A 47,508-nucleotide genomic window follows, 5' to 3' on the forward strand; every position below is an offset into this window, starting at 1 on the left:
GAACCTCTGAGGCGAAGTAATTCTCCACCCACAGGCGGTCCGTACTTCCGTAGTGCAGATACAGCTGGGAACCATGGCGTTCCACCAGTCGCACATCGGATGGCTTCACATTCGTGAACACCACCACATCGTGGTTCCCGCTCTGGTAGTCCGTGTCGCTGATCTCCTTGCGCTCGCCGCCCTGGCCAATCACATACACGTCATCTCCGATCCCGCCATTCAGGCTGTCGTTGCCGCTCCCCGCCACCAGCCAGTCGCGGCCGGCGCCGCCATGCAGCAGGTCATCACCCGCTCCGCCATCGAGCAGATCCTGGCCCTCGGTACCAGACAGATGGTTGGCCAGGTCTGACCCATGCTGAAGGCGATGCTCAGAAGCAAGCCGCCGGAAGAGGCCTCCCTTCACAGGCTCGGAAGTCAACGATTCCTGCAATGCGGCCAGAACCAAAGCGCCAGATTCTCCGATCGATTGAAGTGATCGAGTAAGCCGATACAACCCGAGGTAGTCTGATGATTCGAAAAAGCCTGCATCAAGATAGTCAGCGATCAAATCGAGAATCTGCCCCGATGGCTGTGAATAAATGTCACCATCAGGCGACACAAGCCGTTGCAGGATCGGCAATGCATCCGTCTGCAGAACCAACTGATTCTCTAGCTGAAGACGGAAGTTCTCATAGGCCAGATGAAGCATCCTTACCGCCTGACCAATCGGCCGAGGGTCAGTCCAGCCCTGGCGAAAGCTCTGACCGAGCAGGCGCTCCATGACAACGAGCCGACCATCAATCACATCCAAGCCAGCAACGGACTGTCCAGAAGACACTCCGACCCAACGAAAGATCAGTGGATCAATCAGTACCTCACGCTGCAAGGAGCTGCCCTGGATCCATCGTTCCAGAAGAAGACGCAGTTCTCCAGATTCATCCGCTGCGATGGCTTGGCTAAGATCAGGCACCTTGCCCATTCCTTTGAGATCTGGAAGTGCCGAGAGATCTTCTTCAAGCGTGAGAGAATGTAGCCACCTGGTACGTGCCTGGTCCACCTCAAACCAGACATCATGCATGGACTGAAGAGTTCCATCAGACGACTGGAATTCACCAAGCTGAAGGTGTCGATTCCCTTGAAGATCCACGATATCTGACGTGGAATAAGTCACACCAAGGCGACGTACACCTGCCTCGCTGAGGCTCACCATTTCGCCTTGTTCGGAGACCGCATTGCTGTTTCGGTCGATCCATACCTTCAGTGTCGACCATGCAGCATCAAGCTGGTCGATCCAACGATCCCCATTTCCATCAAGTGCCTTCAGCGCCTCAAAACCATTTGCTGCCTTCATCCCATTGGGCAGCACGGTGTGATTGCCAAATAGTTCGCCACCATGATCAATCAGACCATTCCCATCAAGATCACGAACAAGAAGTCCATCGGTAGGGCTGACCCAACCTGTCCGTTCAGCGAAACCATTGACATCATGATCAAAATGGATCTCAGAACTCTGTTGCGCTGACGTGATCACTCCATTGCGGTCAAGATCCAGGACTAGAGGGCAGGAGTAGGTTCTTTCCGCCGCTTGAAACTGAGTTCTCAATGCCTCCAACCCTTGGTCCCAGAGATCAGTGAGGTGACCGGCCACGAACTCTGCAGCCTCGTCGGAGTAGGCACTTCCGAGCATGGAGGCAGACAGCACCAATCCGCCTGCAGCCAACCAACCCAGCGGACCGGCAGCGAGCAGTGGTGCCACCGCCAGTGATGCCAAACGTCCAGCAAGAATCGCCCCGGCATTCTCAAGTGCCCATTGGGTCATGATGCGCTGTGCGGCCTCTTGATCGCCCGCATCCATCGCCGCTTTGGCATCGTGGGCTACGGCCGCAAGGCTGACGACATCAGCAATGTGACCCAGCTGATCCATGGCCCTGAGCCAACGCGAGGGACCTTGTGGAGTCTGCTGAAGAAAATCCTGTTTGTAGTGAACAGCCAGATTATCCTGAGCGATTCGTATCTCTCTCAGTGATTCACGATGGGCTGCCACTCTCTCCTGGGGAATAAAGTCCGCCATGGACCGCATCGGAGTATCGGGGGGAGGAGCATTTCCATTGATTGCCTTGGAATCCGCAAAGAAGCTTCGGGCGTCGAGAACGTAATGTTGGTTGATTTGCAGAGGATTTCCAATGTCATCCACGGAAATCTTTAACCTTGATGCCCTCACTTCTGACGCTGCAGTGATTACCTTAAAGGCATCCTCAACACTCATTCCCTGGAATACCTCTATTGGTATGCCATCAATACTTGTCACCCTTGGGTTACTCAGAATAAGTGGGAGCTCAGTCTGAAAAAATACGCGACTTTCGGACGCCCCTCCAGTGAAAGTCACCACCTCTCCAACAGCATCTGCGACATATCGCGCCGAGACCTTATCCCACACGCCATTATTAACTCGCATGCCATCAATAACTTCGCCATCCATAAAACTCTGCAATCCGACCTTATCCTCACCGAAAATCTGCTTCAACTTATCGGCAAATCTTTTATTATAGTTACTCGAGTTCTTGGTCATGTTCATAAACTTACCGACTTCCGACTGATCGATAGTACGAACATCGTTGCCGGACTCATGCAGCGCCTCCGCCATGGCGCCAGAATGAACAATCTTATCTCCAATTGAAGTGTATACTCCCGTCACTCCGCTATACAAAATCGTCACAGAGCCCTGAACTCGGTGATCGACTCTCTCGATTAGGTCTAGAAGCTGCTCCTTGGTTTCAATTGTATCCAGCAGAAGATTAGCCTGCTCAGCAGTAAGCAACATGATCTAAATGGCGGATGTTCAGCGAATAGTTCCTAGAACTTAAACTTCACAATCGGCTCAAGAGACTGGCATCTCCCCTCACCATCAATTCCAAACGTACTCAAGGCAGCACGAAGAATGCATAGGACTTCACATCGATCGAGACCGCCTAGATTAATGGGTTGGATATGAGACACTTCTTTCCAAACAATGATTGGTGGAACCATTAGAGATCCGCCACTGACTCTCTCGACATTAAGCGACACATCTAGCAGCACATTATGGATGAAGAACCAAAATCTTCCTTCAGGGATATACTCTCTGGAATAGTTTTCAATAACACCACCCCACAGATAGCTATCGAGCTCCCGATCCCTGGTCCAGTAGCGTCCGTCGCCAGGCTTGAAGGGCAGGTTGTATCGGGCAATGTCTTCATCTGAGGCGACTTCATTCACGAAGGCCATCTGGCTTGCCTCAAGCAGTGTGGGGCACAACGGGTGGAAGCCATGATCCGCGTTGGTGGGGTTGCCATCACGCGACTTCCTGGACATCAGGAGCTGCACGTTGAGAACCTAACGATGGACAGGGGGATCGGCCAGCAGTCACGAAAGGTCGAGTGCGTGCAGGTCCTGGTTCAGGCTTCCCGGGGACGGTCAAGGCGTCCATGGCACCAGGAGTCAGTGCTTCAGGAGGCCGTCGAGGGGGAAGCCAGAGCAGTCCAGCGGTCCCTGTCCAGCTGGCGACGCCGGCGACAAGCGCAGCGCAAGAGGCGTCAGGCGGCAATGGACAAGACCGACAAGGCCCGGCCAGTCCTGGATCAGCGCTGCCAGCCGCAAGAGGGAAGGTCCTGGGACATGGCCACCACAGCTCCTGAATGGCTGGGCCCTGAAGGCAACACCAAGAAGCGTCGCCCGTCTTCGATGCCCAAAGCTCCGCTGCTCAGGGGTGTCGTGCCCCCGGGGAGTTCCGGCTGAAGACGGGAAGGGAAGCCGGCAGGGTTGAGGCGCGACCCATCAGCTCCAGGCATCGCACCCCATGCAGACACATCCCCATGCCCGTCTGACACCCATCGATGGGGAGATTCAGTAACCTCAAGATGAGAGCAGGAACCCGTTCAGCTGGCCCCAGCCAACGGCATCAGAGAGTGCACCGCCCAGCAGTGGCTGGCAGAATCCGCAGCAACTGCAGCAGGCCTTGGAGCTCACACACCAGCTCTGCACCCTCCGCAGGATCCCCTCGACTGACCCTGATGCCGATCAGCTTCGGGGCAAGGGCACTGCGGGTCCTGGCGCAGAACAGTCTGCGGAACCATGGCCTGCAATCGCCGGTGCCGTGGTGCCATGGGGATCAACCCGACCCCTTGATCAATGACGACATCGGGCCGCGGGCTTCGTTGAGGGAGTGAGCCACTGGGCAGGCTTGAGCAGGTCGACCGCCAAGGGCTTCCCGAGCCGGGCAGTGGCCTGGCGCAACAGCCCGGTGATGGGGCGCCGCCGGGTACTCAGCGTCTCGCTCAGCTGCTGACATGATCAAGCCGGCAGGCGGGAACGAACCATTGGCAAGCGTCCTTGAGAGGCGGCGCAGAGGCATGGAAAGGCTAGGCAGCCGTCTCCGCACCAACCGCAGGACTGGCATGCAGTTGAAGTCCAAGTGCGGAGATGACCTTCAGGACAGTGGCCAGTTCAGGATTACCGCTTGAGGAGAGAGCCTTGTAGAGACTTTCCCGGTCCAGCCCAGCGTCCCGTGCAACCTGCGACATGCCCTTGGCACGAGCAATATCGCCCAAGGCAGCAGCCACCAGGTGTGGATCTCCATCCTCCAAAGCGGCCTCAAGATAGGCTGCCATGTCTTGACTGTTCTTGAGATGATTGACTGGATCCCAGACAGTTGTTTCGGTTTTGGTCATGGGTTATTGCCTAAAGGTGACGGGCAGGAGCCTTGGTGTGCTGGATGTCTTTGGCTTGAGAGCTCTTGTCGCCGCCAGCAAGAAGGACAATGAGCTGGGCTTCCCCCACTTTGAAGACAACTTGGCAAGGGTCATGCCATGACCACCAGACTATCCCTCAATCACCAACCCCGCCAGAACATGGCGCCGGTTCACGGCGCAGCAGAAGGGGGGGCCAGACCGACGATCCATATGGCAGGACAGACTGTTCCTTTCGAAAGGGCTCTCAGGAGATTCATGGTAAGCTGATTCACACTCCCTCGCCCAAGATAGTGATCACGCTTGCCTTCAATCAAGCTTCATGATCCATCCTCAGACCAGGCGATGCGCAAAGCTCCCCAGGCTTGTCACCGGGCTGGGGACCGGGCTGTTTCTCCTCAGCTCAGGGCAGGCCAAAGCCGACATCGTCATCATCAATACCCCGAACGGCACCAATGGCGGATCGACGTTGATTGATGCATCCGGGCTGATCACCGCTCCCAAATCGCTGATCTTCACAACCGGCCCTATCCCAAGCCAGATCAACACGCTGACGCTGGGTCTGAATCCCTTCAGCGTGGCAACACCACTGCCGCTCACCACCAGCCTGGGCGTCTCGATCTGGTCCACCAGGCCGAACAGCCCGAGCCCACTGCCATCGGCGGTACTGACGTCCTCACCGCGCCTGACGGTCAGCATCAATGCACTGCGGCAGCTGTACAGCTTTGACGCCAGCAGCCTCGGCAGTGTTAGCACTTTCACGCTCCTTCCGGCCACCACCTACGGGCTGACCCTGGCCGGCTTTCTCGATATCCCCCTGGCCAGCCAACCGAAGTGGGGCAACACCGGCAACACGGGGGCGGGGGGAACAGAGCCGAGCGGCCTCAATGGATTCACCTACAACGGCTTCGCCATCAGCGCCGACGGGGGGCAGACCTGGTGCACAGCCGAACCCGCGCTGAACCCCTGCGGATCCCCCTACAACACCATCCTTCTGGATGTGAGGTTGGTGGGCGTCACCCCAGGCACCACCACCCCGGCCAGTGCCCCCTTCAGCACTCTGCTGGCGGGCGGCACGGTGATCGTTGACCAGCCCGGAACTTTCGCCACCGATTACTTCCTCAGCAGACTCGGCGGCACGATCGACAGCAATGGCTTCATTTCAAGCTTCACGGGAACGTTCTCCGGCGATGGCCCCCTGACCATCTCCAACAGCGGCACTGGTGGCCTGACGCAACTGACCGGACTGAGCACCTACACGGGGGCCACCACGGTGCAGCAGGGAGCAACCCTGGCCGTGAATGGTTCGATCGCCCCATCCTCAGGATTGACAGTGCTATCCGGCGGCACGATTGCCGGGACCGGTCAGCTCCCCGGCACCTCGGTGGCTGGCGGTGGGGTGATCGCCCCGGGCAACTCGATCGGCACCCTGACCATCAACGGCAACTACAACCTCAATGGGGGTACGCAGGCCATCCAGATCCAGGGTCCCCATAGCGACCGCATCGTCGTGACTGGAACGGTCACCGGCTTTTCGGGGACGACGGCGCTCAGTTCCTTTGGGAACGGCACCGCCTGGCCTGGATTCCCCTACACGATCGTCACCGCCAGCGAGGCCTTCACGACTCCCGCTGCCGTGGGGCTGGATCCGTCGCCGATCGCTCCATCGGCCGTGCTGCAGTTCGGCACGGCCCTGATCCAGGAGGCCGATGGCAACCTCCGCACCTTCGACGTGCAGTGGCGCGCTCGAAACGGCAGCGGTGCGGTGGCCTCCGCGTTGCAGGCCCTGGGGGCCCAGGGCAATGGCGCCTCGGCCGCCGGGGTGTTCGATTCGGCCTTCAACCGCCTGGCTGCCGCGGCGGCGGGCAATGCCAATGCCACGGGCTTCGCAATCGGCAGCACGGGCTTCACCACAGGCCAGGCCCTGGCCGCCGGCTTGAGCAGCGACTTCGTGAGCCGACTGGCCAATCTGCTGGCCATTCCCTCAGGGGCAGCGCTGGCGCAGGCGGTGAACTCGATCACGCCGGAGTCCTATGCCGCCTTCCAAAGTGTGGGGCTCAATGCCCTGCGGTTGCAGCGGCAGACCCTGACCAACCAGGCCGGCCGTTGCCGGGACACGGGCTGGGTGATCGGCGGGAAGGGGCGCAGGACACCGTTGTGCGTGTTCGCGACGGGGGGGAATGCCACCGCCAGCATGGATGGCCGTGGTGGGCTGTCGGGTTACGACTCCGCCGTCGCCGGTGGGTTCTATGGGGTCGAAGTTCAGCCCAGCGACCAGTGGACGCTGGGGGCGGCCTATGGCTACGGCACGGCCGGCCTGAGCAACCTGGGGGCCGGCGGCAACAGCATCAGCTCCACGGTCAACAGCGGCTCGCTCTACGGGGTCTACCGGCCCGATGGCCCCTGGACGTTCAAGGGGCTGCTGGGATACGGCAACTACAACATCCAGGGCCTCCGGCGCCTGCTGGCGGTGGGCAATGGCAACACGATCACCGGCAGCACAACGGCCCACGGCTACACCGCCGCGCTGCAGGCGGACTATGCGATTCCGCTCAGCCAGGCGACCGCCCGGGTGCCGGTCACGCTCAAACCGCAACTGGGTGTGGCCTATGGGGCCTATCAGCAGGCTGGGTTCAGCGAAAGCGGTGACCCCACCATGAACCTGAACGTGGCGGGCCACACCAGCCACAGCCTGGTGGGAACCCTCGGCGCCGAGGTGATGGCGGCGATTCCCCTGAATGCTGAGAGGTCTCAGCTGCTCAAGCCACGCGTCGCCGTGGCCTATCAGGTGGATGCGCTGGGGGATCGCAACGGCAACAGTTCGCTGAACGCCAGCCTGCCGGCAGCGGGGGTGAACTTCTCCAGCGCCGGCCAGAATCGCGGCCTCAACGATCTGACGCTGAGCGGCAGCCTGGAGTACGAGATCGCCAGAAAGGCGTCCCTGTATGTCTCCGCCTCCTATGAAGTCTTCTCAACGGGGCGCCAGTTCGCCTATGGGGGTGGGGTGAAGCTCAGCTTCTGAGCTGGAAAAGGGGATGCGCAGTCTGATGCCCCTCACCGATCCAACTCCAGCCACTTCCGCGCCTCCACCGCCGCCTTCTCCTGCCCCTGCCGGTGCCCGAAGGCAAACGCCGCCACACAGATCAAGGTGATCGCCGCCGGCACCGTGCCCGACGGCAGCCGGTTGCGTTGGGCCAGGTCGTCCGGCAGGCCCCCCAGCGTCAGCACCAGGAAGCCCACCGCCCCCAGGGCCGTCAGGCCATAGAGAAACGGCGTCACCGTGCGGCGCGTCAGGGCGTGCAGCAGCAGCACCGCCAGCCCCACCCAGGGCAGGCTTGAGCCCAGGGCCCACAGCCAGCGTTCGCCCGCTCCATCGCTCAGCCGCCGGCGGCAGGCCAGTTCCCGCTGCAGCCGGCTCATTCGCGCCGTGGCGCCCCGCGCCGCTCGGCCAGCACCTCCTGCACCCGGCGCCAGTCGACGCCGTGGTGGGCCAGGGCCACCTGCACATGAAAAATCAGATCGGCCGCCTCACCGGCGATCGCGTCCGGGTCGTCGTCCTTGCAGGCCATCACGAATTCGGCGCTCTCCTCGCCGATCTTCTTGAGGATGCGGTTGTCGCCCCCCTCCAGCAATTTGTTGGTGTAGCTGCCCGGCTCCGGGCGCTCCCTACGGCCGTTGATCACCCGCGCCAGCTCGGTGCACACATCCGCCGGCGGCGGCAGGGCGTCGGGTCCGCCGGCGGTGGCCAATTCGCCTTCCTCGTAGAAGCAGCTGCGGGCACCGGTGTGGCAGGCCACCTGGCCCACCTGCTCGATCGTCAGCAGCAGCACGTCGGCATCGCAGTCGTAGCGGAGGCCCCTGAGCTTCTGGAAATGGCCGCTGGTGGCCCCCTTGTGCCACAGCTCCTGCCGCGAGCGGCTCCAGTAGTGCACCTCGCCCGTGGCCAGGCTGCGCTCGATCGCCTCCCGGTTCATCCAGGCCACCATCAGCACCGCCCCGTCCAGCCAGTCCTGGGCCACCGCCGGGATCAGCCCCGCCGCGTCGAAGCGCAGCGTGGCGATCAGCTCAGGACCCGCCAGCTGGCCCCCCCCACCGGGCGACGGCGGATGACAGGATCCAGGGGAAGCGGCGGATGGAGCCCCCACGGGACGCGACGTCAGCTGCAGTGATCCTCCCCCATGTCCACCCCCGCGGCCCACACCTGCAGCAAGAGCTACGGCGGCTTCCCCTGCTGCCATCGCCAGTGGCGCCACCCGGGCCACTGCCGTTTCGTGCACGGCTACAGCCGCAGCTTCACCTTCTGGTTCGCCGCCCACCACCTCGACCTCCACGGCTTCGTGGTCGATTTCTCCAGCCTCCAGCCCCTGCGGGCCCGCCTCGAGCAGCAGTTCGACCACACCTTCCTGGTCAACCACGACGACCCCCTCCTCGCCCAATGGCAGGCCCTGCATGACCAGGGCGCCCTCGACCTGCGGGTGATGGCCAACGTCGGCATGGAGGCCAGCGCCGAGCTGGCCTGGGGCTGGGCCAACGAGCTGCTCGGCCCCCGCGACGGCGGCCGCAGCTGCTGCTGGCGCGTCGAGGCCCGCGAGAACGAGGCCAACGCCGCCCGCTTCACCGCCATCCCCGACTGGTTCGAGGCGGGTGCCGCCACCCCCGCCAACCCGGAGCCCTGGCCGGCGCCGTGATCCTCACCCGCCTGGCCACCGCCTGGGCCCTGTTCCAGGGGCTGCTGATCGAGGCGCTGCCCTTCCTGCTGATCGGCGTGCTGATCTCCGCCGGTGCCCGCTGGTTCGCCCCCGGCGGCCGCTGGCTGCGGGGGCTGCCCTCCCACCCCCTGCTGGGGCCCCTCACCGGCGCCGCCCTCGGCTTCGCCCTGCCGGCCTGCGAATGCGGCAACGTGCCGGTGGCCCGCCGCATGCTCAGCGGTGGCGCGCCCCTCGGCGCCGGCCTCGGCTTCCTGTTCGCCGCCCCCGTGCTCAACCCGATCGTGATCGCCAGCACCTGGGCCGCCTTCCCCGACCAGCCCTGGCTGCTGCTGGCCCGGCCCCTGGGCGCCGTGGTGGTGGCCGTGGGCCTGGCCCTGCTGCTGGGCCTGGTGGGCGAACCCCAGCTGCTCCAGGCCGACCTGCTTGCCGAACGGCGTCTGCACCAGCCCCTGGCGGCGGTGGGGCTGCTGGAGCGCTCCAGCGGCCTGGTGGGGGCCCCGCCACCGTCGGCCCTCAGCCCTGAGGCCACCCCGGTCCGGCCGCCCCTGGCCGAGTTGATGAAGCACGCCAGTCAGGAATTCCTCTACCTGGCCCTGCTGCTGGTGATGGGCAGCGTCATCGCCGCCCTGGTGCAATCCTTCGTGCCCCGCAGCTGGCTGCTGGCGGTGGGCGGCGCCCCCACCCTCTCGATCCTGGCCCTGATGCTGCTGGCCCTGGTGGTGTCGGTGTGCTCGAGCGTGGATGCGTTCCTGGCCCTCAGCTTCGCCGCCCAGGTCACCCCCGGGGCCCTGCTCGCCTTCCTGCTCCTGGGCCCGGTGATCGACCTCAAGCTGGTGAGCCTGCTCGGGCTGCTGTTCCGGCCCCGGGGCCTGGTGCTCACCACCGCCGGGGCCGCCCTGATGGTGCTCCTGATCGGCCAGTGGGTGAACCTGTGGCGCCTGTGACTCCCGTGATCCCCCCTCCCCTGCAGCGGGCCGCCCTCTGGCGCGCCGCCAGCCTCGGCCTCTGGGCCCTGGTGCTGCTGGTCAGCAGCGTCGACGGCCGCCTCGACCTCCTCCTGCGGGCCGTGTTCCACCCCCTGGTGGCCCTGGCCGGCCTACTGCTGCTGCTCGTCGCCCTGCTGCAGCTGCGCCTGGCCTTCGGCGCCGGCCGCCAGGAGCGGGGCGACCGGCGCCAGGCCCGCACCCTGCTGCTCACCGCCGCCATCGCCCTGCTGGTGCTGCTGCTGCCGCCGGCCCCCTCCTTCGCCGACCTGGCCGGCCAGCGCCCCCGCGACGAGACCGCCGAAAGCGAGCTCAGCTTCGTGCTGCCGCCCGCCCAGCGCAGCCTCACCGACTGGGTGCGGCTGCTGCGCAGCCAGCCCGATCCCAAGTTGTTCGCCGGCGATCCCGTGCGCATCAGCGGCTTCGTGCTGCCGATGGAGGGCGAACCGCCCCAGCTGGCCCGCCTGCTGGTGCGCTGCTGTCTGGCCGATGCCTCCCCGGTGGGGCTGCCCGTCGACTGGCCAGCCGGCCAGGCCCCCTTCCCCGCCGACCAGTGGCTGGCCATCGACGGGGTGATGGGCCTGAAGCCCGCCCCCGGCGGCGGCGAGCGGCTGGAGGTGGTCCCCAGCCGCATCCGGCCCATTCCCAGGCCCGCGCGTCCTCTGGAACCATGACCCGGTCCTTCCGCCTCCCCTGGGCCGGCCCCCTGCCGCTCACCCTGGCCCTGGCCGGCCTGCTGGCCCTGGTTCAGCAGCAGCTGCTGCTGCGCCAGCCGCCCCGGCTCGAGCGGCTCACGCCGGTGGCCGCCAGCTCCGGGCCCGCCGCCCTGCAGGCCCGCTTCAGCCGGCCCATGGACCCGGCCAGCCTCCAGGCCGCCAGCACCCTCTCCCCGCCCCTGGCCCACCGCTGGCTCGGCGACGGCGACACCCTGCTGCTCAACCTGTCCCCCGACCAGCGGATCCGCTCCCCCCTGGAGCTGCAGCTGGCTGGCCGCGATCGCCGCGGCCTGGCCCTGGCCCCCCAGCGCTGGCAGTGGGATCCGCGCCCCCGGCTGCTGGCGGTGGTGCCGGTGGCCAGCGGCGAGCAGTTGCAGGTGCGGGAGCACGACGGCCGCTGGCGGCCGATCTCGCCGGTCTGGCCGCGCATCACCATGGTCGAACCGCTCGGCGGTGGCGAGGCCGTGGCCGTGGTGTCGCGCTCCGAGTCCGGCCGCTTCCGGGTCTGGCGGCTGCCGCTGCGCCAGCAGCCCCTGCGCCCCCTGGGCCGCGGGCGCCCGGCGGCGCCGGCCCCCGTCCAGGCCGGTGCCCCCGAGGCCATCGGCGCCGGCGAGATGGTCTTCGCCCATATCAGCGGCAACCGCCGCGGCGATCTGCTGGTGCAGGCCGGCGGTGAGCAGCCCGACCAGGTGAGCATCAGCCTCTGGCCCGCCCGGGGCGGCCCGCGGGTGCTGCCGCTGGAGGCCAGTGGCGCCGTGCGCCTGCTGCCCGAGGGGGGCGCCCTGGTGGTGCCCGAGATCGACGGCCTCAGCCTGCAGGACCTGCCCCCCCGGCCGGAGCGCCGCCAGACCCTGCCCGGCAGCCGCGACCTGAGCAGCTTCTGTCCCCGGGCGGGGCGGGCCCTGCTGGTGCGCCACTGGCCCGATTTCCGCCGCTCCCTGGAGCTGGTGGAGCCGGGCGTGGCCCCGCGCCAGCTCTGGATCGGCCCCCAGGCCCTGGCGGCCACGGCCTGCAGCCGCGGCGGCGAGCGGATCTGGGCCCTGCTGATCGAAGGGGTGGGCCGCCCCGTCCTCACCCTGGTGACCCTCGACCGGCGCGGCACCGTGCTGGCCTCGCGGCGCCTGGCCGGCTGGGAGCTCGAACCGGGCACCGGCCTCAGCTACGACCCCACCAGCGACCGGCTGGCGCTGGTGCTCCGGCCCCTGGGGGAGCTGCGCGGGGGACCCCCGGCGCCCCCCCGGGCGGTGCTGATCGAGGCCTCCAGCCTCACCCTCCAGCCCCTGCCGCAGGAGGCCCTCCAGGCCATCTGGCTGCCGGCAGGGTAGAAACGGAACCATGCAGGCCCCCTCCGTCCCCGAGCTCCCGCCGCGCCAGGCCTCCCTGCTGGCGGAACTGCGCGATGCCGACGGCGAATTGAGCGGCCAGGACCTCCATGCCCGGCTGCGGGGCGGCCCCTCCGCCATGGGGCTGGCCACCGTCTACCGCCACCTGCGCCAGCTGCAGCAGCGGGGGCTGGTGCGCTGCCGCCACCTGCCCAGCGGCGAAGCCCTCTACGCCCCGACCGAGCGGGACGAGCACCACCTCACCTGCGTCGACTGCGGCACCACGATGGTGCTGCCCCACTGCCCGGTGCACGGCCTGCACCTGCCGGAGGAGGACCTGGGCGACTTCCTGCCTCTCTACCACACTCTGGAATTCTTCGGGCTGTGCGGCCGCTGCCGGGGCACCAGGTCCTGAGACCTGGCCCTCAGGACCTGAGGCTGTCGCGGTGCAGCACCGCCATCACCTCGAGGATCTGGCTGCAGCGCTCAGGCGGCACGCTGATCAGTTCCCCCAGCCGCTGCAGCATCGCCTGCTCCACCGGCTTGAAGCTGCGGTTGGTGTGCACCAGCAGGGCCGCCATCGCATAGGCCGTCTCCTGCTGAGGGGCGGTCAGCACCGGCGCGGCCTCCGCCAGCAGCTGTTCCCAGCCGCCACTGCTCAGGCGCCCCAGCAGCCCCTCGAACATCGCCCCCATGGCCGCCTCGCCGAGGTTGGCGTAGGGCGAGCGCACCTCCAGGAGCTGGCGCAGCATGGCGGCCTCGTCGCCATCGAGGGCACCATCGCAGGCCACCGCGGCCAGGGCGATGGCGGCGAACGCTTCGCTGGGGTTCATGGGCCAGGTTCGGAGACCGCCATTCCAGCAGCCGCGGCGGCGTGGCTGGGGGGAGCGCGCCGGCAGAATCACCACAGCGGTTCCCCTTCCGGCCATGACCAGCACGAAACTGGACGCCCCGACCCAGGAGGCGGCGACCGAGGCGGCGAAGGAGGCCCGGCCGATCGCCGTGCCGGTGACGATCCTCACGGGCTTCCTCGGGGCGGGCAAGACCACCCTGCTCAACCACATCCTCAGCAACCAGGAGGGTCTCAAGACCGCCGTGCTGGTCAATGAGTTCGGGGAGATCGGCATCGACAACGAGCTGATCGTGGCCACCGGCGACGACATGGTGGAGCTGAGCAACGGCTGCATCTGCTGTTCGATCAACGGCGAGCTGCTGGAGGCCGTCTACCGGGTGCTGGAGCGCCCCGAACCCGTCGACTACCTGGTGGTGGAGACCACCGGCCTGGCCGATCCGCTGCCCGTGGCCATGACCTTCCTCGGCAGCGACCTGCGCGACCTCACCCGGCTCGATTCGATCATCACCCTGGTGGACGCGGAGAACTTCGGTCCCGAGACGCTGCAGGGGGAGGTGGGCCGCTCCCAGATCGTCTACGGCGACATGATCCTGCTCAACAAGTGCGACCTCGTCAGCGAGGAGCGGCTGGAGCAGCTGGAGGCCGAACTGCGGGCGATCAAGAGCGAGGCCCGCATCCTGCGCTCGGTGAAGGGCGAGGTGCCCCTGCCCCTGCTGCTGAGCGTGGGCCTGTTCGAGAGCGACAGGGTGGTGGCCCAGCAGCAGGCTCCGGCCGCCGCCGACCACCACGACCATGGGCACGACCATGGGGGCCATCACGGCCATGACCATGGGGCCGAAGACCACAGCGACTGCGACCACGACCACGGCCACTGCGAGCACGAGCCGGCGGCGGCGGGCCATCACCACGACCACGGCCATCACCACGGCCACGATCACGCCCATGACCATGGCCACAGCCATGACCATGGCGGCCATGCCGACCATCAGGCCATCGAGGGGTTCACCTCCCTGTCCTTCAGCAGCGACGGCCCCCTTTCCCTGCGCAAGTTCCAGAACTTCCTCGACAACCAGATGCCGGCGGGGGTCTTCCGGGCCAAGGGGATCCTCTGGTTCAACGAAAGCGAGCGCCGCCACGTGTTCCACCTGGCGGGCAAACGCTTCTCCATCGACGACAGCGACTGGCCGGGGGAACGCAAGAACCAGCTGGTGCTGATCGGCAAGGACCTCGACCACAAGCGCCTGCGGCAACAGCTCCAGGCCTGCGTGGCCGGCGAGGCGGGCAAGGGCTTCGGCTGATCGGCCGCCCCCGGCCCGTTGTGCTGCATCCACTACGGAACCACCGGCTGGCGCCGCTAGGGTGACGGTCTACGTAGCACTCCCATGACCGAGTTCCTCCTGATGACGGGCGTGCTCGCCCTTCTCGGTCTGGTGCTGTGGATGGCGATGGATTCCGACGACGACAACGGCGGCGGCGGCCTGATGCAGCCCGCCCTGATCCCGGTGCGCCGCTCCAACACCTACTGAGCGCTCACCGCGAAAAGGGGCTGAGCGCCGCAGGGGCGCTCCAGAGGTAAGCATTGTTACGCGGCGTCGCGTCGTTTGTTCCGACCACCCCTGGTGAGCCCTCATAGGGTCCGGGCAGACATCCGTTTGCCCAGATGCCCACGTCCAGGTTCCTCCGCCGTCGCCTCCTGCTGCCTGTCGGCGGATCCGCGGCCCTGGCCGCAGCCCTGCTCGCCGTCTTCGGCGGTGGATCGCTGCCGGCCATCGGTCAGTCGCAGCCCAAGGCTCCCGCCGTCGCCCAGGCCGGCACCACCATCGGGGTCTACTCCGGCCGCCACTACAACACCGACAAGGAGCTCTACCGCCAGTTCACCGCCCGCACCGGCATCAGGGTGAACGTGCTGGAAGCCAAGGACGACGCCCTGCTGGAGCGCCTCAAGAGCGAGGGCAAGAACAGCCCTGCCGATGTGCTCGTTCTGGTCGATGCCGCCCGCCTCGACGCCGCCACCGACCAGGGCCTGTTCCGCCCCACCCGTTCGGCCGCCCTGCAGCGGGATGTGCCCGCCAACCTGCGGGATTCCCAGGGTCGCTGGTATGGCCTCACCCGCCGGGTGCGGGCCGTGGTGGTCAACCCGAAGCTGGTGAATCCGGCGACGATCCGCACCTACGCCGATCTGGCCAGGCCGGCCCTCAAGGGCAAGCTCTGCCTGCGGGATCGCAAGAGCCCCTACAACCAGTCCCTGGTGGCCAGCCGCATGATCCTCAACGGTGATGCCGCCACCCGCACCTGGATCCGCGGCATGGTGGCCAACGTCAGCCAGCCCTTCTTCACCTCCGACACCCCCCTGGCCCGGGCCGTTGCCCGTGGTGAGTGCGGCGTCGGGGTGGTGAACACCTACTACATCGCCCGCATGCTTTCCGGGGAAGGCGGCGCCCAGGACAAGCAGCTGGCCGAACGGTTGAAGGTGGTCTACCTCAATCCCTCCCACGTCAACATCACCGGCGCCGGCGTCACCCGCCACGCCAGGAATCCCCAGGCAGCGATCCGGCTGATCGAGTTCCTGGCCTCCCCCACCGGCGGCCGTGGCTACGCCGAAGCCAACAATGAATACCCCCTCAAGGGCTTCGGTGACAACCCGATCCTGAAGCGCTTCGGCACCTTCAGGGCCGATGGGGTCTCGGTGGAGCAGATCGGCTCCAGGAGCAGGGCGGCCACCCAGATGATGGAATCGAACGGCTGGAAGTAGGACACCGGATGGCGAGCGCGGCAACGGCGGAGCGGGCACCGGCCCCCCGGACAGCTCCGCCGATGCGGCGGGCCTCCCTCGCGGCGGCCGTGCTGCTGGTCTGCGCCCTGGCGCTGCTGCCGTTCCTGGCCCTGGCCGGCTTCGCGGTGCGCGATGCCGGCTCCGGCGGCCTCTGGCTGGGGGCCGAAGGCCTCGAGCAGCTGAGCAACACCCTGGTGCTCGTGGTGGGCGTCGGCCTGACCGGCGCCCTGCTCGGCACCGCCAACGGCTGGCTCACCGCCTGCTGCCAGTTTCCCGGTCGCCGCTGGCTGCGGCTGGCCCAGGTGCTGCCCCTGGCGGCTCCGGCCTTCGTGCTCGCCGCCGTGCTGGTCGACCTCGGCAGCCGCTGGGGTTTTCGCGTCCATGGCATCGGCTGGGCCCTGCTGCTGCTCAGCCTCACCACCTATAGCTATGTCTTCCTGCTCTCCACCGAGAGCTTCTCCGGCAGTGGCCAGCGCCAGCTGGAGGCCTGCCGCAGCCTGGGGGTGGGCCCCTGGGGCAGCTTCCGGCGGGTCGCCCTGCCCCTGGCGCTGCCGTCGATCGGCGCCGGTGTGGCCCTCAGCGGCATGGAGGTGGTCAATGAGCTCGGCGCCGTGGAGCTGCTGGGGGTGCCCACCTTGTCGCGGGGGATCCTGCAGCGCTGGCAGGCGGAGGGTGACCTGCCGGGGGCCGTGGGGCTGGCCCTGATCGCCCTGGTGCTGGTGAGCCTGCTGGTGGGGGCCGAACGCTGGATGCGCCAGCGCAGCCGCCGCTGGAACCTGGGGCAGGGGGACGCCGGCACGCTGCAGTGGCCGCTGCGGGGCTGGCGCCGCCTGCTGGCCCAGCTGCTCACCCTGCTGCCCCCCCTGGTCAGCCTGGGGCTTCCCCTCACCTGGCTGGTGGCGAGCCGCGATCACCTGCAGAGCGATCCACTCGAGGACCTGCTGGCCCTGACCCTGCGCAGCCTGGGGCTGGCCCTGGTCGCCGCCCTGGTCACCGTCGCGGGGGCCCTGGTGCTGGCCATCAGCCGCCGCTGGCTGGCCGACCGGCTGCTGGGCCGGCTCACCTTCTTCTCCGGCATGGGCTACGCCGTGCCCGGCACCGTGCTCGCCCTGGCCCTGATGCTGATCGGCGGGCCCCTGCAGCTCAGCCCCCTCCTCCTGCTGCTCTGGGGCTACGCCGACCGCTTTCTGGCCGTCTCCAAGCAGGGACTCGACGCCGCCTTCGAGCACATCCCCCCCAGCCTGGACGAATCCGCCACGAGCCTGGGCTGCGGCTGGCTGGCGGTGCTACGGCGCATCCACCTGCCGCTGCTGCGGGGTCCGCTGCTGGTGGGGGCACTGCTGGTCTTCGTCGATGTGGTGAAGGAGCTGCCCCTCACCTTCTCCCTGCGCCCCTTCGACTTCGACACCCTCTCGGTGCGTGTCTACCAGTACGCCAGCGACGAACGGGTGGGGGCGGCCCTGATTCCGGCGCTGCTGATCCTGGCGCTGGGACTGGCTGCCTCGATCGCCCTGATGCCAAGCCTCGAGCGCCAGGGGCGGGGCGACTGAAGCGCGGCGACTGCAGCAAGGCGACTGCAGCGGGGCGGCGGAGCTGGCGCCCATCCAAAGGGCCCCGGCAGAACCGGAGCCCGTCGTTGCTCCCAGAGGGATCTCAGTCGCGGCCGCAGCAGCACTTGCCGCCCTTCCATTTGGAGCATTTCTTCTGGCGGCAGCCCTTCTTCTTGGACTGGGACTGGGGACCGCGGGTGGTGATCGGAGCGGGGACGTCGGGGAGGCTGCCGAGGGAGGGGGCCATGGGGGCGAAGGGAAGGGAAAGGGAGGAGAAAGAGAAAGGGGGGCGTCAGGCCGCCAGGGGAGCGCCGTCCACCAGGGCCGGTGCCAGGCGCAGACCGGTCTCGCCGCTGGGGGCCTCGAGCAGGTCGGCGGCCCGGATGCGGGAGATCAGCCGGGTGGTGGTGACGCGGGTGGTGCCGATCAGCTCGCCGATGCGCTCATGGGTGAGGCGGAAGGGGAGATCGCACCAGGGGCCGCAGCGGCGCCCCAGCCGGCGCACCAGCAGGGAGAGCAGGGCATGGAGCCGCTGCTCGGCGCTGCCGAGGTGGCGGATGCGCAGCAGCTGCAGGGTCCACTCGTTGACCGGATCGAAGCCATGGCCTTCGAGGGGCTCGGCATCGCTGCGGAAGCAGAGGGGGGTGAGGGCCTCGACGCAGACGCCCTCGCTGCAGAGGCGGTCGGTGCGGAGCTGGTCGCCGGACTGGAGGAAGGCCAGGGTCATGCCCTCGGTCTCCTCACAGGGGCAGTAGACGCGGGCGATGCCGTCGAGGACCTCAAGACAGGAACCGCCGGGACGGGGGGTGGGGTCAAGCAGGACCGTCTGGCCGGCGGGCATGCGCACGGCACTGGCGGGGTCGTCGGGGAGGAAGCGGTAACGCATCGGGCGAAGGGAGAGGCCTTATTGCGAACGGCTCTCAACCTAGAGGACCCACCGTCACTTTTGCAAGCGATTCTCAATAGCAGCTGGTGATTGCGAAGCGGGGCGGGTTCCAGGCACCCCCGCCCGTCGCCATCGATGCCCGGGGCAGTGCCCGAAACGGCGGCTGCCGCGCCGAGGGTCTGCAGCCTGGAGGGATCCCTTCGCTTCAGCCCCCATGCTCCGCATCCGTGGCGACCGCTCCAGCCTGCTGGCGGCCCTGGCGGCCCACTGGGCCGATCAGCAGCTGCAACTGCCGCTGCTCGGCTCCGGCGCCCCCCTCAGCCCTGCTCCTCAGCCGCGCAGGCCGGACAGAGGGCCCGCACGTTGAGGACGCACTCCAGCAGCCGGAAGCCAAAGGCCCCGGCCGCCGCCTCGCCGGCGGCTAGCACGGCTCCGCTCTCGAACTCCTCGGTGCGGCCGCAGCGGACACAGACCAGATGGTGATGGTCGCGGTGGGCGTCGCCGGCCAGCTCGAAGCGGCGCCCCCCCTCCGGCAGCTCCAGCTCCTGCAGCAGCCCCATCGAACTCAGCAGCCGCAGGGTGCGGTAGACGGTGGCCAGCGACACCCGCTCCTGGCTGCGCACCAGGCGCAGATGCACCTCCTCAGCGCTCAGGTGGCTGCCCTCGCCGATCCGCTCGAACAGATCCAGCACCCGCTGACGCTGGGGCGTGAGCCGCTGGCCCCGGTCGTTCAGGGTGGTGCGCAGGCTGCGGGGCTGGGCCAGACCGGTGGGGGGAGTGTTCACCACGCGATCCCAGACCCTCGCAACACTAGGGCCTATTGAGAAGGGCTGTCTGGCGTCGGTGTGCTGGCCGACGTCGCCCCCCTGGCCGAGGCCCCCCGGGCCAGGCTGCCGTCCAGGCTGACCAGGGCAGCCCCCAGCAGATCGGTGAGCGTGACGATCAGGCGGTAGCTGAGGGCCACCGCCAGCAGCGGCGCCTCCGGCAGGGCCACCCCCATCCGCAGCAGCAGCACCGCCTCGAACACCCCCAGGCCCCCCGGCGCCCCCGGCACCACCAGGCCGGCGGTCCAGGCCAGGGCGAATCCCGCCAGCCAGACGCCGGCATCGCTGGCCAGCGGCAGGTCGAAGGCCTGGATGCAGCAGCAGAAGCCGGCGAAGCGCAGCAGCACGAAGGCCATCTCCGCCAGCAGCGGCGGCCAGGGATAGCCCCGCAGCCAGGTGGACCGCTCCGGCGGCGACTCCTGCCTGAGTTCCTCCTCCAGGCCCAGGTCCCGGGCCCGGCGCCGCTCCAGCCGCACCAGGAGGGGATCGAGCCAGCGGGGCAGCAGCAGGGCCAGGGGCAGCAGGCACACCAGGCCCAGCCCGCCCTGAAAGCCGCCGAGGGGCACCAGTGCCAGCGCCGCCACCGCCGCCACCAGGGGATCGAGCAGCACCGCCACCAGGGCCATGGTGGTGCTGAGCGGGGCGGCCAAGGGGGCGCCCTCGCTGCGCAGCCGCTGCACCCGCGAAGCCAGATGCCAGATCCCACCGGGCAGGAACTTGCGCAGGTTGGTGGCCACGTGCAGTTCCACCACCGCGGCCCAGTCGGGCCGCAGCCCCAGCCAGCGCAGCACCACGCCCCAGGCCACACCGTTGACCACCAGGCTCAGCAGGCTCACGCCGACCCCCAGCAGCAGCCATAGCCAGCCCTGGCCATCGAGCCGCAGCTGCACCAGCTGGCGACCGTGGCTGAGCAGGGCGGCCATCACGAAACCGATGCTGCCCAGGGTGATCCAGGGGCGCAGGCCGCCGGGCAAGGCCGGCCAGTTGGCGGGCGAGGGCAGCCGGCGCCGCAGGGCGGCGAGGCCGAGCCCCACGCGCTGGCACAGGAGCAGGAGCTGGCGGGACCAGGCGCTCATGGGGCTCCCCCGTCGGCGGCCAGGGCGCGGCGCACCTCGTCGCGCACCTCCTCGATCGAGCGTCCCAGGTGCGCGGCCAGCGCCACGAGGTCGGCGTGCTCCGCCTTGGCCCGCCGGCGGCCGTCCGGGAGGGTGGCCCACTTGATCCGCACCGGCCCCAGCCGGGTGGCCAGCGTCTCGCTCTGCCGCGGCAGGATCCAGCGGTCCTGCCGCTGCTCCCGCACCCCCAGGGTCGTGCCGTGGCGCCACCACACCCGGCGCAGCCGGGGCCCCAGCTCCGGGGGCATCAGGGCCGTCATCAGGGTGCCGGTGCGGCCCTTCTTCATCGCCACCGGCTGGCTGAACACCTCCAAGGCCCCCTCGAGGCGCAGGGCCTCGGCCAGGTAGGCCAGGTCCTCGGCCGTGGCGTCGTCGATCTGGGCCTGCTGCTGCAGCAGGGCTTCGCGGACCTCGCCCCCCTCGCTGCCCCCCTGGATGGCCCCCTCCGCACCCGCCTCCCCCAGGGGCCGGGCCAGCGTGAGGCGGAGCAGGTTGGCCCGATCCAGCTGGCGGCTGCCCAGACCCACCCCCACCCGCAACGGCAGGGCCGCGGGGGAGGGGCCGAAACGGTCGGCCCAGCAGGCCACCAGGGCCATCCCGGTGGGGGTGGTGAGCTCGCCGGCGGGGAAGCCCTCGCTGGAGGCCAGCGGCAGCCCCCGGGAGCGGGCGATCTCCAGCACCGCCGGGGCGGGCAGGGGCAGGGCCCCGTGGGCGGTGACGACGCGGCCATGGCCCGCCGGCGGCACGCCGCAGACGAGCTGGTCCACCTCCAGATGGAGCAGGCCGGCGCAGACACCGACGATGTCCACCAGGGCATCGATCGCCCCCACCTCATGGAACGCCACGGCCTCGGCGGCATGGCCGTGGACCGCCGCCTCCGCCTCCGCCAGCAGGCCGAACACCGCCAGCACCTTCTGCTGCAGCGCCGGTTCCAGGGGGGCGGCCTGGAGCTGGCCACGCAACGCCCCCCAGGGGCGATGGTGCGGCTGGGGCTCGGTGGCCTCCACCTCCAGATGCAGTCCCCGCAGCCCGGCGCTGCGGCGCTCCTCGATCCGCAGCCGGTAGCGGCCCTCCAACCCCAGGGCGGCCAGGGGAGCCGTGATGATCTCCTCGGGCACCCCGAGGTCCAGGAGGGCCGCCAGCAACATGTTGCCGGCCAGGCCGGTGGGGCAATCCAGCAGGGCCAGGGTCATGAAGGGGACCGGCGTCCGAACCGGGGGGCCGCCGCCAGCAGCCGATCGGCCTCGGCCTCGATCTCGGCGCGGCGCTCCCGCAGGGCCTGCTCCACCTCGCGCCGGGCCCGGCGCTGCTCCAACCGGGCCATCTCGACGTCGAAGCCGGAGAGGCCCCAGAGCCGGCCCAGCAGGGCCCGGTCGTCGTCGCCGCCGACGCTGTCGCCGTAGACCAGGGTCTCGGCCACCATGCCGGCCTGCAGCACCCGGCTCCAGCGGCGCAGGTCCTCGGCGGAGAGCTTCACGCTCTCGGGCAGGGCGAATTCGGTGCAGCCGCCGCTGTCGACGCCGGCCCGCAGACAGGCCAGGCTGCCCACCAGCACCCGCCGCACCGCCAGGCCGTCGCTGTCCGCCGCCAGGGCGTGGCCGGCCTCATGCACGGCGATGCGGCGCAGGCGCCCCTGGCCTCCCGGCAGGGCTTCGGCCAGCAGATGGCCGCCCCGTCCACCGAAGCGGGCCGCGTCCACGGTGAGGGAGCCCAGGCCCAGGACCACCAGCAGGCTGATCCACCAGGGGGAGAGTCCGACGAGGGGGCCGGCCACGGCGGCCAGACTCACCAGCAGCACCACGACCCCGGCCGTGAAGGCACCGCTGGTCATCTCAGCGGCCCTGTCGGGTCACGGCCCGCCCATGGCCCTTCGGTTTGGCCGGGCCGCCCTTGTCCGCCCCGGGGCGGCGGGCCCGGCCGCCGCGGTTGCCCCGCTGGGCCACCGGGCCGATCACCTCGAAGCGCTCGACGGCGAGCTGCTGGCCCTGGCGGCGCAGATCGAGGGCGACGAAATGGCGCAGGTGCTCCAGGGGAATCTCCCCCCGCAGCTGGAGCTTGAACGGCACCGGACGGTTGCCGTCGGGGCGGGGCTGCTGGCGCACCTTGATCACCAGATCCCCGGTCTCGGGGCGGGTGAAGATCAGCTCGCCGCGGATGGAGAAATAGTCGTCGCCCTCGGGGAGCTGGTCGGCGTCAGAAGGCCCCTCGGCGGTGGCAGGGGTCGCCTCGGCTTCGGGCCCATCGGCCTGGGGCGCATCGACGTCACTCGCGGCGGCGGCGCTCGCCGCGGCGTCAGGCCCTGGCGCCGAGAGGGTGCTGGGTTCCCACACCCCCACCATCTGCAGGTGGAGCTGGTTCTCCTCCCGGGAGCGGGGGTAGACGACCCACAGATGGGGGGTCTCCAGGTCGAGGTGGCGGCGCATCAGGGTGAGCAGGCGGCCGAGCACCACCGCTTCGATCTCGGTGCCTTCGGCCGTGCGGATCACCCCCCGGGTGAGCTGGGCCGGATCGGCCGGCACGTAGGACCCGCGCACCACTCCGATGGCCCGGTACTGGAGCGGCTCGGTGACCGGGGAAATGGGATGCTGGCGCATGGTGGAAGGAAAAACCCCGTGGCGGTACCTGGACTGGCCCGGGTCAATGTAAGCAGCAGCGGAAGCGCGATGCCCAGGCCAGACTCGGTCGCGACCCCGAGCCAACACCGTCAACGGATGCCCTCCCCGAACCGAAGCCTGAGCGGCCTCTGGTCGCTGCTGGCCGTCAGCCTGGTCGGGATCCTGGCCCTCGGGGGGGGCTGGTGGCTGGGGCATCGCCAGTCGGCGACGCAGGCCAGCGCCGACCCGAAGCGGACCCTGCTGACCAAGGAGGCCACCCGCCTGCGGCTGCGGCTCGATGCCGATGAGGCCACCCCGGCCGACCGTCAGCGGCTGCTGGAACTGCTGGTCGCCCTGGACCGCAAGGGGGAGGCCATCGGCCTGCTGGAGCCCATGGCCGACCGGGAGCCCGAGCGCTGGTCCCTGCGGCTGATGCTGGCCGAGCTGCGTCGGGACCAGGGCGACCGCAGCGGCGCCGAACGGGAGCTGCGCCAGATCCTCAACCTGCGCCCCACCCAGGTGGAGGCCCTGCAGCTGCTCAGCCTGCTGAACCTGGAACAGGGTCGCGGCGCCGCCGCCGAGGCCCGCGTCAAGGCGGCCTACGGGATGGCGATCAGACCCGACGTGAGGCCGGAGGCCCTCGGCATCGGCCTGCTGCTGGCGGAACTGCAGCTCAAGCGTAATCAGGCGGCAACGGCGGCGGCCACCTATCTGCAGCTGGCCAACCTGTTCCCCCAGGACCAGCGCCCCCTGCTGGGTCTGGCGATGCTGCGCCACGAACAGGGGGATACCAAGGGGGCCCAGGAGGCCCTGGCCCAGGCACGGCTGCGCAGCCCGGATCCCGACAAGCCGGATCCGAGGCTGGACAAACTGGCGGCCAGCTGGGGCCTGGAGCCGCTCAGATCCCCTTCAGCTGCCCGGCCGACCCCGCCGGTGCCGGCTTCGGCGCCTGGGCGTCGAACTCCCTGAGGGCCTGATCGATGGCGGAGCTGGGGGGTGTGGCGTCCTCGAGGGCGGTGCTGCGCTTCAGCTTGTTCATCAGGTCGAGGGGATTGGTGCTGTCGAGGATCGATCCGCTGCCGGACCCCGACTTGCTCGGCCCGTAGTCGTAGAGCTGGCGCTCCTGGATGCTGGTGCCCAGGGTCTGGCCGTAGCCGGCCTGCTGGGCGCGGGCCTCTCCGACCATCAGCAGGGCGAGGGCCCCGGCGCCGACGGCACACACACGTTGGGAGAACGAAGGGGTCATGGCTCCTGCCGGCGGAGGGTCAAAGCACCGAGGCCTCCATGATAAGGGCCCCAACCGGTTCCCCGTCCCGTCGCCATGGCCCTGCGGATCGCCACCTGGAACGTCAACTCGGTGCGCACCCGGCTCGATCAGGTCTGCGCCTGGCTCCAGGCCGAGGCCCCCGACGTGCTCTGCCTGCAGGAGACCAAGGTGGCCGATGACCTGTTTCCCCACACCGCCTTCGAGGCCCTGGGCTACCGGGCGGTGATCAGCGGTCAGAAGGCCTACAACGGTGTGGCGATCCTCAGCCGGCAGCCGATCGAGGATGTGCGGGTGGGCTTCGCCGCGCTCCTCCCGGACGATCCGGCGGCCTTGGAGCTCGGCGAGCAGAAACGGGTGATCAGCGCCTGGATCGAGGGGGTGCGGGTGCTGAACCTCTACGTGCCCAACGGCTCGGCCCTGACCTCTCAGAAGTACCCCTACAAGTTGGAATGGCTGGCCTGCCTGCGGCGCTACCTGGAGGCCCAGGACGCTCAGGGGGAACCCCTGGCCATGGTGGGGGACTTCAACATCGCCCTGGAGGCCCGTGACATCCACGACCCGGAGCGCCTCAGCGGCGGGATCATGGCCAGCGATGCGGAGCGCCAGGCCCTGAGGGACGCCCTGGGGGACCGGCTGGAGGACGTGTTCCGTGTCTTCGAACCGGATGCCGGGCACTGGAGCTGGTGGGACTACCGCACCGGCGCCTGGGACCGGGACACGGGCTGGCGCATCGACCACATCTATCTATCCGAGGAGCTGCTGGCCTGCGCCACGGCCTGCGTGATCCACCGGGACCAGCGGGGCAACGAGCAGCCCAGCGACCACGCGCCGGTGACGGTGCGCCTGGCCTGGCCGCCCGACCCGGCGGAGGACGGGGACGGCGAGGGGGACGACGCCGGGGGGTGGTGAAGGGAGCTGGTGGGGGGGCTCTGGCCCTCAGTCCAGAAACGCCGCCAGCTCCAGGTCCGGGCGCCGCACCAGGGCGAACAGGGTGCCGTTCTGGCCGCGGCTCACCCGCAGCTCGTCATCCAGCACGGTGACATCGAGCCAGGCGGCAAAACTCTGCCGCACCTGCCGGAACAGCTCCAGCCGCTGATCGCCGAACCGGGGCCCCCGCCAGCCGCCGCGCTCGAAGCGCACCGACACCCGCTGGTGGGGGACCTCGGAGGCCACGGCAATGCTGGCCTGCACGGCGATCCCCGCCAGGGGCCCCAGGGGCCCGGCCGGCCGCAGCAGGTTGAGGGCACGGCCGCCGGCCGGATCGAGCAGCTGGAGATTCTCCAGCCAGGGCCTGACCGCCAGATAGGGCTGGGAACTGCTGCTCCAGCGCAGCTCCCAGACGCCCGCCAGCTGGGCGGCCTGGGACCTGAGATCGGCGGGCTGCAGGAGCTCCAGCCGCCCGATCAGGGCCTCGATGCGCCGGGCGGCGCTGGGGGCAGCGCCGGGGGATCCGGCCCGCAGCAACCCCAGCAGTTCCTGGCGGCAGGCCGGGGCCTCGCCGGCGGCAGCGGTCGGGCCATCGGGGGTGGCAGGGGGAGCCTGGGTCACTGCTCTCACCCGCGGCACGGGGCGCATCAGGATTCATGCTGCCAGGCGTCGACGGCCATCGGATACCGTGTCGCCCGGCCCGCTCGCCGAACCGACCCCACCGCTGACCCCGTGACGCTGACCACCGTCGATGTGACCCTGGTCGGGGCGGGGATCATGGGCGCCACCCTCGGCACCCTGCTGCGGCAGCTGCAGCCTGACCTGCGCCTGCTGCTCGTCGAGGGCCTCCCCCGGGAGGCCCAGGAGAGTTCCAGCGCCTGGAACAACGCCGGCACCGGCCACGCCGGGAACTGCGAGCTCAACTACACGCCGATGGCGGCGGACGGCTCGATCAGCCTGGCCAAGGCACTCGACATCAACGAAGCCTTCGATCTCTCGCGTCAGTTCTGGACCCATCTGGTGCGGGACGGGGCCCTGGGCTCCCCCGGGGCCTTCATCCAGGGTGTCCCCCACATGAGCTTCGTGCTGGGGGAGGAGCGGCGGGCCTACCTGCGGGAGCGCCACCGGCGGATGGCGGCCCACCACTGCTACGCGGGGATGGCCTACAGCGAAGACCATGCCCAGGTGGCGGAGTGGGCACCGCTGCTGATCGAAGGACGGGATCCGGCCCAGGCGATCGGCGCCACCCACATCGCCGCCGGCACCGACGTGAACTTCGGAGCCCTCACCAGCCAGCTGCTGGATCACCTGCGGGCCAGCGGGGCCTTTGAGGCGCGGTTCTCCACGGCGGTGCAGTCGCTGCGGCGGCGGCCGGAGGGTGGCTGGCGCCTGGAGACCCGCGACCGGACCACCGGGGAGACCCGGCTGATCGATACGGGCACCGTGTTTCTGGGGGCCGGCGGCGGCGCCCTCACCCTGCTGCAGAAATCGGGGATCCCGGAAGGGCGCGGCTACGGCGGCTTTCCCGTCAGCGGCCTGTGGCTGCGCTGCGGCGACCCCGCCCTGGCCAGCCGCCACCACGCCAAGGTCTACGGGATGGCCGCCGCCGGCTCACCGCCGATGTCGGTGCCCCACCTCGACACGCGTCTTGTCGACGGCCGTCAGTGGATCCTGTTCGGGCCCTACGCGGGCTTCTCCAGCAAGTTCCTCAAGAGCGGCTCCCTCTGCGACTGGCCCCGCTCCCTGCGGGCCGGCAATCTCCTGCCGCTGCTGGCGGTGGCGCGGGACAACCTGCCCCTGACCGAATACCTGATCGGCCAGGTGTTCGCCAGCGCCGAGGAGCGCTTCGCCGCCCTGCGCGACTTCTATCCCGACGCCCGCCCCTCCGACTGGACCCTGGCGGTGGCCGGCCAGCGGGTGCAGATCATCAAGGCCGATGCCAGACGCGGCGGGGTGCTTCAGTTCGGCACCGAGGTGGTGCATGCCGCCGACACCTCCCTGGTGGCCGTGCTGGGGGCCTCCCCCGGCGCTTCGGCCGCGGTGGCGATCTGCCTCGAGATCCTCCACTCCTGCTTCCGCGAGACGCTGCCCGACGGCTGGCAGGCCACCCTGAAGCGGATGCTGCCCTCCTACGGCGCCTCGATCCGCGACGATGCCGACCTCTGCCGGCGGATCCGCAGCGAGAGCGCCGAGGTGCTGGGGCTGGCGGCGCCGGCCAGCTGAGCCGTGCCCCCAGGTTGTACAGGCCTGCAGCTCGGTGGGCCGCTGTTGGGCGGTGCGGCCATCCAGGCTGGGAGCCGGGCTTGGCCTGAGGGGGTTCAGAAACTGAGCTTCAGGCCCCCGCCGTAGCTGAGCTGGGAGCCGGTGGAGAAGATCTCGTAGCCCACGCTGGCGTAGAGCGAGGCGTTCTTTGCCACCTTCAGATCAACCCCCGCATCGACCGTGACGGTGTTGGTGCCACGGTTCTCCCCTTGCGTCGGAAAGGAGCCAGCCGCCGGTGCCCCCGTGAAGGAGGCCGTCACTGACGTGTTGCTCCTGTTGGCAGCCAGGACATCCACCTGGTAAGCCACGGCCAGCCGTGGGGTGAGGGCCACCGTGTCCGCCCTGTTCAGGGACATCGGAGCCGTGGTCAACTCCGCCCCGATGGTTCCCAACAGGCTGTCGGAGGTATGACCCTGGACGTTCATGGTCAGGACACCACGGTCCGATTCCTGGAAGCCGCCCTGCTGATAACGGCCCCAGGCCACACCGAGCAGGGGCTTGAGGACGATGGCCGTCCTTGCCTTGGGCCCGGTGAGCGGAATCTGCACATCGGCGTTCAGGGCCAGGGTGAGGCCATTGGCGCTGGGGTTGGCGGCGATGGGTGATCCGGAGCCGATGAAGGAGAGACGGCGGCTGCCGTCGAGTTGGAAACCGCTGTAGCCGAACAGGCCGCGCAGCGTCCAGGCCGGTGATGGCCTGTACACGCCATAAAGGCTGCCGCTGTTGACCTTCGATGACACCGACCCGTTGGACCGGGCCATGGCGCTGAGGTTGGAGGTGCCATAGCCGTAGGCGGCCCCCAGGGTGAAGCGGTCGTTCGGCTGGTATTCGATGCCGTAGGCGCTGGAGAAGATTCCGGCGTCATAGGAGTCGAGTCCGTCCTGGCCCCGGACGGAGCTGGTGGCGTTGGCCCCCAGGGCAAAGATGCAGAAGGGGTGTCGGCCCTGCCTGTTCGCGCTGCTGCCGGAGGTGTTCACCACCCAGCCCGTGGTGCGGCAATGGCCGGCCTGGGCCAGCAGCAGCTCGCGCTGACGCTTGAGCGTGTTGAGACCCACGCTCTGGAAGGCGGCATAGGGCTCCGGGGAGAGGGACGACACGGCCGCGGTGAGCTGGTTGCCGGTGGGGAGCGTCAGCAGTTGGCTGGTGGCCAGCAGGAGATCGGGGGAGAGGCCCGCAGCGGCGGCCTGGCCGGTGCTGAAGCCGCTGGTGCCGATCGGAAGTCCGGTGTTGTTGGCGTTGCTGGCGCTGCTGATGGCCAGCGACTGGAAGACGCGGTCGAAGACCCCTGCGGCGGCCAGTTGGTTGGTCCGGCCCTGGCCAAGAAGCTGCAGAGCCGAGGCCGTGGCGCCGATCCCGTTGCGCGGTCGCCACTGGACATCAAAGGTGCGGGGGTTGCCATCGGCCTCCTGGATCAGGGTGGTGCCGTAGCGCAGCAGGGCGCTGGTGATGCCAAAGGTGTTCAGAGTCAGGCTGTTGAACGTGGCGAAGTTCGTGCTCGCTGGTGCCGAGAGGATCGTGTAATCCAGCGATGGCCAGGGCATGCCACCGCCATGGGGCACGAGATAGGCCGTTCCCGTGAAATGGGTGACCTGGCCGGTGACATTGATGCGGTCGCTCTGGGGGCCTTGAAGTTCGGCCACGATGGCGCCGCCGTTGAGGCTCAGACCGCTGGCCGTGAGTGTGCCGATGGAGTTGCCGGGCGAAAGGATGGCACCGGGAATGAGGTTGGTCTGGGGCAGAAAGCCATTGCCGCCCACCAGAGCACCGGATTGGATGGTCAGAGCCGAGGATGAGGCGATCGAGCCGTTGACATAGAGGTTGACGCCGGATTCGACCGTTGTTGGTCCTGTATAGGTGCTGCTTCCCCCAAGAGAAACGAAGCCCCCCTGGGATGAATTGGAAAAAACAAGATAACCCGGCCCACTGAAGACGCCGGTGAACAGTGACGGCATGCCATTGATGTCGATGGTGCCGCCGATCCCTGTGTTGAACGAACTGGCAAAGATGCCCGGCATGTCGACCACCATGGTGCCGCCGGCAAAGGTGGTGCTGTAGGGATTGCTGGCTGTGGCGGGTTTACCGGGAATGATGAAAGGAGGTGGAATCGGCGGAATGAAGGGTGGTGTGAACAGGAAATCGGATATCGTGATGGATGACAGTCCTGACACGCAGTCGATGCAGTCGACCTGAAAGCCGAAAATGTCATTGGCGAGAAAACTGTAGGAACCTGATCCAGACTGGCTCATCGGGCCAAAGGAATCGAAACCGGCGAAAGCCTCGAGAACCCCTTGATTAATGAAGCCCGGAGCGGAGAACAGGGGTCCAAAGGTATCTGTCGACGTGTAGCTCCACGCGAAGCTATAGGTACCTGCCTGGTTTGCTTGGATCGTATACTTTAAATTCTGGTAGCTCGGAGTATCAGGGCCGTAATAGACCCAGAACGGCCCTGTCAGTTGAATGGAGCCAGGTGCCTGCGAGGGGTCAACGAAACCATTCGCCGGCACCATCTGACCCAGTACAGGGTCAAAGTAGGTGGAGTTCGTCAGCGTCCATTGGGATGGGGCGTAAGGGCCGGCGAACTGGGCCTTCGCGGGCGTGCTGCAAACAGCCAATAACCAAGCCAGCGCGATCCAGACCGCATCCCGATGTCTTTGCATCTATCGATGACCCGATGGCTTCGCAATCAGGAGGCAGAAGCCGATTAACTCCTGTCTTCAGTCTTGTGTGCCGGCACAGTCGTTGGCCTCCACAAGCGATGCACATCTGCACACGTACTGCTGACTGATCTCCTTGAATTTGCGGTGTCGTTTCCAGACGCAACGGCATCAAACTCCCACCTGACCGCCCGTGGAACGTCCTGGCCCCGTCAGGCATCAGGACACGTCACCGGGTCCTTCTCGTGTCCACCAACGGGGCAGCCACCCTTGGGTGGAGGGACTGGCCATGGACGGCGGATGGGGTCTTGGGACGGGTGGTGAACGCCCGACCCAAGACCGCCGACCCAATCCGCCGCTGGGCGGCCTGGCGACACGAAACCGTCAGGGCCGGCGCGGCGGCAGCAACAGGCCGGCCCGCACGGACCACGGGGAGAGGGCGAACAGGCGCAGCATGGCCGCCAGGAGCTGCGGCACCGTCAGGGTGTTGGTCAGGAAGCCATACCACTGGGGGCCGCCCAGGGAGAAGAAGCTGGCGAAGAACTGGCGCAGCTCGGCTTCGGTGAAGCCCATCAGCTTGCCCAGCCCGAACTGGTAGAGGGCGTGCTTGCTGCGCAGCGCCGGGGGCCACAGGGCCTGCCAGCCCTCCCGGGCCAGCAGAGCCGAGGGGGCCGCGGGGTCGGCCATCGCCGCCGCCACCGCCGCCGCCACCGCCGGGGCCCGGCGCAGCAGGGCGCCCACCATGTAGCCCGAGGCCGGGTGCACCATCGACGCCGCCCCCCCGAAGCCCAGCACCGGCTGCTGCAGATCCGGCAGGGGCAGGTTCATCGGGAACAGGCAGAACTCCTCGTGCTCCACCGCCAGCACCTGCACGCCGCGGTGGGCCAGGCGCCGGTGCAGGCGCTCCCTGAGCACCTCGAAGGGGACCGGGGGGGCCAGGGCCAGGGAGGTCTCCTCGACGAAGAAGCGGCCCCCGCCCAGATCCATCGCATAGAGAAACGTGGGGGGGCCGGCCCGCTCCGCCTCCGAGAGGTGGTCGGCGCGGTAATCCATCAGCACGAACTGATCGGCCTGCACCGGCGGCGCCGAGAAGCGGCCGATGACGCCGTAGGCCGACTGGCCGGCCACCGGACCCCGGTCAGGCCGCCGCACCAGCACCGGCTGATGGCCGGTGGCATCCACCACCAGCCGCACCTGCAGCCGGCGCCCATCGGCAAGCTCCACGGCACTCAGCGGGCCGGAGGCCCCGCAGCCGCTGGCCAGCCCCTGGAGCAGCTCCACACCGCCGCGCCCGCAGGCCTCCAGCCAGTGCCGCTGCAGGGCCTCACGGTCGAACAGGCCGTAATCGCGGCCGTGGGCCGTGGGACGGTTGGCCGCCGATCCCAGGTCCGGATCACCGGCGCCGAAGTAGCTGACCGTGTCGCTCCAGCGGTGCTCCAGCAGGTGGCCCAGGCCCAGGGCGTCCACCTCGTCCCCCCAGATCCCGTAGGTGTTGGGCCACGGGGCGCGCGGATCGTGGGGCGCCAGCAGCGTCACGGAGAGCCCCTCCTCCGCCAGGGCCGCCGCGATGCAGAGGGCGGCGGGGCCGCCACCGAGCACCAGCACGTCCCTCGCCATCTCGCCGGTACGGTGAGGGCTCATCCTGCACCACAGCCATGCGCGGCTTCGCCCGCCGGCGGCTGGCGACGCTGGCCTGCCTGGGCCTGCTCCTGGTTCTGGCCCTGCTGGCGGGCCGCGGTTCTGCCGCGGCAACTGGGGCAGGGGGGCCTGCGCCGCTCCCCGGGGTGACGCCCCGCGAGGTCACCATCCGCGTCGCCATGGCGGTGGACAACGTCTACCGCTTCTCCTCGCGGGAGAAGACCTTCAGCGTCGAGGGGACGCTGCGGCTGTCGGCACCGGCGGCGGTGCTGGGGCCGTGGCTGGCGGCGGGGGTGGATCCCATCACCCTGGTGCGCTTCCAGAACCTGGTGGAGCCCTGGGACTCCCTGCTGGAGGCCAGCAGCGGCCCGCTGCGGCTGGGGGCGGACCTGGGCCGCGACTACCGCTTCAACGGCAACTTCTATTCCGACGAGATTGACTACCGGGGTTACCCGTTCGGCACCCTGCCCCTGCAGATCCGCCTGGTGGCCGACCCCAGCTTCCCCGCCACAGTCGCCGAACCGCCCAGGATCCGGCTGGAGCCCGACCGCGCCGGCTCCGGGGTCAGCCGTCGCAGCAACATGAACGGCTACCGGCTGCGCAGCTGGCGCCTGTTCCCCAGCCAGGGCGGAGTGGAGATGGAGCTGCTCTACGACCCGATCGGCTGGGCGGCGCTGGTCAAGTGGCTGCTGCCCCTGACGATCACCATGGTGGTGATGCTGCTCACCCCCAACCTGCGGGCCGGCTTCAGCTCCGAGCGGCTGGCGATCCCACCGGTGATCCTGCTGACGCTGGTGTTCATGCAGCAGGCCTACCGCGACTCCCTGCCCTCCCTGCCCTATCTCACCGTGCTGGATGGGCTCTACGCCTTCTCCTACCTGGTGACCCTGGTGTTCTTCTGCGAGTTCATCTGGTGCGCCAACCGGCTCGATCGCCTCACCAGCGAGGGCGCTGGCCCGCTGCACCCACGGCTCGAGCGCCGGATCGAACGGCTGGAGCTGGGGCTGCAGCTGGCCAGCCTGGCCGGCTACGGGATGCTGCTGCTCTGGGCCCTGGGCCAGCGCTGAGACGGCCTGAGGCATTCAGTCGTCAGGCATTCAGTCGTCGGTGGGCTCCTCGGTGGGCTCCTCGCCGGCCACCGCATCCGCCGTGGCTTCAGGACCCCTGTCCGGGTTGGCTTCGCTGGCCACCGGCGTGGCCTCCACCGCATCGGCCGGCTCCTCCTCCTCGGCGGCCGGCGGCACCAGGACCACCTCGGTGAGGCGATCACCGGCATCCAGCTTCTGCAGCCGCACGCCGGTGGCCGCCCGCGACTGCTGGGGAATGGCGTCGGCCTTCATGCGCACGATCACCCCCCGCTCGCTCACCAGCAGCAGCTCCTCGCCGGCCCCGAGCACCTTGAGGCCCACCAGCACATCGCCGTCACGGCGGAACTTGATCGCCCGCAGTCCCATGCCGGCGCGGCGCTGCAGTCGGAACTGATCCACCGGTACCCGTTTACCCAGGCCGCTGGCGCTGGCCACCAGCACCCAGGGGCCCTCACTGGGGGCGACCTCGTCCCCCTCATCCTCGTCGGCGCCGGCGTCAGCCGTGCTGGCGACACGGTCGGCCAGTTCCGCCGTGAGCACATCCATGCTCACCAGCTCATCGCCGGGTCGCAGGTTCATGGCCCGCACGCCGCGGGCACTGCGGCCCAGGGGGCGCAGTTCCTCGTCGCTGAGGCGGAAGTGGATCGTCATCCCCTTGAGGGAGCCGATCAGCACGCTGTCGCCGGGCAGGGCCAGCCGCACCCAGCGCAGGGCGTCGCCGTCCTCAAGGGAGATGGCGATCAGTCCGTTGGAGCGGATGTTGCTGAAGGCCGACAGACGGGTGCGCTTGATGTAGCCGCCGCTGGTGAGCATCACCAGCTGGACGTCGTCGTCGAAGGCGCTCACCGCCAGCAGGGAGGTGATGGCCTCTTCCCGCGGAATCGGCAGCAGCTGCACGATCGGCGTGCCCTTGGCGGAACGGCTGGAGATCGGCACCCGGTAGGCGGGAATGGAGTACACCACCCCCCGGTCACTGAACAGCAGCAGGGCGTCGTGGTCGTTGCAGCTGATGAACAGCTTCACCGCCTCCTCCCCCTGGCTGCGGGTGCCGGCCTTGCCGCGGGTGCCGCGGCTGGTGGCCTCGAACTCGCTCACCGGCATCCGCTTGAGGTAGCCGTTCTCGGTGAGCAGCACCACTGAGCGCTCATTGGCGATCAGGTCGATGTCTTCCAGGCCACCCTCGAGATCCAGGATCTCGGTGCGGCGGGGGGAGTCGTAACGGGTGCGGAGCACCTGGAGCTCCTCCCGGATCAGCCCGAGCACCCGCTCCTTGCGGCCGAGGATGTCCTTGTAGTCGGCGATCTTGGCGACGAGGTCGTCGTGCTCGAGGCGGATCTTGTCGGCCTCCAGGGCCGTGAGACGCCGCAGCTGCATCTGCAGGATGGCGTCCGCCTGGATCTCGCTGAGGCCGTGGCGCTCCTGCAGCTGGGCCCGGGCGGTGGCGGTGTCGGGGGCGGCCCGGATCAGGGCGATGATCGGATCGAGCTGGTCGAGGGCCAGCAGCAGACCCTGGAGGATGTGGTCGCGCTCCTCGGCCTTGCGCAGGAAATAGCGGGTGCGCCGCTCGATCGTCTCGATGCGGAACTCGAGGAACACCCGCAGCATCTTGCTGAGGGTCAGCAGCACCGGCTCCCCCTTCACCAGCGCCAGCATGTAGGCGCTGAAGTTGTTCTGCAGCGGCGTCAGCTTGAACAGGTTGTTCAGCACCACCTGGGGGTAGGCGTCACGGCGCAGCTCGATCACGATGCGCATGCCGTCGCGATCGCTTTCGTCGCGGATGTCGGCGATGCCCTCGAGCTTCTTGTCGTTGACCAGCTCGGCGATCCGCTCGATCAGGGAGGCCTTGTTGGTCTGGTAGGGGAGTTCGGTGATGATCACCGCGTCCCGATCGGGGCGGCCCTTGGCCTCCACCGTCTCGATCGAGGCCACGCCGCGCATGGTGATGGAACCGCGGCCGGTGGTGTAGGTCTCGCGGATGCCGCGGCGGCCGAGGATCTGGCCGCCGGTGGGGAAATCGGGCCCGGGGATGATGGCCATCAGGGCCCGGTCCTCGATCTCCGGATCGTCGATCAGGGCCAGCAGACCGTCGATCAGCTCGGTGAGGTTGTGGGGGGGGATGTTGGTCGCCATCCCCACGGCGATGCCGGAGGAGCCGTTGAGCAGCAGGTGCGGCACCCGGGCCGGCATCACGGTGGGTTCCTGCTGGGAGCCGTCGAAGTTGTCGATGTAGTCGACGGTCTCGGCTTCGATGTCCTCGAGCAGGCTGTCGGTGGTCAGGGCCTGCAGGCGCGATTCCGTGTACCGCATGGCGGCCGGCGGATCGTTGTCGACCGAGCCGAAGTTGCCGTGCCCATCGATCAGGGGCATCCGCATCGAGAAGTCCTGGGCCATGCGCACCAGGGCGTCGTAGACGGCCGTGTCGCCGTGGGGGTGGTACTTGCCGAGCACCTCCCCCACCACACGGGCACATTTCCGGTAGGGCCGATCGCTCGTGAGGCCGAGCTCGTACATCGCGTAGAGGATGCGCCGGTGCACCGGCTTGAGGCCGTCGCGGGCATCGGGCAGGGCCCGGCCCACGATCACGCTCATCGCATACTCCAGGTAGGAGCGCGACATCTCATTGCGCAGGTCGGTCTGGATGATCCGTCCGTCGGAGTCGCCGGGGGTGGATTCACCGGGTCCGGTTGGATCCGCCATGCAAGACCGTATGGGGCACAACCCACTCTATCGATGACCCTGCCGGCCCGGAGTGAATCGGCCCTGCGCCAGCGCCAGCGCAAGGGCGTGCTGCGGGTGAGGGTGGCCGCCGACTTCCGCCGGCTGGTGGCCGAGGCGGGGCTGGCGGAGGCCTACGACGCCACCGACGTGGTGGTGGCTGCCAATGCCGAATTCACCGACCAGGGCAGCCTGCACCTCAACATCGGCCCCAGCGATCCCCCGATCCGCTTACGGGACGCCCAGCTGGAGGCCCTCGGCGCCCAGAGCGGCGGCGGCGGCGGCGACCTGGTGCTGCCCATCGGGGGCGGGCTCGGGGAAGCCCGGCGGCAGGGGGGAGCCCACCTGCTCGACCGGCTCCTCCGCGGCGGCAGCGTGACCCTCACCGCCAGCGGGGAGGTCACCGCCCTGCACCCCCGCCGGGACCTGCAGACCCAGCTGGATCTGGAGCGGATCGGCTCCGGCCGGCTGCTGCTGCACCGGGGGATCACCGAGAACGGCCTGGTGGCCGTGAGCAGCACCGAAGGGGTGCTGCGCACTCCCTGGGGGCCCGTGCTGGGGCCGTTCGGCAATGCCCTGCACAGCTGCGGCGGCGCCGGCAGCATCGGCCTGACCATGCCGGGGCTGGCCCTGCTGGGACCGGGCTCGCCGGTGCTGGTGGCGGGGGCCATCGGCTGGGTGGTGGGCAGCGGCAGCGGCCACCAGCCCGGCGTGCCCCGCTCCGCCGGCGGCCAGGCCCTCAGCCCCGGGGCGGTGGCGGCGGTGAGCGTGGATCTGCACGGCCTGCGGCCCGAATGGCTGCGGCCCTGCTTCTTCGAGGGCCACGGCGCCGCCCTGCTGGTGGGCCTGGCGGCTCCGATCCCCCTGATCAACGAAGCGGTGGCCCGCCAGGCCGCCTGCGGTGACGAGGACCTGGAGGCGCCGGTGCTGGATGTCTCCATTCCGCGCCGTCTGCGGCCACGGCTTGGATCGGTCAGCTACGCCCGGCTCAGGTCCGGCCGGATCCAGGTGGAGGGGCGCCGCGTCACCGCCGCTCCTGCCCACAGCCCGCGGCTGGCGGAGGCGATCGGCGCCGAGCTGGTCACCTGGCTGCTGGAGGACCGCTTTCCGCTGCGCCTGCCGGTCCGGCCCCTTTCCGGCCGCCCTGGGCTGATCCCCATCGACAGCTGAACTCCCTTCACAGCTCCGGGGCGGCGGGGGAAAACGGCCGTAAGCTCCGCCGTGTGCTTCCGGCGCCTGCCATGGCCGAGACCCCTTTCAGCCCCGAGCCTCAGGAGAACGGACCTTCGGCGCAGCCGTGGGGGATGGAGCCGGCCGTGACCACACCGGACGTCGCGATCCATCAGCCGGAGCCCCTGGCCCACGAGGCGGAGCATGCGGCCCCCGAGCCCGAAGCGGAACCGGAACCGGCCCAGGAACCGATCCTGGCCGGTTTCGAGCCGCTGGCCGAGGCCGACAGCGAGATCCCGTCGCCCGCCCCGGAGCCGGAGCCGGCACCGGTCAGCGAGCCGGAACCCGGCATCACCGCCACCCTGGAGGTCCCGCCCCTGGAGGGCTCCGCCGAGCCGGGCGGCGAAGGTGGCGGCGAGTTTGATCTGCTGCTGCAGAAGATCAGGGAATGGCTCGGCAGTGGCGAACTGCAGGCCCAGTGGCAACGGTTCCGCGGCCCCCTCAAGGGGCTGGCGATCCTGATCGGGGTGGTGCTGCTGCTGCGGGTCTACGCCTCCCTGATCGGCACCCTCGACAGTCTGCCCCTGGTGGGTGGCCTGCTGGAGCTGGTGGGCCTGATCGCCTCGGTCCGGTTCACCGCCACCCGGCTGGTGCGCAAGAGCGACCGGGATCAGGTCTTCGCCGACTGGAGCCGCCGTTGGAACGATTTCCGGGGCCAGGGGTGAGCCTGCGCCCACTCCCGGGCCGGGGCCGTCGCGGACCGGTTGATAGTTTGTGCCCACTGTGTCCGTCCAACGGTGAACATTCAGCTCGGTCGCTCCCGGACCGTACGCCGCGCCTACGGCATCGATGAGATCGCTCTGGTCCCGGGCGGTCGCACCGTCGATCCCGAGGTGACCGACAGCAGCTGGAGCCTGGGGGGGATCCAGCGGGAAATCCCGATCATCGCCAGCGCCATGGACGGGGTGGTGGATGTGGGCATGTGCATCGAGCTCACCCGTCTGGGGGCACTCGGGGTGCTCAACCTCGAAGGCGTCCAGTGCCGCTACGACGATCCCGAACCGGTGCTCGAAAAGATCGCCTCGGTGGGCCGTGAGGAGTTCGTGGGCCTGATGCAGGAGCTCTACAGCCAGCCGGTCCGCGAGGACCTGGTGCGGCAGCGGATCAGCGAGATCAAGGCCGGCGGCGGCATCGCCGCCGTGAGCGCCACCCCGGCGGCCGCCCTGCGCTTCGGGGCGGCGGTGGCCGAATCGGGCGCCGACCTGTTCTTCGTTCAGGCCACGGTGGTCTCCACCGAGCACATCGGCCCCGAAGGCCGCCAGACCCTCGACCTGGCCGCCCTCTGCCGCGACCTCGGGGTCCCGGTGGTGATCGGCAACTGCGTCACCTACGACGTCACCCTGCAGCTGATGCGGGCGGGGGCCGCCGGGGTGATGGTGGGCATCGGCCCCGGAGCCGCCTGCACCTCCCGGGGGGTGCTCGGCGTCGGCATTCCCCAGGCCACGGCCGTGGCCGACTGCGCCGCCGCCCGGGATGACTACGAGCGGGAGAGTGGCCGCTACGTGCCGGTGGTGGCCGACGGCGGCATCGTCACCGGCGGCGACATCTGCAAGTGCCTGGCCTGCGGGGCCGATGCGGTGATGATCGGCTCCCCCATCGCCCGGGCCGCCGAAGCCCCCGGCCGCGGTTTCCACTGGGGGATGGCCACCCCCAGCCCCGTGCTGCCCCGGGGCACCCGCATCAAGGTGGGCACCACCGGCAGCCTCGAGAAGATCCTGCGCGGCCCGGCCGGCCTCGACGACGGCACCCAGAACCTGCTGGGCTGCATCCGCACTTCCATGGGCACCCTCGGGGCCCGCACCCTCAAGGAGATGCGTGAGGTGGAGGTGGTGGTGGCACCGTCCCTTCTCACCGAGGGCAAGGTGTACCAGAAGGCCCAGCAGCTGGGCATGGGCAAGTAGGTCGTCCCAGGTCTGGACGCCACGGCCTCAAGGCGAGATGGGGGCTAACCTCTGGATGTGGGGGCTCCGGCTCGCACACTCCTCACACCCCCCGGCCCGGCGTGTCCGGGCTTTTTGTCTTCTGCCGCCGCCTGCCGACGGCCCTGGCTTCCGCTACGGCCTGCAACGCTGGCCCCATTCCCGGGAAGGGCGGCCGAACCCGGTTGCTAGATTCACTACATCCCGAGTCTGCAAGGAATGTCCAGCGCCGCTGCCGTCACCGACGCCTCCTTCGAGCAAGACGTGCTCAAGAGTGATGTGCCCGTGCTGGTTGATTTCTGGGCACCCTGGTGCGGCCCCTGCCGCATGGTGGCGCCGATCGTCGATGAGATCGCCAAGGAATACGAGGGAAAGATCCGCGTCTACAAGCTGAACACCGACGAGAATCCCAACGTCGCCAGCCAGTACGGCATCCGCAGCATTCCCACCCTGATGCTCTTCAAGGGTGGCCAGAAGGTCGACACCGTGGTGGGTGCCGTTCCCAAGAACACCCTCTCGGGCACCATCTCCAAGTACCTCTGACCCAGCTCCGCTGACGCCGCCCCTCTCCCCGAATCCCCCGCCGGCGGCGGGCATCAGCCCCCTTCAGGCCCTCGCCGAAGCCCTCCGCGGCCATCCCCAGCGCCGCCAGATCGAGCGTGCCGTGGTGTCCCTGCTGCAGGTGGCGCGCCAGGAGAAGGAGGAGGAGGAGTGGCGCCTGATCGCCGGCTGTCTGGCCGACATCAGCGAGGCCCTCGAGGTGTTCCGCCCCAGGCGCAGTGCCCGCAAGATCAGCGTCTTCGGCTCCGCCCGCACCCGCCGCGACGATCCCTGCTACCTGCTGGCCGAAGAGGTCGCCCGCCAGGCGGTGCAGGCCGGCTTTGAGGTGATGACGGGGGCCGGGGCGGGCGTGATGGAGGGCGCCAACAGTGGCGCCGGGTGCGATCACAGCATCGGTCTCAACGTGGATCTGCCCTTCGAGCAGCATCCCAATCCCTACGTGAGTGCCTGCGACGGGCGCCTCCTCTACTTCCGCTACTTCTTCACCCGCAAGCTGTTCTTCCTGATGGAGAGCGATGCGCTCGTGGTGATGCCCGGGGGATTCGGCACCCTCGATGAACTGTTCGAGTGCCTCACCCTCATCCAGACCGGTCGCACCTCCCCCATTCCCCTGGTGCTGCTCTCCCCGGAGGGCGACGATTTCTGGAAGGTCTGGAAACGCAACGTGCATCAGGAACTCGCCACCCGGGGCCTGATCTCCCCGGAGGACGTGGATCTGATGGTGGAAGCCACCACCGCTGAGGCGGCGGTGGCCCATATCTGCCGGTTCTACCGGGTGTTCCACAGCGCCCAGCTGGGGCAGGACCGCATCGAGCTGCTGCTCAACGCCGAGGTGCCCCGTGACCTGCTGCCGGAGCTGAACCGACGCTTCGCCGATCTGCTGGAGGAGGGCGCCATCCAGACCGGCGAGGGGGTCGACGACAACGGTCTGCTGCGGCCCTGCCTGTGGCTGCGCTTCGACAAACGCCGCGTCGGTCGGCTTTATCAGTTCATCGATCACCTCAACGCCCTCGACCTGCCGGCCTCTCCGGCCCTGGAACATCCGGCCGAGCGGGTCCCGAGCGTCAGCCAGCCATGACCCGCATCGGCCTGATCGACTACGGCATGGGCAACCTGCATTCGGTGCAGCGCACCTTCGGGCGGCTCGGTGCCGAGCTGGTGAGCGTCCACGGCCCGGCGGATCTGGAGGCCTGCGAGGCCCTGGTGCTGCCGGGCGTCGGTGCCTTCGATCCCGCCATGGAGCGGCTGCGATCGGCCGGGCTGGAGCCGGCCCTGCGTCGCTCCTGCGCCAGCGGCCGCCCGCTGCTGGGCATCTGCCTGGGGCTTCAGTTGCTGTTCGAGGCCAGCGAGGAAGGCAAAACGGATGGCCTGGGTGTGCTGGCCGGGCGCGTCCGCTCCCTGCCGCGGCTGGCGGGCCACCCCCTGCCCCACATGGGCTGGGCCCCTCTGATTCCGGCCACCGCCAGCCCGCTGCTGCCGGCCGCCACCCCGGAGGCCTGGGTCTACTTCGTGCACTCCTTCGCCGCCGAGCCGGCCGAGGCCACGGCCAGCACGGCCCTTGTCGACTACGGCGGCACCCCGGTGACGGCGGCGGTCTGGCAGGGGACCATCGCCGCCTGCCAGTTCCACCCGGAGAAGTCCGGCCCCGTGGGCGAAGCGATGCTGCGGCGCTGGATCGACTGGGTCGGCTCCCTGTGACGCTGCGGCTGAGCGGCGGGCGCCGGCTGCAGAGTCCCCCCGGCAGCACGGCCCGACCCACCGCCTCGCGGGTGCGGCTGGCGGTGATGAACCTGCTGGCCGCCCGGGTCCCCGGCAGCCGCTGGCTGGATCTCTGCTGCGGCAGCGGCGTGATGGCCTGCGAGGCCCTGCAGCGGGGCGCCTCCGAGGTGGTGGCCGTGGAGCGGGATCGCCGCATCGCCGCCGTGGCCCGGGCCAATCTGGAGCTGGTGCGGCGCGACCTTCCACCGTCGCCGGAGGCTTCCCCCCGCTGCCGCGTGGACGGCGACGAGGTGCTGCGCTGGCTGGCGCGCCGCGGCGAGGCCCCCTTCGATCTGATCTACGCCGATCCGCCCTACGCCGCCGGCCTGTACGGGCCGATCGCCGCGGCGGTGCTCAGCGGCGGCTGGCTGGTTCCCGGAGGCATTCTGGTGTGGGAGTGCGCCAGTGACGCCGTGCCGGAACTGCCGCCGGGATGGCAGGGCCGTGATCAACGCCGCTACGGCGGAACCACGGTGGTGCTGCTGGAGGCGCCCGCCGCCGCAGGCCAGGTCGAGCTCACCGCTGCCTGTGGGGACTAGCGGGCCGCCCTGCCGTGGGGCGGTGTTGCGGGTCGATGGGTGGCCTTCGAGGGATGATCCCCATCCCGAACGGAAGGAGGGTTCCGGACCCCGCCGCCCTGTCCGGGGCAGCCGGACTGGCTAGGGTGTGTTCAAACGAACGCTCAGCCCCCCAGGGCGCTTCCCCGGCGGTACTGATTCCAGGCCGCCACGAACAGACCCACGAGCGTCACGGGGATCAGTCCAAGCACGATGCCGCAGAGGAGGGGTTCGATCATGGAGGGGCCGTCAGTTCTGGCGATGCACAATTCTTCCACGACCACCGCCGGCATCGCGAGCCCAACTCCAGCACTGTGATCAGTCCGTCCTCCACCACCCCGGCCGCCGCGACGCCCTCTGCCCCCATCGGGGGTGAACAGGTTCCCGCCCAGCGCCGCAGCCTGGTGGCGGCCCTGGCGACGCTGGCGGCGGTGGCCTGCATCCTGCTGCTGGCGGTGGTGGTGCTGCCGGCGGCCCGCAGCGATCCCTACACCCGCCAGACCCTGGAGCTCACCGGCTCGGCCACCGACGGGGGCCGCCTTTTCCGGCTGAACTGTGCCGGCTGCCACGGGCTGGCCGCCCAGGGACTGGTGGGACCCGATCTGCACGGCGTCGATCGGCGCAAGAACGATCGCCAGCTGATCCAGCAGGTGGTCAGCGGCCGGACCCCGCCGATGCCCAGCTTCCAGCCCGAACCCCAGGCCATGGCCGATCTGCTGGCCTTCCTGCACTCCCTGCCTTGATCCCCAAGCTGGTCCTGGTGGAACCGGCCGGCCCCCTGAACGTGGGCAGCGTGGCCCGGCTCTGCCGCAACTACGGCATCGAGGATCTCCGCCTGGTGGCTCCGCGCTGCGATCCCCTCGGCGAGGAGGCCCGACTCATGGCCGTCAAGGGGCTGCCCCTGCTGCAGCGGGCGACCGTCTTTCCCACCCTGGCCGCCGCCCTGGCCGACTGCGGGCGGGTGGTGGCCGCCTCCGGCCGACCGGAGGGCGAGCCCCTGCCCCTGGAGGACCCGGAGGACGCCCTGGCCTGGCTGCTGGCGGGCGAGCAGCGGGCCCTGCCGTCGGCCCTGGTGTTCGGCCGGGAGGACCGGGGGCTGAGCAACGACGAGTTGCTGCAGGCGGGCCGGCTGCTGCAGATTCCCACCCCCACCGCCCACGGCTCCCTCAACCTCTCCCACGCCGTGGCGGTGGTGCTGCACGACCTGCACCGCCTCGGGCGCCGGGGCCCGGCGCGGGTGCCCCCGCCTTCCCCGCCCGCTGCCGCCGGGGAAGGCCCCTGCCCCCGGGGGGTGCTGGAGGCCATGCTCGACGACGCCCGGGAGCTGCTGCTGGAGGTCGGCTTCCTGCTGCCCCACACGGCCGCCGCCCGGATGGCCAAGCTGCGGGCCCTGCTGCAGCGCGGTCAGGTCAGTGGCCCGGAGGTGGCCCTCCTGCGGGGCATGGTGTGCCAGTTGCGCTGGGCGAGCCGTCGCCCTTTCCCTTCTGCCCAGGACCACTAGCGTCGGACATCGCCCCAACGTCCTGCTTCCGTGAGCGCTGGCCGTCCAACCCGTCCCCGCAGCAACCCCTGGCTCCGCCCGGTGGGGCTGGTGCTGCGGCTGATCGTGCTCGGGGTGGGTCTGGGGGTGATCGTCGGCACCGCCCTCAAGCTGATGGCGCCGCGTCTGGTCCAGGGGGCGCTCGGTACGCCGGCACCGGCGACACCGGTGGCGACGAAACCCGGCAGCGGCCCCATGGCCCTGGGACGGTTCGAACCGCGCCAGGAACTCGTCGGCCTCAGCCAGCAGTGGGCCCGGCTGGCGGCGGCCCAGAAGGGTCTGACCGCCAGTGCCTTCCTGCTGGTGCTGGATGACGGCCGCTACGCCGAGCTGCAGCCGGATCTGCCCCTGTCGGCGGCCAGTTCGATCAAGGTGCCGATCCTCCTGGCGGGCCTGGAGGATCTCGACCGCGGCAAGCTGCGCTGGAACGAGCCCATGCCGCTCACCAAGGAGGTGGTGGGCGGCGGCGCCGGCTGGATGGCCAGCAAGCCCCTGGGAACCCGCTTCCCCTTCTTCGAGGCGGCCACCGAGATGATCCGGGTGAGCGACAACACCGCCACCAACCTGCTGATCCGCCGCCTCGGCGGCAAGACCGAGCTCAACGGCCGCTTCCGCAGCCTCGGCCTGACGGCCACGGTGGTCAACAACTGGCTCCCGGACCTGGACGGCACCAACACCACCAGCTCCCGTGATCTGGCCCGCTCCATCGCCCTGGTGGACACCGGCGACAAGCTCACGCCCCGGGCCCGTGACCTGTTCCGCGAGATCATGGGCACCTCCCGCACCAACACCCTGATCCCGCTCGGGTTGCTGATGGGCCTGGGCAAGGACTCCTCCGATCCCGACAGCGAGCTGCTGCCGGAGGGCATCACCGTTTACAACAAGACCGGCGACATCGGCATCGCCTACTCCGACACCGCCCTGATCCAGATGCCCAACGGCCAGCGGGCCGTCCTGGCCGTGATGGTGAAGGGTCCGTTCAACGATCCCCGCTCCGCCGAGCTGATCCGGTCGATGGCCGGGGCCGTCACCAAAACCCTCGTCAAACGCTGATGAACGCCCCCATCCGCGCCCTGGCGCTGCCCGCCCTCGCTCTGGCCGCCCTGGGCGGCCCGCTGCTGGCCCAGCCGCAACCCGCCCCAACGCCGCCGGTGCTGCGCCCGGGGACGGTGGCCCCCCTGCCGGGCCGGCTGGACGCCGTGCCGATGGTGAACGACAACAACCCCGAGGTGATCAAGGGTCCCGGCATCCTGCTGTCCACCTTCGATGGCCAGCGGGGTTACGCCGGGCGGCCCCTGGGCGTGCCATCAGCGCACCTGAACGCGGCCGTCAGCGGCCCCTTCGAGCTGTTCAGCCATCACATCTACGCCGGCACCCCCGAAAGCCTCGACTCCACCCTCTGGCTGGCGGTGGTGGCGGCCCCGCGGGGCAGCGGCCCGGTGAAGCTGCGGACCGTGGCCGGCTCCACCGCCCTGTCCCAGTCGGTGGACCCCGACCAGCCCTCGGCCCCCTTCCTGCCCCTGCCGGCCCTGATGGAGCAGGGCAGCACGCCGATCTGGGCCGGCCCCGGCAGCCGGGTGGCCACCGAGCTGCTGGCCCGGCAGCGCAGCCCCCTGGTGCCGGAGGGCTGGACGCTGCCAGCGGGGCAGCTCAGCACCCTGATGGTGCTGCCGCTGCCGGTGCGCGGCCTCGATCCGCTGCTCAACGGCCTCAACCTGCAGCTGCGCCTCCACAGCGACGGTCCGGTGGATGTGGCCACCCTGGCCGCCTTCGGCCCCGTGGATCGCCCGCCGGATCCGGCCGTCTGGCAGCGCCTGCTGCAGGGCGGCCTCAGCCCGAAGGAGCACAGCCCCAGCCCCCGTGGGGCCAGCGGTCCGATGATCTATTCCCGCGTCAGCGGGGTGCAGGAGGGCAGCGCCTGGGTGGGGCGGATCACCGATCCGGGCCGGCCGACCCTGTCGGTGAGCCGGGCACCGATCTCCTGGCCGATCGCGTCCCTGGAGCGGGGCACCCTGGGCACCGGCCAGGTGCAGACGGCCCCCCTGCGCGCCTTCTACCCGGGCACCGCCTGGGCGGCCCACGGCAACTACGGCGTCACCTACGACCTCAGCCTGCCGCTGCGCAACGACACCCCCCGGCCGGTGCAGCTGGCCCTGGCCCTGGAATCGCCCATCAAGACCGACCAGCCCCTGGGCGGCCTGCGCTTCAACACAACCCCGGCGCGGGCGGTGATGTTCCGGGGCACCGTGGAGGTCAGCGGCCTCGACAACGCCGCCGGCGGGCCGGGGGGACGGCGGCGGTTCCACCTGGTGCTGCGGGCCGGCCAGGAGGGCCCGCCCCTGGGCACGGTCAGCCTGCGCCCCGGCCAGGAACGGCAGCTGCGGGTGCGGCTCATCTACCCGGCCGATGCCACCCCGCCCCAGGTGCTGTCACTGATTCCGGTGGTGAAGCCGGTGGCCCCTGGGACTGCTCCGGGGGCGGCCCCAGGGGCGGCTGTGAAACAATCCGGGGCTCCGCCCGCAAGCCGTCCGTGACGCCAACCAGGAAGCGCAGGGTCTTCCCCTTCACCGCCATCGTCGGCCAGGAGGAGATGAAGCTGGCGCTGCTGCTCAACGTGATCGATCCCCGCATCGGCGGGGTGATGATCATGGGCGACCGGGGCACGGGCAAATCGACCACCATCCGGGCCCTGGCCGATCTGCTGCCGGCGATCGACGTGGTGGCCGGGGACCCCTACAACAGCTCGCCCAGCGACCCCGACCTGCAGAGCAGCGAGGTGCGCCAGCGGGCCGAGCGGGGCGAACAGCTGCCGGTAGAGGCCCGCCAGGTGCCGATGGTCGACCTGCCGCTGGGGGCCACCGAAGACCGCCTCTGCGGCACCATCGACATCGAGAAGGCCCTCAGCGAGGGCGTGCGCGCCTTCGAGCCGGGGCTGCTGGCCAAGGCCAACCGCGGCCTGCTCTACGTGGATGAGGTGAACCTGCTCGACGACCACCTGGTGGACGTGCTGCTGGATTCGGCCGCCTCGGGCTGGAACACGGTGGAGCGGGAGGGGGTGTCGGTGCGGCACCCGGCCCGTTTCGTGCTGATCGGCTCCGGCAACCCGGAGGAGGGTGAGCTGCGGCCCCAGCTGCTGGATCGCTTCGGCATGAGCGTGGAGGTGCGCACCGTGCGCGACCCGGAGCTGCGGGTGCAGGTGGTGGATCAGCGCACCAGCTTCGATGCCGACCCCGACAGCTTCAGCGACCGGCTGCAGAGCACCCAGGAGGCCCTGCAGGCCCGGGTGGTGGAGGCCCAGGAGCGGCTGCCCCAGGTGGCCATCGACGATGAGCTGCGCATCCGCATCTCGGCGGTCTGCGGCGAGCTGGACGTGGACGGCCTGCGGGGCGACATCGTCACCAACCGGGCCGCCCGGGCCCTGGCCGCCTTCGAGGGCCATCTCGAGGTGAGCGACGACGACGTGGCCCGGGTGGTGGCCTGCTGCCTGCGCCACCGGCTGCGCAAGGACCCCCTCGAGCAGATCGACTCCGGCGAGCGGGTGGTGAAGACGTTCTGCAAGGTGTTCGACCGCCCCGCCGGCGACCCCTCCGCCTTCCAGCTGGCCCTGGCGGGGTGAGGGACGTGGCGTGAGGCAAGCGATGTGAGGATCCTTGGCATCGATCCCGGGCTGGCGCGCGTCGGCTACGGGGTCATCGATGTGCAAGGTCGCTCCGCCGCGGGAGGCGGCCATCAGCGCCTGCTCGACTGCGGCATGATCCGCACCGAACCCGGCCGCAGCGACGGGGATCGGATGGTGGAAATCGCCCGCGATCTGCGGGTGATCGTGCGCCGCTGGCGACCCCAGCTGGCGGCGGTGGAGAAATTCTTCTTCTACCGCTCCAGCACCACCATCGCGGTGGTGCAGGCCCGGGGGGTGGTGATGATGACCCTGGCCCGCTTCGCCGTTCCGGTGGTGGAGTTCCCGCCGATGCAGATCAAGCTGGCCCTGGCCGGCTCCGGCCACGCTGAGAAGGACGAGGTGCTGGCGGCGGTGATGCGGGAGCTGAATCTGGAACATCCCCCCCGCCCCGACGACGCCGCCGATGCCCTGGCGGTGGCGTTGACCGGCTGGTTTCAGCGGTGAGGCCGCCCGCCGGCGACGGGAGCACCAAGGAGGAGCTGCGGCGCCTGTTCCGCCGCCGGCGGCGGCAGTGCCTGGCCGGGGCCGTCCCGGGGATCCTGGCGACGGCCGAGCGGCACCTGGGAGCCCTGCTGGCCCGGCGGAGGGGCCGCCTGGGGCTCTACTGGCCCCTGGGCAGCGAACCCGACCTGCGGCCCCTGGCCCCGGCCTGGGCCGGCCGGCTGGCCCTGCCGGCGGTGGCGGG

47 protein-coding genes and 1 pseudogene are annotated in these 47,508 nt (G+C 69.5%); 28 read left to right on the top strand and 20 right to left on the bottom strand.

The window, feature by feature from the left end:
• From KBY81_RS16495 to KBY81_RS16610, 4 genes are all read right to left on the bottom strand, one after another.
• Positions 1-2,800 (bottom strand): calcium-binding protein (locus tag KBY81_RS16495; protein WP_396103667.1); only part of this gene is annotated, 2,800 nt, incomplete at its 3' end.
• A gap of 32 nt (positions 2,801-2,832) precedes the next feature.
• Positions 2,833-3,342 (bottom strand): hypothetical protein, encoded by a 510-nt coding sequence (locus tag KBY81_RS06915; RefSeq protein ID WP_254976048.1) that lies wholly within the window; start codon positions 3,340-3,342, stop codon positions 2,833-2,835.
• A 1,034-nt stretch (positions 3,343-4,376) separates the two neighbouring features.
• On the bottom strand, positions 4,377-4,685 hold the full coding sequence (locus KBY81_RS06920; protein WP_254976049.1) for an addiction module antidote protein: 309 nt from the start codon (positions 4,683-4,685) through the stop codon (positions 4,377-4,379).
• Positions 4,686-5,036: 351 nt separating this feature from the next.
• Positions 5,037-5,306, bottom strand: a complete 270-nt coding sequence (locus KBY81_RS16610; RefSeq protein WP_254976050.1) for a hypothetical protein — start codon at positions 5,304-5,306, stop codon at positions 5,037-5,039.
• Between KBY81_RS16610 and KBY81_RS06930 the strand changes: the two genes are divergently transcribed.
• Positions 5,281-7,725, top strand: a complete 2,445-nt coding sequence (locus tag KBY81_RS06930) for an autotransporter outer membrane beta-barrel domain-containing protein (RefSeq protein ID WP_254976051.1) — start codon at positions 5,281-5,283, stop codon at positions 7,723-7,725. The genes KBY81_RS16610 and KBY81_RS06930 overlap by 26 nt on opposite strands.
• Before the next feature lie 32 nt (positions 7,726-7,757).
• On the opposite strand, the gene KBY81_RS06935 is transcribed toward KBY81_RS06930, so the two are convergent.
• Together KBY81_RS06935 and hisIE are read right to left on the bottom strand one after the other, a co-directional pair.
• Positions 7,758-8,123 (bottom strand): hypothetical protein, encoded by a 366-nt coding sequence (locus KBY81_RS06935; protein ID WP_254976052.1) that lies wholly within the window; start codon positions 8,121-8,123, stop codon positions 7,758-7,760.
• A complete protein-coding gene (hisIE, locus tag KBY81_RS06940; protein WP_254976072.1) occupies positions 8,120-8,782 on the bottom strand; it encodes a bifunctional phosphoribosyl-AMP cyclohydrolase/phosphoribosyl-ATP diphosphatase HisIE in 663 nt (220 codons plus the stop codon). The genes KBY81_RS06935 and hisIE overlap by 4 nt, the downstream gene beginning before the upstream one ends.
• Positions 8,783-8,881: 99 nt before the next feature.
• Here hisIE and KBY81_RS06945 point away from each other — a divergent pair, with 99 nt between their 5' ends.
• The 5 genes from KBY81_RS06945 to KBY81_RS06965 are packed head-to-tail and all read left to right on the top strand — an operon-like array spanning position 8,882 to position 12,848.
• Positions 8,882-9,391, top strand: coding sequence for a 6-carboxytetrahydropterin synthase (locus KBY81_RS06945; protein WP_254976053.1), 510 nt, complete (start codon positions 8,882-8,884; stop codon positions 9,389-9,391).
• Complete coding sequence (locus tag KBY81_RS06950) at positions 9,388-10,356, top strand: permease (RefSeq protein ID WP_254976054.1); 969 nt, start codon at positions 9,388-9,390, stop codon at positions 10,354-10,356. The genes KBY81_RS06945 and KBY81_RS06950 overlap by 4 nt, the downstream gene beginning before the upstream one ends.
• Positions 10,357-10,361: 5 nt before the next feature.
• On the top strand, positions 10,362-11,069 hold the full coding sequence (locus tag KBY81_RS06955) for a TIGR03943 family putative permease subunit (RefSeq protein WP_254976055.1): 708 nt from the start codon (positions 10,362-10,364) through the stop codon (positions 11,067-11,069).
• The gene (locus tag KBY81_RS06960) at positions 11,066-12,436 is read left to right on the top strand and encodes a hypothetical protein (protein ID WP_254976056.1); all 1,371 of its coding nucleotides are present in this window, start codon (positions 11,066-11,068) and stop codon (positions 12,434-12,436) included. Before KBY81_RS06955 ends, KBY81_RS06960 begins: the two co-directional genes overlap by 4 nt.
• 10 nt (positions 12,437-12,446) lie before the next feature.
• On the top strand, positions 12,447-12,848 hold the full coding sequence (locus KBY81_RS06965) for a Fur family transcriptional regulator (protein WP_106221541.1): 402 nt from the start codon (positions 12,447-12,449) through the stop codon (positions 12,846-12,848).
• 10 nt (positions 12,849-12,858) lie between these two features.
• Here the strand turns inward: KBY81_RS06965 and KBY81_RS06970 are convergent, their stop codons facing one another.
• Positions 12,859-13,266 carry a tellurite resistance TerB family protein gene (locus KBY81_RS06970; RefSeq protein ID WP_106221543.1) on the bottom strand — a complete coding sequence of 136 codons (408 nt, stop codon included), beginning with the start codon at positions 13,264-13,266 and terminating at the stop codon, positions 12,859-12,861.
• 94 nt (positions 13,267-13,360) lie between these two features.
• Here KBY81_RS06970 and KBY81_RS06975 point away from each other — a divergent pair, with 94 nt between their 5' ends.
• The 4 genes from KBY81_RS06975 to KBY81_RS06990 all read left to right on the top strand — a co-directional run bounded on the left by KBY81_RS06975 (position 13,361) and on the right by KBY81_RS06990 (position 17,609).
• Positions 13,361-14,584 (top strand): GTP-binding protein, encoded by a 1,224-nt coding sequence (locus KBY81_RS06975; RefSeq protein WP_254976057.1) that lies wholly within the window; start codon positions 13,361-13,363, stop codon positions 14,582-14,584.
• A gap of 84 nt (positions 14,585-14,668) precedes the next feature.
• On the top strand, positions 14,669-14,812 hold the full coding sequence (locus tag KBY81_RS06980) for a hypothetical protein (protein ID WP_181280134.1): 144 nt from the start codon (positions 14,669-14,671) through the stop codon (positions 14,810-14,812).
• Positions 14,813-14,946: 134 nt separating this feature from the next.
• The gene (locus tag KBY81_RS06985) at positions 14,947-16,038 is read left to right on the top strand and encodes an extracellular solute-binding protein (protein ID WP_254970572.1); all 1,092 of its coding nucleotides are present in this window, start codon (positions 14,947-14,949) and stop codon (positions 16,036-16,038) included.
• Positions 16,039-16,046: 8 nt separating this feature from the next.
• Positions 16,047-17,609 carry an iron ABC transporter permease gene (locus KBY81_RS06990; RefSeq protein ID WP_219904256.1) on the top strand — a complete coding sequence of 521 codons (1,563 nt, stop codon included), beginning with the start codon at positions 16,047-16,049 and terminating at the stop codon, positions 17,607-17,609.
• A 103-nt stretch (positions 17,610-17,712) separates the two neighbouring features.
• Here the strand turns inward: KBY81_RS06990 and KBY81_RS06995 are convergent, their stop codons facing one another.
• The 7 genes from KBY81_RS06995 to KBY81_RS07025 form a co-directional block, all read right to left on the bottom strand.
• Positions 17,713-17,856 carry a hypothetical protein gene (locus tag KBY81_RS06995; RefSeq protein ID WP_181280135.1) on the bottom strand — a complete coding sequence of 48 codons (144 nt, stop codon included), beginning with the start codon at positions 17,854-17,856 and terminating at the stop codon, positions 17,713-17,715.
• A 45-nt stretch (positions 17,857-17,901) separates the two neighbouring features.
• The gene (locus KBY81_RS07000) at positions 17,902-18,495 is read right to left on the bottom strand and encodes a Crp/Fnr family transcriptional regulator (protein WP_159819071.1); all 594 of its coding nucleotides are present in this window, start codon (positions 18,493-18,495) and stop codon (positions 17,902-17,904) included.
• Positions 18,496-18,812: 317 nt separating this feature from the next.
• A complete protein-coding gene (locus tag KBY81_RS07005) occupies positions 18,813-19,280 on the bottom strand; it encodes a Fur family transcriptional regulator (protein ID WP_106220513.1) in 468 nt (155 codons plus the stop codon).
• A 32-nt stretch (positions 19,281-19,312) separates the two neighbouring features.
• Positions 19,313-20,395, bottom strand: a complete 1,083-nt coding sequence (locus tag KBY81_RS07010; protein ID WP_254976058.1) for a lysylphosphatidylglycerol synthase domain-containing protein — start codon at positions 20,393-20,395, stop codon at positions 19,313-19,315.
• Complete coding sequence (locus KBY81_RS07015; protein ID WP_254976059.1) at positions 20,392-21,627, bottom strand: LarC family nickel insertion protein; 1,236 nt, start codon at positions 21,625-21,627, stop codon at positions 20,392-20,394. The genes KBY81_RS07010 and KBY81_RS07015 overlap by 4 nt, the downstream gene beginning before the upstream one ends.
• Positions 21,624-22,265 carry a hypothetical protein gene (locus tag KBY81_RS07020; protein WP_254976060.1) on the bottom strand — a complete coding sequence of 214 codons (642 nt, stop codon included), beginning with the start codon at positions 22,263-22,265 and terminating at the stop codon, positions 21,624-21,626. Before KBY81_RS07020 ends, KBY81_RS07015 begins: the two co-directional genes overlap by 4 nt.
• Position 22,266: 1 nt before the next feature.
• Positions 22,267-23,028, bottom strand: coding sequence for a hypothetical protein (locus tag KBY81_RS07025; RefSeq protein WP_254970561.1), 762 nt, complete (start codon positions 23,026-23,028; stop codon positions 22,267-22,269).
• 117 nt (positions 23,029-23,145) lie between these two features.
• Between KBY81_RS07025 and KBY81_RS07030 the strand changes: the two genes are divergently transcribed.
• Positions 23,146-23,997: a lipopolysaccharide assembly protein LapB gene (locus KBY81_RS07030; protein WP_159817523.1), complete on the top strand. Its 852-nt coding sequence runs from the start codon at positions 23,146-23,148 to the stop codon at positions 23,995-23,997.
• Here the strand turns inward: KBY81_RS07030 and KBY81_RS07035 are convergent.
• Complete coding sequence (locus KBY81_RS07035) at positions 23,927-24,274, bottom strand: hypothetical protein (RefSeq protein ID WP_254976061.1); 348 nt, start codon at positions 24,272-24,274, stop codon at positions 23,927-23,929. The two genes, KBY81_RS07030 and KBY81_RS07035, sit on opposite strands and share 71 nt — an antisense overlap.
• Positions 24,275-24,355: 81 nt before the next feature.
• Here KBY81_RS07035 and xth point away from each other — a divergent pair, with 81 nt between their 5' ends.
• Positions 24,356-25,204: an exodeoxyribonuclease III gene (xth, locus tag KBY81_RS07040; protein ID WP_254976073.1), complete on the top strand. Its 849-nt coding sequence runs from the start codon at positions 24,356-24,358 to the stop codon at positions 25,202-25,204.
• Positions 25,205-25,231: 27 nt separating this feature from the next.
• Here xth and KBY81_RS07045 read toward each other — a convergent pair whose 3' ends face one another.
• Complete coding sequence (locus tag KBY81_RS07045) at positions 25,232-25,870, bottom strand: PAP/fibrillin family protein (protein WP_106220479.1); 639 nt, start codon at positions 25,868-25,870, stop codon at positions 25,232-25,234.
• A gap of 84 nt (positions 25,871-25,954) precedes the next feature.
• Here KBY81_RS07045 and mqo point away from each other — a divergent pair, with 84 nt between their 5' ends.
• Complete coding sequence (gene mqo / locus KBY81_RS07050; RefSeq protein ID WP_254976062.1) at positions 25,955-27,445, top strand: malate dehydrogenase (quinone); 1,491 nt, start codon at positions 25,955-25,957, stop codon at positions 27,443-27,445.
• A gap of 95 nt (positions 27,446-27,540) precedes the next feature.
• Here the strand turns inward: mqo and KBY81_RS07055 are convergent, their stop codons facing one another.
• Both KBY81_RS07055 and crtL read right to left on the bottom strand, forming a co-directional pair.
• Complete coding sequence (locus KBY81_RS07055; RefSeq protein ID WP_254976063.1) at positions 27,541-29,652, bottom strand: autotransporter outer membrane beta-barrel domain-containing protein; 2,112 nt, start codon at positions 29,650-29,652, stop codon at positions 27,541-27,543.
• 870 nt (positions 29,653-30,522) lie between these two features.
• Positions 30,523-31,779 (bottom strand): lycopene beta cyclase, encoded by a 1,257-nt coding sequence (gene crtL, locus KBY81_RS07060; RefSeq protein WP_254976064.1) that lies wholly within the window; start codon positions 31,777-31,779, stop codon positions 30,523-30,525.
• A 14-nt stretch (positions 31,780-31,793) separates the two neighbouring features.
• Here crtL and KBY81_RS07065 point away from each other — a divergent pair, with 14 nt between their 5' ends.
• Positions 31,794-32,843: a hypothetical protein gene (locus KBY81_RS07065; protein ID WP_254976065.1), complete on the top strand. Its 1,050-nt coding sequence runs from the start codon at positions 31,794-31,796 to the stop codon at positions 32,841-32,843.
• A gap of 30 nt (positions 32,844-32,873) precedes the next feature.
• Here the strand turns inward: KBY81_RS07065 and gyrA are convergent, their stop codons facing one another.
• Positions 32,874-35,561, bottom strand: a complete 2,688-nt coding sequence (gene gyrA / locus KBY81_RS07070) for a DNA gyrase subunit A (RefSeq protein WP_254976066.1) — start codon at positions 35,559-35,561, stop codon at positions 32,874-32,876.
• A gap of 33 nt (positions 35,562-35,594) precedes the next feature.
• On the opposite strand from gyrA, the gene KBY81_RS07075 reads away from it, so the two are divergent.
• From KBY81_RS07075 to rsmD, 7 genes are all read left to right on the top strand, one after another.
• Positions 35,595-36,749, top strand: a complete 1,155-nt coding sequence (locus tag KBY81_RS07075; protein WP_254976067.1) for a homocysteine biosynthesis protein — start codon at positions 35,595-35,597, stop codon at positions 36,747-36,749.
• A 71-nt stretch (positions 36,750-36,820) separates the two neighbouring features.
• Complete coding sequence (locus KBY81_RS07080) at positions 36,821-37,474, top strand: CAAD domain-containing protein (RefSeq protein WP_181280047.1); 654 nt, start codon at positions 36,821-36,823, stop codon at positions 37,472-37,474.
• Positions 37,475-37,546: 72 nt separating this feature from the next.
• A complete protein-coding gene (locus tag KBY81_RS07085) occupies positions 37,547-38,710 on the top strand; it encodes a GuaB3 family IMP dehydrogenase-related protein (protein ID WP_106220471.1) in 1,164 nt (387 codons plus the stop codon).
• Positions 38,711-38,947: 237 nt separating this feature from the next.
• Positions 38,948-39,271 carry a thioredoxin gene (gene trxA, locus KBY81_RS07090; RefSeq protein WP_015110798.1) on the top strand — a complete coding sequence of 108 codons (324 nt, stop codon included), beginning with the start codon at positions 38,948-38,950 and terminating at the stop codon, positions 39,269-39,271.
• 121 nt (positions 39,272-39,392) lie between these two features.
• Complete coding sequence (locus KBY81_RS07095) at positions 39,393-40,367, top strand: LOG family protein (protein ID WP_219904064.1); 975 nt, start codon at positions 39,393-39,395, stop codon at positions 40,365-40,367.
• Complete coding sequence (gene hisH / locus KBY81_RS07100; protein WP_106220470.1) at positions 40,364-40,987, top strand: imidazole glycerol phosphate synthase subunit HisH; 624 nt, start codon at positions 40,364-40,366, stop codon at positions 40,985-40,987. Before KBY81_RS07095 ends, hisH begins: the two co-directional genes overlap by 4 nt.
• Positions 40,984-41,586 carry a 16S rRNA (guanine(966)-N(2))-methyltransferase RsmD gene (rsmD, locus tag KBY81_RS07105; protein WP_254976068.1) on the top strand — a complete coding sequence of 201 codons (603 nt, stop codon included), beginning with the start codon at positions 40,984-40,986 and terminating at the stop codon, positions 41,584-41,586. The genes hisH and rsmD overlap by 4 nt, the downstream gene beginning before the upstream one ends.
• A 143-nt stretch (positions 41,587-41,729) precedes the next feature.
• On the opposite strand, the gene petG is transcribed toward rsmD, so the two are convergent.
• Positions 41,730-41,843, bottom strand: coding sequence for a cytochrome b6-f complex subunit V (gene petG, locus KBY81_RS07110; protein ID WP_015110794.1), 114 nt, complete (start codon positions 41,841-41,843; stop codon positions 41,730-41,732).
• A 75-nt stretch (positions 41,844-41,918) separates the two neighbouring features.
• Here petG and KBY81_RS07115 point away from each other — a divergent pair, with 75 nt between their 5' ends.
• The 7 genes and pseudogenes from KBY81_RS07115 to KBY81_RS07145 all read left to right on the top strand — a co-directional run.
• Positions 41,919-42,347 carry a cytochrome c gene (locus KBY81_RS07115; protein ID WP_254970523.1) on the top strand — a complete coding sequence of 143 codons (429 nt, stop codon included), beginning with the start codon at positions 41,919-41,921 and terminating at the stop codon, positions 42,345-42,347.
• Positions 42,344-43,105 (top strand): RNA methyltransferase, encoded by a 762-nt coding sequence (locus KBY81_RS07120; protein ID WP_106220468.1) that lies wholly within the window; start codon positions 42,344-42,346, stop codon positions 43,103-43,105. The genes KBY81_RS07115 and KBY81_RS07120 overlap by 4 nt, the downstream gene beginning before the upstream one ends.
• A 30-nt stretch (positions 43,106-43,135) precedes the next feature.
• The gene (locus KBY81_RS07125) at positions 43,136-44,197 is read left to right on the top strand and encodes a serine hydrolase (RefSeq protein WP_254976069.1); all 1,062 of its coding nucleotides are present in this window, start codon (positions 43,136-43,138) and stop codon (positions 44,195-44,197) included.
• On the top strand, positions 44,197-45,678 hold the full coding sequence (locus tag KBY81_RS07130; RefSeq protein ID WP_254976070.1) for a DUF3370 domain-containing protein: 1,482 nt from the start codon (positions 44,197-44,199) through the stop codon (positions 45,676-45,678). Before KBY81_RS07125 ends, KBY81_RS07130 begins: the two co-directional genes overlap by 1 nt.
• Positions 45,675-46,760 (top strand): magnesium chelatase ATPase subunit I, encoded by a 1,086-nt coding sequence (bchI, locus tag KBY81_RS07135; RefSeq protein ID WP_106220465.1) that lies wholly within the window; start codon positions 45,675-45,677, stop codon positions 46,758-46,760. Before KBY81_RS07130 ends, bchI begins: the two co-directional genes overlap by 4 nt.
• A 24-nt stretch (positions 46,761-46,784) precedes the next feature.
• Positions 46,785-47,267 (top strand): crossover junction endodeoxyribonuclease RuvC, encoded by a 483-nt coding sequence (gene ruvC / locus KBY81_RS07140; RefSeq protein WP_254976071.1) that lies wholly within the window; start codon positions 46,785-46,787, stop codon positions 47,265-47,267.
• Positions 47,264-47,508: pseudogene (locus tag KBY81_RS07145) on the top strand (5-formyltetrahydrofolate cyclo-ligase); the annotation flags it as partial. The gene ruvC and the pseudogene KBY81_RS07145, both read left to right, overlap by 4 nt.

Source organism: Cyanobium sp. Lug-B, assembly GCF_024345635.1.
Lineage (GTDB): Bacteria > Cyanobacteriota > Cyanobacteriia > PCC-6307 > Cyanobiaceae > Cyanobium > Cyanobium minutissimum.

Excerpts from the sequence above, each read along its gene's own strand:
- KBY81_RS07130 (WP_254976070.1), top strand. The coding sequence starts at position 44,197 with ATGAACGCCCCCATCCGCGCCCTGGCGCTGCCCGCCCTCGCTCTGGCC.
- crtL (WP_254976064.1), bottom strand. The coding sequence starts at position 31,779 with ATGAGCCCTCACCGTACCGGCGAGATGGCGAGGGACGTGCTGGTGCTC.
- KBY81_RS07025 (WP_254970561.1), bottom strand. The coding sequence starts at position 23,028 with ATGCGCCAGCATCCCATTTCCCCGGTCACCGAGCCGCTCCAGTACCGG.
- KBY81_RS06945 (WP_254976053.1), top strand. The coding sequence starts at position 8,882 with ATGTCCACCCCCGCGGCCCACACCTGCAGCAAGAGCTACGGCGGCTTC.
- KBY81_RS07075 (WP_254976067.1), top strand. The coding sequence starts at position 35,595 with ATGACCCTGCCGGCCCGGAGTGAATCGGCCCTGCGCCAGCGCCAGCGC.
- hisH (WP_106220470.1), top strand. The coding sequence starts at position 40,364 with ATGACCCGCATCGGCCTGATCGACTACGGCATGGGCAACCTGCATTCG.
- trxA (WP_015110798.1), top strand. The coding sequence starts at position 38,948 with ATGTCCAGCGCCGCTGCCGTCACCGACGCCTCCTTCGAGCAAGACGTG.
- KBY81_RS07000 (WP_159819071.1), bottom strand. The coding sequence starts at position 18,495 with ATGCGTTACCGCTTCCTCCCCGACGACCCCGCCAGTGCCGTGCGCATG.
- petG (WP_015110794.1), bottom strand. The coding sequence starts at position 41,843 with ATGATCGAACCCCTCCTCTGCGGCATCGTGCTTGGACTGATCCCCGTG.
- KBY81_RS06995 (WP_181280135.1), bottom strand. The coding sequence starts at position 17,856 with ATGGCCCCCTCCCTCGGCAGCCTCCCCGACGTCCCCGCTCCGATCACC.
- KBY81_RS07065 (WP_254976065.1), top strand. The coding sequence starts at position 31,794 with ATGCGCGGCTTCGCCCGCCGGCGGCTGGCGACGCTGGCCTGCCTGGGC.
- KBY81_RS06965 (WP_106221541.1), top strand. The coding sequence starts at position 12,447 with ATGCAGGCCCCCTCCGTCCCCGAGCTCCCGCCGCGCCAGGCCTCCCTG.
- KBY81_RS06970 (WP_106221543.1), bottom strand. The coding sequence starts at position 13,266 with ATGAACCCCAGCGAAGCGTTCGCCGCCATCGCCCTGGCCGCGGTGGCC.
- KBY81_RS06920 (WP_254976049.1), bottom strand. The coding sequence starts at position 4,685 with ATGACCAAAACCGAAACAACTGTCTGGGATCCAGTCAATCATCTCAAG.
- KBY81_RS07010 (WP_254976058.1), bottom strand. The coding sequence starts at position 20,395 with ATGAGCGCCTGGTCCCGCCAGCTCCTGCTCCTGTGCCAGCGCGTGGGG.
- KBY81_RS06935 (WP_254976052.1), bottom strand. The coding sequence starts at position 8,123 with ATGAGCCGGCTGCAGCGGGAACTGGCCTGCCGCCGGCGGCTGAGCGAT.
- KBY81_RS07080 (WP_181280047.1), top strand. The coding sequence starts at position 36,821 with ATGGCCGAGACCCCTTTCAGCCCCGAGCCTCAGGAGAACGGACCTTCG.
- KBY81_RS07020 (WP_254976060.1), bottom strand. The coding sequence starts at position 22,265 with ATGACCAGCGGTGCCTTCACGGCCGGGGTCGTGGTGCTGCTGGTGAGT.
- KBY81_RS07035 (WP_254976061.1), bottom strand. The coding sequence starts at position 24,274 with ATGACCCCTTCGTTCTCCCAACGTGTGTGTGCCGTCGGCGCCGGGGCC.
- KBY81_RS06975 (WP_254976057.1), top strand. The coding sequence starts at position 13,361 with ATGACCAGCACGAAACTGGACGCCCCGACCCAGGAGGCGGCGACCGAG.
- KBY81_RS06980 (WP_181280134.1), top strand. The coding sequence starts at position 14,669 with ATGACCGAGTTCCTCCTGATGACGGGCGTGCTCGCCCTTCTCGGTCTG.
- gyrA (WP_254976066.1), bottom strand. The coding sequence starts at position 35,561 with ATGGCGGATCCAACCGGACCCGGTGAATCCACCCCCGGCGACTCCGAC.
- KBY81_RS06960 (WP_254976056.1), top strand. The coding sequence starts at position 11,066 with ATGACCCGGTCCTTCCGCCTCCCCTGGGCCGGCCCCCTGCCGCTCACC.
- KBY81_RS07045 (WP_106220479.1), bottom strand. The coding sequence starts at position 25,870 with ATGCGCCCCGTGCCGCGGGTGAGAGCAGTGACCCAGGCTCCCCCTGCC.
- KBY81_RS07015 (WP_254976059.1), bottom strand. The coding sequence starts at position 21,627 with ATGACCCTGGCCCTGCTGGATTGCCCCACCGGCCTGGCCGGCAACATG.
- KBY81_RS07030 (WP_159817523.1), top strand. The coding sequence starts at position 23,146 with ATGCCCTCCCCGAACCGAAGCCTGAGCGGCCTCTGGTCGCTGCTGGCC.
- KBY81_RS06985 (WP_254970572.1), top strand. The coding sequence starts at position 14,947 with ATGCCCACGTCCAGGTTCCTCCGCCGTCGCCTCCTGCTGCCTGTCGGC.
- KBY81_RS06990 (WP_219904256.1), top strand. The coding sequence starts at position 16,047 with ATGGCGAGCGCGGCAACGGCGGAGCGGGCACCGGCCCCCCGGACAGCT.